General features: G+C 70.2%; 54 protein-coding genes and 1 pseudogene (1 of these 55 cut by a window edge). 30 read left to right on the top strand and 25 right to left on the bottom strand.

Annotated features, from left to right (window positions below; translation table 11 throughout):
• Window positions 1–63: 63 nt before the first annotated feature.
• From ACXVUM_RS11075 to ACXVUM_RS11065, 3 genes are all read right to left on the bottom strand, one after another.
• Window positions 64–798: a heparin-binding hemagglutinin gene (locus tag ACXVUM_RS11075; RefSeq protein WP_458521838.1), complete on the bottom strand. Its 735-nt coding sequence runs from the start codon at window positions 796–798 to the stop codon at window positions 64–66.
• Between the two features lie 50 nt (window positions 799–848).
• On the bottom strand, window positions 849–1,283 hold the full coding sequence (locus tag ACXVUM_RS11070) for a helix-turn-helix domain-containing protein (protein ID WP_458521837.1): 435 nt from the start codon (window positions 1,281–1,283) through the stop codon (window positions 849–851).
• Window positions 1,284–1,392: 109 nt separating this feature from the next.
• Window positions 1,393–2,289, bottom strand: a complete 897-nt coding sequence (locus ACXVUM_RS11065; protein ID WP_458521836.1) for an NAD-dependent epimerase/dehydratase family protein — start codon at window positions 2,287–2,289, stop codon at window positions 1,393–1,395.
• Window positions 2,290–2,387: 98 nt separating this feature from the next.
• On the opposite strand from ACXVUM_RS11065, the gene ACXVUM_RS11060 reads away from it, so the two are divergent.
• On the top strand, window positions 2,388–2,975 hold the full coding sequence (locus ACXVUM_RS11060; RefSeq protein ID WP_458521835.1) for a TetR/AcrR family transcriptional regulator: 588 nt from the start codon (window positions 2,388–2,390) through the stop codon (window positions 2,973–2,975).
• Here ACXVUM_RS11060 and ACXVUM_RS11055 read toward each other — a convergent pair.
• Entirely contained in the window at window positions 2,945–4,270 is a 1,326-nt protein-coding gene (locus ACXVUM_RS11055) for a DUF445 domain-containing protein (protein WP_458521834.1), read from the bottom strand. The genes ACXVUM_RS11060 and ACXVUM_RS11055 overlap by 31 nt on opposite strands.
• 100 nt (window positions 4,271–4,370) lie before the next feature.
• Between ACXVUM_RS11055 and ACXVUM_RS11050 the strand changes: the two genes are divergently transcribed.
• From ACXVUM_RS11050 to ACXVUM_RS11040, 3 genes are read left to right on the top strand one after another with little or no spacing between them, the layout of a single operon-like run.
• Window positions 4,371–5,177 (top strand): TetR/AcrR family transcriptional regulator, encoded by an 807-nt coding sequence (locus ACXVUM_RS11050; RefSeq protein ID WP_458521833.1) that lies wholly within the window; start codon window positions 4,371–4,373, stop codon window positions 5,175–5,177.
• A gap of 44 nt (window positions 5,178–5,221) precedes the next feature.
• A complete protein-coding gene (locus tag ACXVUM_RS11045; RefSeq protein ID WP_458521832.1) occupies window positions 5,222–6,085 on the top strand; it encodes an SDR family NAD(P)-dependent oxidoreductase in 864 nt (287 codons plus the stop codon).
• A gap of 4 nt (window positions 6,086–6,089) precedes the next feature.
• Entirely contained in the window at window positions 6,090–6,941 is an 852-nt protein-coding gene (locus ACXVUM_RS11040) for a PPK2 family polyphosphate kinase (protein ID WP_458521831.1), read from the top strand.
• A gap of 20 nt (window positions 6,942–6,961) precedes the next feature.
• Here the strand turns inward: ACXVUM_RS11040 and ACXVUM_RS11035 are convergent.
• From ACXVUM_RS11035 to aceA, 4 genes and pseudogenes are all read right to left on the bottom strand, one after another.
• Window positions 6,962–7,522 (bottom strand): annotated as a pseudogene (locus ACXVUM_RS11035) (rhomboid-like protein); the annotation flags it as partial.
• A gap of 128 nt (window positions 7,523–7,650) precedes the next feature.
• Entirely contained in the window at window positions 7,651–9,954 is a 2,304-nt protein-coding gene (metE, locus tag ACXVUM_RS11030; protein WP_458521830.1) for a 5-methyltetrahydropteroyltriglutamate--homocysteine S-methyltransferase, read from the bottom strand.
• 85 nt (window positions 9,955–10,039) lie between these two features.
• Window positions 10,040–10,927, bottom strand: a complete 888-nt coding sequence (locus ACXVUM_RS11025; protein ID WP_458521829.1) for a 3-hydroxybutyryl-CoA dehydrogenase — start codon at window positions 10,925–10,927, stop codon at window positions 10,040–10,042.
• Window positions 10,928–11,084: 157 nt separating this feature from the next.
• Window positions 11,085–12,380: an isocitrate lyase gene (aceA, locus tag ACXVUM_RS11020; protein ID WP_458521828.1), complete on the bottom strand. Its 1,296-nt coding sequence runs from the start codon at window positions 12,378–12,380 to the stop codon at window positions 11,085–11,087.
• Between the two features lie 470 nt (window positions 12,381–12,850).
• Here aceA and ramB point away from each other — a divergent pair, with 470 nt between their 5' ends.
• The 5 genes from ramB to ACXVUM_RS10995 are packed head-to-tail and all read left to right on the top strand — an operon-like array spanning window position 12,851 to window position 17,819.
• A complete protein-coding gene (gene ramB, locus ACXVUM_RS11015; protein ID WP_458521827.1) occupies window positions 12,851–14,263 on the top strand; it encodes an acetate metabolism transcriptional regulator RamB in 1,413 nt (470 codons plus the stop codon).
• Window positions 14,264–14,293: 30 nt separating this feature from the next.
• Window positions 14,294–14,821, top strand: a complete 528-nt coding sequence (locus ACXVUM_RS11010) for a carboxymuconolactone decarboxylase family protein (protein ID WP_458521826.1) — start codon at window positions 14,294–14,296, stop codon at window positions 14,819–14,821.
• Complete coding sequence (locus ACXVUM_RS11005; RefSeq protein WP_458521825.1) at window positions 14,818–15,567, top strand: class I SAM-dependent methyltransferase; 750 nt, start codon at window positions 14,818–14,820, stop codon at window positions 15,565–15,567. The genes ACXVUM_RS11010 and ACXVUM_RS11005 overlap by 4 nt, the downstream gene beginning before the upstream one ends.
• A 59-nt stretch (window positions 15,568–15,626) precedes the next feature.
• Window positions 15,627–16,904 (top strand): PucR family transcriptional regulator, encoded by a 1,278-nt coding sequence (locus ACXVUM_RS11000; RefSeq protein WP_458521824.1) that lies wholly within the window; start codon window positions 15,627–15,629, stop codon window positions 16,902–16,904.
• A gap of 48 nt (window positions 16,905–16,952) precedes the next feature.
• On the top strand, window positions 16,953–17,819 hold the full coding sequence (locus tag ACXVUM_RS10995; protein WP_458521823.1) for a glycosyltransferase family 2 protein: 867 nt from the start codon (window positions 16,953–16,955) through the stop codon (window positions 17,817–17,819).
• Here ACXVUM_RS10995 and ACXVUM_RS10990 read toward each other — a convergent pair whose 3' ends face one another.
• Window positions 17,820–18,704 (bottom strand): DNA-3-methyladenine glycosylase family protein, encoded by an 885-nt coding sequence (locus ACXVUM_RS10990; protein ID WP_458522850.1) that lies wholly within the window; start codon window positions 18,702–18,704, stop codon window positions 17,820–17,822.
• A gap of 28 nt (window positions 18,705–18,732) precedes the next feature.
• A complete protein-coding gene (gene lpdA, locus ACXVUM_RS10985) occupies window positions 18,733–20,118 on the bottom strand; it encodes a dihydrolipoyl dehydrogenase (protein ID WP_458521822.1) in 1,386 nt (461 codons plus the stop codon).
• 114 nt (window positions 20,119–20,232) lie between these two features.
• Here lpdA and ACXVUM_RS10980 point away from each other — a divergent pair, with 114 nt between their 5' ends.
• The 3 genes from ACXVUM_RS10980 to ACXVUM_RS10970 are packed head-to-tail and all read left to right on the top strand — an operon-like array spanning window position 20,233 to window position 24,577.
• The gene (locus tag ACXVUM_RS10980) at window positions 20,233–21,453 is read left to right on the top strand and encodes an oxidoreductase (RefSeq protein WP_458521821.1); all 1,221 of its coding nucleotides are present in this window, start codon (window positions 20,233–20,235) and stop codon (window positions 21,451–21,453) included.
• Window positions 21,454–21,502: 49 nt separating this feature from the next.
• Window positions 21,503–22,435: a cytochrome c oxidase assembly protein gene (locus ACXVUM_RS10975; RefSeq protein ID WP_458521820.1), complete on the top strand. Its 933-nt coding sequence runs from the start codon at window positions 21,503–21,505 to the stop codon at window positions 22,433–22,435.
• Window positions 22,436–22,462: 27 nt separating this feature from the next.
• On the top strand, window positions 22,463–24,577 hold the full coding sequence (locus tag ACXVUM_RS10970) for a prolyl oligopeptidase family serine peptidase (protein ID WP_458521819.1): 2,115 nt from the start codon (window positions 22,463–22,465) through the stop codon (window positions 24,575–24,577).
• On the opposite strand, the gene ACXVUM_RS10965 is transcribed toward ACXVUM_RS10970, so the two are convergent.
• The 5 genes from ACXVUM_RS10965 to ACXVUM_RS10945 all read right to left on the bottom strand — a co-directional run bounded on the left by ACXVUM_RS10965 (window position 24,551) and on the right by ACXVUM_RS10945 (window position 28,305).
• Complete coding sequence (locus ACXVUM_RS10965; protein ID WP_458521818.1) at window positions 24,551–25,375, bottom strand: hypothetical protein; 825 nt, start codon at window positions 25,373–25,375, stop codon at window positions 24,551–24,553. The genes ACXVUM_RS10970 and ACXVUM_RS10965 overlap by 27 nt on opposite strands.
• Window positions 25,376–25,417: 42 nt before the next feature.
• Window positions 25,418–26,359, bottom strand: a complete 942-nt coding sequence (ppk2, locus tag ACXVUM_RS10960) for a polyphosphate kinase 2 (protein ID WP_458522849.1) — start codon at window positions 26,357–26,359, stop codon at window positions 25,418–25,420.
• A gap of 88 nt (window positions 26,360–26,447) precedes the next feature.
• Window positions 26,448–27,002, bottom strand: a complete 555-nt coding sequence (locus ACXVUM_RS10955) for a DUF6764 family protein (protein WP_458521817.1) — start codon at window positions 27,000–27,002, stop codon at window positions 26,448–26,450.
• 124 nt (window positions 27,003–27,126) lie between these two features.
• Window positions 27,127–27,567, bottom strand: a complete 441-nt coding sequence (locus ACXVUM_RS10950; RefSeq protein ID WP_458521816.1) for an SRPBCC family protein — start codon at window positions 27,565–27,567, stop codon at window positions 27,127–27,129.
• A 63-nt stretch (window positions 27,568–27,630) separates the two neighbouring features.
• A complete protein-coding gene (locus tag ACXVUM_RS10945; RefSeq protein ID WP_458521815.1) occupies window positions 27,631–28,305 on the bottom strand; it encodes a DUF4166 domain-containing protein in 675 nt (224 codons plus the stop codon).
• Window positions 28,306–28,448: 143 nt separating this feature from the next.
• Here ACXVUM_RS10945 and ACXVUM_RS10940 point away from each other — a divergent pair, with 143 nt between their 5' ends.
• The 4 genes from ACXVUM_RS10940 to ACXVUM_RS10925 all read left to right on the top strand — a co-directional run bounded on the left by ACXVUM_RS10940 (window position 28,449) and on the right by ACXVUM_RS10925 (window position 31,825).
• Window positions 28,449–29,390 carry an NADP-dependent oxidoreductase gene (locus tag ACXVUM_RS10940; protein ID WP_458521814.1) on the top strand — a complete coding sequence of 314 codons (942 nt, stop codon included), beginning with the start codon at window positions 28,449–28,451 and terminating at the stop codon, window positions 29,388–29,390.
• Between the two features lie 54 nt (window positions 29,391–29,444).
• On the top strand, window positions 29,445–30,194 hold the full coding sequence (locus tag ACXVUM_RS10935; protein ID WP_458521813.1) for an acyl-[acyl-carrier-protein] thioesterase: 750 nt from the start codon (window positions 29,445–29,447) through the stop codon (window positions 30,192–30,194).
• Between the two features lie 6 nt (window positions 30,195–30,200).
• A complete protein-coding gene (locus ACXVUM_RS10930) occupies window positions 30,201–30,977 on the top strand; it encodes an acyl-[acyl-carrier-protein] thioesterase (RefSeq protein ID WP_458521812.1) in 777 nt (258 codons plus the stop codon).
• An 83-nt stretch (window positions 30,978–31,060) separates the two neighbouring features.
• Entirely contained in the window at window positions 31,061–31,825 is a 765-nt protein-coding gene (locus ACXVUM_RS10925) for a trans-aconitate 2-methyltransferase (protein WP_458521811.1), read from the top strand.
• A gap of 3 nt (window positions 31,826–31,828) precedes the next feature.
• Here the strand turns inward: ACXVUM_RS10925 and ACXVUM_RS10920 are convergent, their stop codons facing one another.
• Entirely contained in the window at window positions 31,829–32,401 is a 573-nt protein-coding gene (locus ACXVUM_RS10920) for an isochorismatase family protein (protein WP_458521810.1), read from the bottom strand.
• 62 nt (window positions 32,402–32,463) lie between these two features.
• On the opposite strand from ACXVUM_RS10920, the gene ACXVUM_RS10915 reads away from it, so the two are divergent.
• Entirely contained in the window at window positions 32,464–32,907 is a 444-nt protein-coding gene (locus ACXVUM_RS10915) for a hypothetical protein (RefSeq protein ID WP_458521809.1), read from the top strand.
• Window positions 32,864–33,520: a TetR/AcrR family transcriptional regulator gene (locus tag ACXVUM_RS10910; RefSeq protein WP_458521808.1), complete on the top strand. Its 657-nt coding sequence runs from the start codon at window positions 32,864–32,866 to the stop codon at window positions 33,518–33,520. Before ACXVUM_RS10915 ends, ACXVUM_RS10910 begins: the two co-directional genes overlap by 44 nt.
• Before the next feature lie 158 nt (window positions 33,521–33,678).
• On the opposite strand, the gene ACXVUM_RS10905 is transcribed toward ACXVUM_RS10910, so the two are convergent.
• Window positions 33,679–35,229 carry an alpha/beta fold hydrolase gene (locus ACXVUM_RS10905; protein ID WP_458521807.1) on the bottom strand — a complete coding sequence of 517 codons (1,551 nt, stop codon included), beginning with the start codon at window positions 35,227–35,229 and terminating at the stop codon, window positions 33,679–33,681.
• Window positions 35,230–35,291: 62 nt separating this feature from the next.
• On the opposite strand from ACXVUM_RS10905, the gene ACXVUM_RS10900 reads away from it, so the two are divergent.
• Window positions 35,292–35,534, top strand: a complete 243-nt coding sequence (locus tag ACXVUM_RS10900) for a DUF3072 domain-containing protein (protein WP_458521806.1) — start codon at window positions 35,292–35,294, stop codon at window positions 35,532–35,534.
• A 9-nt stretch (window positions 35,535–35,543) separates the two neighbouring features.
• On the opposite strand, the gene ACXVUM_RS10895 is transcribed toward ACXVUM_RS10900, so the two are convergent.
• Both ACXVUM_RS10895 and groL read right to left on the bottom strand, forming a co-directional pair.
• A complete protein-coding gene (locus tag ACXVUM_RS10895; protein WP_458521805.1) occupies window positions 35,544–35,897 on the bottom strand; it encodes a hypothetical protein in 354 nt (117 codons plus the stop codon).
• Window positions 35,898–36,071: 174 nt separating this feature from the next.
• The gene (groL, locus tag ACXVUM_RS10890) at window positions 36,072–37,697 is read right to left on the bottom strand and encodes a chaperonin GroEL (protein ID WP_458521804.1); all 1,626 of its coding nucleotides are present in this window, start codon (window positions 37,695–37,697) and stop codon (window positions 36,072–36,074) included.
• A 249-nt stretch (window positions 37,698–37,946) separates the two neighbouring features.
• Here groL and ACXVUM_RS10885 point away from each other — a divergent pair, with 249 nt between their 5' ends.
• Entirely contained in the window at window positions 37,947–38,792 is an 846-nt protein-coding gene (locus ACXVUM_RS10885) for a type IV toxin-antitoxin system AbiEi family antitoxin domain-containing protein (RefSeq protein WP_458521803.1), read from the top strand.
• Between the two features lie 79 nt (window positions 38,793–38,871).
• Here the strand turns inward: ACXVUM_RS10885 and ACXVUM_RS10880 are convergent, their stop codons facing one another.
• Window positions 38,872–39,216, bottom strand: a complete 345-nt coding sequence (locus ACXVUM_RS10880) for a GNAT family N-acetyltransferase (RefSeq protein WP_458521802.1) — start codon at window positions 39,214–39,216, stop codon at window positions 38,872–38,874.
• Complete coding sequence (locus ACXVUM_RS10875; protein WP_458521801.1) at window positions 39,216–40,211, bottom strand: pirin family protein; 996 nt, start codon at window positions 40,209–40,211, stop codon at window positions 39,216–39,218. Before ACXVUM_RS10875 ends, ACXVUM_RS10880 begins: the two co-directional genes overlap by 1 nt.
• 65 nt (window positions 40,212–40,276) lie before the next feature.
• Between ACXVUM_RS10875 and ACXVUM_RS10870 the strand changes: the two genes are divergently transcribed.
• Complete coding sequence (locus ACXVUM_RS10870) at window positions 40,277–40,732, top strand: carboxymuconolactone decarboxylase family protein (protein WP_458521800.1); 456 nt, start codon at window positions 40,277–40,279, stop codon at window positions 40,730–40,732.
• Between the two features lie 4 nt (window positions 40,733–40,736).
• On the opposite strand, the gene ACXVUM_RS10865 is transcribed toward ACXVUM_RS10870, so the two are convergent.
• Window positions 40,737–41,324 carry a TetR/AcrR family transcriptional regulator gene (locus ACXVUM_RS10865; protein WP_458521799.1) on the bottom strand — a complete coding sequence of 196 codons (588 nt, stop codon included), beginning with the start codon at window positions 41,322–41,324 and terminating at the stop codon, window positions 40,737–40,739.
• A 97-nt stretch (window positions 41,325–41,421) separates the two neighbouring features.
• On the opposite strand from ACXVUM_RS10865, the gene ACXVUM_RS10860 reads away from it, so the two are divergent.
• Complete coding sequence (locus tag ACXVUM_RS10860) at window positions 41,422–42,666, top strand: MFS transporter (RefSeq protein ID WP_458521798.1); 1,245 nt, start codon at window positions 41,422–41,424, stop codon at window positions 42,664–42,666.
• A 7-nt stretch (window positions 42,667–42,673) separates the two neighbouring features.
• On the opposite strand, the gene ACXVUM_RS10855 is transcribed toward ACXVUM_RS10860, so the two are convergent.
• Window positions 42,674–44,644 (bottom strand): acyl-CoA thioesterase/BAAT N-terminal domain-containing protein, encoded by a 1,971-nt coding sequence (locus tag ACXVUM_RS10855; protein ID WP_458521797.1) that lies wholly within the window; start codon window positions 44,642–44,644, stop codon window positions 42,674–42,676.
• A gap of 163 nt (window positions 44,645–44,807) precedes the next feature.
• Here ACXVUM_RS10855 and ACXVUM_RS10850 point away from each other — a divergent pair, with 163 nt between their 5' ends.
• The 3 genes from ACXVUM_RS10850 to ACXVUM_RS10840 all read left to right on the top strand — a co-directional run bounded on the left by ACXVUM_RS10850 (window position 44,808) and on the right by ACXVUM_RS10840 (window position 47,698).
• Window positions 44,808–45,980: an acyl-CoA dehydrogenase family protein gene (locus tag ACXVUM_RS10850; RefSeq protein WP_458521796.1), complete on the top strand. Its 1,173-nt coding sequence runs from the start codon at window positions 44,808–44,810 to the stop codon at window positions 45,978–45,980.
• 53 nt (window positions 45,981–46,033) lie between these two features.
• The gene (locus ACXVUM_RS10845) at window positions 46,034–47,158 is read left to right on the top strand and encodes an acyl-CoA dehydrogenase family protein (protein ID WP_458521795.1); all 1,125 of its coding nucleotides are present in this window, start codon (window positions 46,034–46,036) and stop codon (window positions 47,156–47,158) included.
• Between the two features lie 78 nt (window positions 47,159–47,236).
• Window positions 47,237–47,698 (top strand): SRPBCC family protein, encoded by a 462-nt coding sequence (locus ACXVUM_RS10840; protein ID WP_458521794.1) that lies wholly within the window; start codon window positions 47,237–47,239, stop codon window positions 47,696–47,698.
• A gap of 4 nt (window positions 47,699–47,702) precedes the next feature.
• Here the strand turns inward: ACXVUM_RS10840 and ACXVUM_RS10835 are convergent, their stop codons facing one another.
• Complete coding sequence (locus ACXVUM_RS10835) at window positions 47,703–48,500, bottom strand: HAD-IIA family hydrolase (RefSeq protein ID WP_458521793.1); 798 nt, start codon at window positions 48,498–48,500, stop codon at window positions 47,703–47,705.
• Window positions 48,501–48,563: 63 nt separating this feature from the next.
• Between ACXVUM_RS10835 and ACXVUM_RS10830 the strand changes: the two genes are divergently transcribed.
• From ACXVUM_RS10830 to ACXVUM_RS10815, 4 genes are all read left to right on the top strand, one after another.
• Entirely contained in the window at window positions 48,564–49,958 is a 1,395-nt protein-coding gene (locus ACXVUM_RS10830; RefSeq protein ID WP_458521792.1) for a M20/M25/M40 family metallo-hydrolase, read from the top strand.
• Window positions 49,955–51,223: a molybdopterin molybdotransferase MoeA gene (gene moeA, locus ACXVUM_RS10825; RefSeq protein ID WP_458521791.1), complete on the top strand. Its 1,269-nt coding sequence runs from the start codon at window positions 49,955–49,957 to the stop codon at window positions 51,221–51,223. The genes ACXVUM_RS10830 and moeA overlap by 4 nt, the downstream gene beginning before the upstream one ends.
• A gap of 114 nt (window positions 51,224–51,337) precedes the next feature.
• On the top strand, window positions 51,338–52,090 hold the full coding sequence (locus tag ACXVUM_RS10820; protein ID WP_458521790.1) for a phosphatidylserine decarboxylase: 753 nt from the start codon (window positions 51,338–51,340) through the stop codon (window positions 52,088–52,090).
• The gene (locus ACXVUM_RS10815) at window positions 52,090–53,055 is read left to right on the top strand and encodes a CDP-alcohol phosphatidyltransferase family protein (protein WP_458521789.1); all 966 of its coding nucleotides are present in this window, start codon (window positions 52,090–52,092) and stop codon (window positions 53,053–53,055) included. Before ACXVUM_RS10820 ends, ACXVUM_RS10815 begins: the two co-directional genes overlap by 1 nt.
• Before the next feature lie 8 nt (window positions 53,056–53,063).
• Here the strand turns inward: ACXVUM_RS10815 and ACXVUM_RS10810 are convergent, their stop codons facing one another.
• A complete protein-coding gene (locus ACXVUM_RS10810) occupies window positions 53,064–53,540 on the bottom strand; it encodes a hypothetical protein (RefSeq protein WP_458521788.1) in 477 nt (158 codons plus the stop codon).
• Window positions 53,541–53,708: 168 nt separating this feature from the next.
• Between ACXVUM_RS10810 and ACXVUM_RS10805 the strand changes: the two genes are divergently transcribed.
• Window positions 53,709–55,882, top strand: the 5' portion of a protein-coding gene (locus ACXVUM_RS10805) for a Na+/H+ antiporter subunit A (protein ID WP_458521787.1). 781 nt of this gene lie beyond the right edge of the window; 2,174 of the gene's 2,955 nt are visible here — the first part of the coding sequence; the start codon lies at window positions 53,709–53,711; its stop codon lies beyond the right edge, outside the window.

Raw genomic sequence — 55,882 nt, 5'->3', positions numbered from 1 at the left:
CCCCGGCATGATGCCGGGGGCGCGGTCGTCGTGGTCGCGGAGCGACGTCGTCTGCGACGATCGTCAGTTCGCGGACTTCTTGGCCGGGGCCTTCTTGGCGGGGGTCTTCTTCGCCGGGGCCTTCTTGGCCGGCGACGCCTTCTTGGCCGTCGTCTTCTTGGCCGGGGTCTTCTTCGCCGGGGTCTTCGTGGCCGGCTCCTTCAGCTCGTCGAGCTTGGCCGCGGGCGAGTCCTTGGACCCCCGTGCCTTCGCCTCGACGGTGCCGGCAGCGCCGGACACGCGGCCCGAGGCCAGGTTCGCGAGCTTGGCGGCACGCTCACCGACGGCGCGGGTCTGCGACGAGATGGTGCCGAGCGCGTCCTCGGTGAGGTCGACCGCGTCGTTGTAGGCCTTCTCGGCGCGCGAGACGTTGTCCTGGAACTCCGGCTGCTGACGCAGACGCTCGACGGTCTCCTCGCCGCGCTCGGCGAGCGAGTTGTAGATGCCGGTCGCGACCTCGATGTAGGCCTCCGCCACCTTGCGCAGCTCCTCGCTGGTGAACCGGGTACGCAGGTCGTCGATGTTCGTACGGAGCTCCTCGATGTTGGAGGGGAACTCCTCGGGCAGCGCGGCGATGCGCTCCCGGGTCCCCTCGATGCGGCCGCGGGTCTCCTCGACCCGGGCCTGGGCGGTACCGGTGGCCGACTCGGCATGCTCCCGCAGCTGGGCCAGCACCTCACCGACCTGCTGCAGAGCCAGATCACCGGCACCGACAGCGGCGTAGATCGGGGTGGCCAGGCCACGCTCGTTCTTGCTCATGGTTCTCCTCGCTTGATCTCGTGATGACCGACCTCGTCGGTCGGTGGACGTCATGCTGTGGTCGCGACGGACCCGTTCTCCTTGCGGAACGACTCGTAGATCTCGAGCAGCATCTGCTTCTGCCGTTCGGTGATCTGCGAGTCCGCCAACAGCGCGTCACGCACGGGACTGGCGGCTCGTTCCTCGAGGATGCCGGCCCGCACGTACAGCACTTCGGCCGACACACGCAGACCTTTCGCGATCTGCGCCAGCACATCGGCGGAGGGCTTGCGCAGCCCTCGTTCGATCTGACTGAGGTACGGATTGCTCACCCCGGCCCGTTCCGCCAACTGGCGCAACGAGACCTCGGCGGCGACCCGCTGGGATCGGATGAAGGAACCGATGTCCTGGGCGGCGTTCACGACACCCTCGACGGCGCGGCTGGCAAGTTCCTCGGCATCGACATCGTCAGACGTCGTGTCGGGATCGTGCGATTCCGAACCCATCGGTTCCTCCTCTCGACTCCGGCACCCACGGTAGCAGCAGTGCTAGCAAATGCAAGCACTTGTGCTAACGCATGGCCCACGTCACACGTCGTCCACCCTCACGAGGGGCTCAGGAGTACGCGCCGGCGGCGATGTCGGCGAGGAGCCCCCGCTCGCGGGGCTCCCATCCGAGTGCCGCCCGGGTCCGTGCGCTCGAGGCAGGCAGGTCGCCGGTCGCGAAGAAGCCGCCGACGAACGGGCCGATCTGCTCGGCGAGCACGTCGGGCTCCATCGAGGTCGCCGGCACGCCCTGCGCCGCACCGATCGCCTCCGCGATCTCCCGCGTCGGGATCCCCTCCTCGTCGACGGCGTGCAGGATCGCCCCCGCCTGTCCACCCGCGACCGCGAGCGCCACCAACCGCGCGGCGTCCTCACGATGCACAGCGGCCCAGCGGTTCTCACCGTCCGCCCCGTAGCCCGAGACACCGGCCCGCCGGGCCGCCTGGGTGACGACCGAGATGAAGCCGTGGTCGCCGACACCGTGCACGGTGGGCGCGAAGCGGACGACGATCGACGCGACGTCGCGGGCGACGAACTCCAGGGCCAGGTTCTCCGCACCGCCGCGGGCCGAGTCGGGACCGTGGAACGGCGACGGGTCGTCCTCGGTCGCGGGACGACCCTGGGCGAGCGCCGCCAGGCCTCCGGCGAGGATCAGCCGACGACCGCTGCCGGCGAGCACCTCCCCGAGACGCTGCACGGCGGCCCGCTCGGCGGCGAACGACGCCGCCACGTTCTGCCAGTCGTGCTTCATCGCCAGGTGGACCACCGCGTCGGCCGATCGCGCGCCCGCCGCCAGCGAGTCGAGGTCGTCGAGGTCACCGCGCAGCGGCGTGGCGCCGTTCGCGGCCACCGCCGAGACCGATCCCTCCGACCGCGCCAGCCCGGTCACCTCGTGACCTTCGCCGACCAGCGTGCGCACCACTGCCGACCCGATCCACCCCGACGCCCCCGTGACGAACACCTTCATGACGAACCCCTTTGTGATGTCTGTTTCTGACATCATCGAGCGTACGCCGACATGTCAGCTTCTGTCATCAGAGTCGCGGGCGACCTAGACTCGGGCGCATGGCACGGTGGCAGCCCGGCGCGGCGGAACGGATGCGGTCGGCCGCGCTCGACCTGTTCGCCCGACGCGGCTACGACGCGACCACCGCCGCCGACATAGCCGAGGCCGCGGGACTGACCGAGCGCACGTTCTACCGTCACTTCGCCGACAAGCGGGAGGTCCTCTTCTGGGGGTCCGACGAGTTCGAGGCGTCCTTCCTCGACGCCGTCGCCGCCCTTCCCCACGACGCGTCACCGATGACCGTGGTCGCGGCCGCGGTGGGCGGCGGCGCCACCCGCTTCACCCCCGAACGCCGGGAGTTCGCCGCACTGCGCCACCGGATCGTCGACTCGACGCCGCAGCTCCGCGAGCGCGAGCGCGACAAGATGGCGCGTCTGGCGACGCAGATCGCCGACCGGCTCACCGCCCGCGGGGTCGCCACGACCGACGCCGAACTGGCCGCACAGAGCGGCGTGACGGTGTTCACCACGGCGTTCGCGAGGTGGGTCGGCGGCGACGAACGCTCGCCGGATGTGTTGTGCCGCGACCTCTTCGACGATCTCGCCCGGCTCGCGGGTCAGCTGAAGAGCAACACCGAGACGGTGTAGATCACGAGGCCGGCCAGTGAACCCACGACCGTGCCGTTGATGCGGATGAACTGCAGGTCCCGACCGACCTGCAGTTCGATCTTGCGGCTGGTGTCGTCGGCGTCCCATCCGCGCACGGTCTCGGTGATGACGGAGATGATCTCCCGCGAGTAGTTCTGCGACACGTGGCGGGCGACGCGCACCGTCCACATGTTCATCTTGTCCTGCAGCACGTCGTCGGCGCTGATGCGTGTCGCCACGCGGATGACGCCGTCGGCCAACGCGGTGCGCAGTCGGCTGTCGGGATCGTCGAGGGCCTGCTCGAGTACCGCCTTGGCGGCCTTCCACGCCGTCGACGCGGCACCGGCGACCTCGTCGCGGCCGATGAACTCGTCCTTGATCTCCTCGACCTTCGCCATCGTCGCCGGATCGTGCTGCAGATCGTGGGCGAACGTCACCGCCAGCTCGCGCATCGCCCGACGGATGTCGTGGTCGGGATCGGCGGCGATCTTCGCGGTGTACTCCACCAGCTCGCGATGGATGCGCTCACCGACGAGGAGGTTGACGAACTTGGGCGCCCACGCGGGGCCGTCCTTGTCGATGATGCGGTCGATGAGCGGCTGACTGTCCTCGGCCCAGGCGCGGGCGCGCTCGCACAGCATCTGGATGAGCGGCTCGAGGCGATCCTCGTCGATGAGCTGCTCGAGGACCCGACCCGCCGGCGGGCCCCACTGCGGCTCGGCCATCCACCGCATACCCGCGACGATGAACGCCTCGACGTCCTCGTCGGCCAGCATCTCGCCGGCCAGGCCGATCGCCCGGGACGCCTCGTCGCTGATGCGGGGGGCGTTCGCGGGGTCGGCGAGCCACCGGGAGACGCGGTGCGGCAGTTGCAGTTTCTCGACCTGTCCCTCGATCACCGAGGGGGTCATGAAGTTCTCCTCGATGAAGTCACCGAGTTGGTCGCCGATCTGGTCCTTCTTGCGGCGGATGAGCGCCGTGTGCGGGATCGGCAGCCCGAGCGGTTGCTTGAACAGGGCCGTCACCGCGAACCAGTCGGCCAGGGCGCCGACCATGCCCGCCTCGGCCGCAGCCCGCACATAGCCGACCCACGCGGCCACGTCGGCACCGTCGCGGGACTCGATGTACCGGGTGAACAGGTACACCAGGGCGGCGGCCGCGAGGAAACCGGTCGCGACGACCTTCATCTTCCTCAGGTCCCGCCTGCGCTGCGCATCGCCGGCGGCGTCGCTCAGCCCGGCGAACCCCGGTCCGGCAGGCGCTGCCCGCCGGTCCTGCACTGACGTCTCTTCCACCCGCACAGTCTTACCCGAATCGGGCGCGAGGGCCCCTCGGCGTGCGACGGCCCGCGGTCGCGGAGGGTGGCACCGCGTGCCGGACGGATAGGCTGAACCGATGCCCAGTCGCCAGACCACCGCCGCGGCCGCGCGCGCCGCGATCACCGCGGCGGCCGCGGCGACGAAGGGGCTCGAGGCGGCGCTGCGCGCCACCGCCGACCCCGCCGAGGGCGACCTCGTCGACGGGCGCAAGCAGCGGTGGCAGCGGCACAAGGAGAAGCGGCGCACCGAACTGGTCGACGGCACGATGGCCGCGGTGCGCGAGCACGGCGCCGACGTCGGCATGGACGAGATCGCGGCCCACATCGGCGTCTCGAAGACCGTGCTCTACCGCTACTTCACCGACAAGAACGACCTGAACACCGCGGCGATGGTCCGCTTCATCGAGACGGTGCTCCTCCCGCGGCTCACCGAGGTCCTCATCGACGACGTCGACGAGTACACGCTGACGCGGACGGTCATCTCGGTGTACGTCGAGACGATCTCCGACGAGCCCGAGATCTACCAGTTCGTCACCAGTTCGAAGTCGGCGAGCCCGAGCGTCCTGGCCGACTCGGAGAAGCTCATCGCCGAGGTCGTCGCCTTCGCCATGCACGCCCGCCTCGGCGACCGCGGACTGGAGACCGACGGCTTCCAGACGTGGTCGTACGCCCTCGTCGGCGGCGTCCAGCTGGCGACCCACTGGTGGATGCAGGAGCGCAGCCTGCCGCAGTCCGACCTCGTCGACCAGCTGACGATGCTGGTGTGGACGTCGTTCGTCGGCATCGTGGAGGTCAGGGGGTCGGCAGCCGAGTTCGCCCGACGCGACCACCCGCTCCCGCAGTTCCCGATCGGCCCGGACGCGACCGCGACCCCGGGATCCTGACCGGCCCGCTCGCCTACAGTGCAGCGCATGAGCACGGTGCACGGATGAGCGGCGACGGCCGACGGGTCGCGCTGGTGACCGGCGGCGCCGGCGGGGTGGGGCGCGGGGTCGTCACCGCGCTCGCCGCGGCCGGGTGGACGGTGTGGTTCACCGGCCGGGGAGGCATCACACCCGACGACCGGCTCGGTCGGCTCGCCGCGCGGCCCGTCGCCGCCGGTGGTGACGTGCGCCCGGTCACCTGCGATCACACCGACGACGCGGCCGTCGCCGCACTCTTCGATCGGATCGCTTCCGAGAGCGGCCATCTCGACCTCCTGGTGAACGCGGTGTGGGCGGCGCCCGACGGGTTCGGCGGGTTCGCGGAGCCGTTCTGGGAGCGTCCTGTGTCCGACTGGCGGCCACTCGTCGACGTCGGACTCCGGGCGCACTACGTCGCGTCCGTCCACGCCGCTCGCCTGATGGTCGATGCGGGGTCCGGCCTCGTCGTGCACGTCTCGTCCTTCGGGTCCCGGGGGCATCTGCACTCGGTGCTGTACGGCGTCGCCAAGACCGGCCTGGACAAGATGGCCGCGGACATGGCCGTCGAGCTCCGCGGCACCGGTGTGACCGCGATCAGCCTGTGGCTCGGCCTCATCCGCACACGGATGCTGCTGAGCTCCGGACTGACGGAGTTCGCCGGGTTCTCGCTCGACCGCGCCGAGGACCCCGCGTTCGTCGGACGGGTGATCGATGCGCTCGCACGGGACCCCGAGATCGGCGCGTGCAGCGGGGCGACACTGATCAGCGCCGAGGAGGGTCGCGCCCGCGGGATCGTCAACGACGATGGGACGCAGCCCGACTCACACCGAGCCGCGTTCGGCGGTGGTGGCCTGTTCGGTCCCGGCGGGTCGGCCACCGCAGTAGGGTGATCCGATGGACCCCACCGACGACGCGCCCCTGTCCGTCGACATCCTGCGCGCGTCCGTGATCGGTCCCGTCGCCGACGTCGACCCCCGGGACACACCGGGTTTCGACGGGGGCAAGTCCGCGGGCAAGGAGATCCGGAAGGCTCGCGGGGAGATCCTGGCCGATCTGCAGGAGCGGCTCTACGCGCACGGACGCAGCGGCGATCCCCGCTCGGTGTTGCTGGTGCTGCAGGGTATGGACACCTCCGGCAAGGGTGGGATCGTGCGCCATGTGATGGGGATGGTCGACCCCCAGGGCGTCAGTCACGCGTCGTTCGGCAAGCCCACCGACGAGGAGCTCGCCCATCACTTCCTGTGGCGTGTCAGGAAGAAGCTGCCCGCGGCCGGTCAGATCGGGGTCTTCGACCGCTCCCACTACGAGGACGTCCTCGTCGTGCGTGTGCACGATCTGGTCCCGGCCGACGTGTGGGGGTCGCGGTACGACACGATCACCGACTTCGAGCGGGAGGTGGTCGGCACCGAGACCACCGTCGTGAAGGTGTTCCTGCACATCTCGCACGACGAACAGCGCGATCGTCTCGCGCGTCGGCTCGACCGACCCGACAAGTACTGGAAGTACAACCCGGGTGACGTCGACGAGCGCCGGTACTGGTCGGCCTACCAGGAGGCGTATCAGGCCGTCCTGGACCGCACCGACATCGACGAGGCCCCCTGGTACGTGGTCCCCGCCGACCGCAAGTGGTTCGCGCGGCTGGCCGTCACCGAGATCCTCATCGACGCACTGTCGGACCTCGACCTACGGTGGCCCGCACCTGATTTCGACGTCGAGGTCGAGAAGAAGCGTCTCGCCGAGAGCTGAGCGGTCGGCACCACCAGGGGTCCGACGACGAGTCCCGTCACCAGCGCGGTGAGGTGCCCCAGGTTCGTCACGCCGGGATCGACGACGAGGGCGAGGCCCGCGACCGTGACGGCGATGCCGGCGAACAGGCGACGGTGGTCCGGTGTGACGAAGTGCGCTGCGCCGCCGACGAAGGCCATCAGGGCGTAACTGACGCCGATGTCGCGCATCGTCATCTGTGACGACGACGTGGCCCCGAGTGCGATCGCGACCCACAGCGCACCCTGGCTCACCGCCGTGCCGACGACGTGGCCCGCGAGACCGAGCACGACCCAGAGTCGGACCCCCAGTCGTCGTTCCATCGGGATCACGACGATCGCGAACATGACCACGTAGGGCAGCCAGTACGCGCCGTCGAGCCATCCGAGACTCGTCACCAACACGGTGATCGGGTCCGACCCGAGATGACGGAGGTCGGTCGACGAGTCCCCCAGCCACGTCGTCACCTGCGCGGCGGTGCCGACGTGCTGGAGGACCGTGGTCACGAACAACAGGGCCAGCCACGCACACGACGCGGGCGCCGACCGCACCCACTCGACCATCCGCCGGATCACCATGGGGCCAGTCTCCCGAGAGGTCCGGCGGGTGAGCTGGACGCTCGCTGGGAGTTCGCTGCGTACCAGGGAATCGGGAGTGATTGTTCCCGCCGAGCGGGAACAATCACCACGGATCAGCCGTCCGACGCGGCCAGGAGTCGACGACGCTGCCGGCGTGCGGCCGCGACCATGTTTCTCAGCGACGGCTCGAGTTGCCAGTAGTGCCGGGTCTTGAGCCCGCCGTCGGGGTTGACCCAGAGCCGTTCGGGGTCGATCGCGAGGACCGCGCGCTGGATGCGTGCGTCGATCTCGTCGATGTCCGGGATGGCCGCGCTGCGGCTCTCGTAGACACCCGGGCCCACACCGCGCTGGATGGGTGTGCCCGAGTTGACGAGCTGGTCGAGCACCCAGTCGATGGAGCGCGTCGCGACGATCGAGGTGACGTCGGCATCGAGGGCGTCGAACGCCTCGACCACCTGGCCGATGCTGGAATAGCCGAGGTGCGTGTGGATCTGGGTCTCCGGCTTGGCACCGCCGACAGCAAGCTTGAACGCCGAGACCGCCCAGTCGAGATAACCCTCACGCCCCCGCTCACGCAGCGGCAGGAGTTCGCGGATCGACGGTTCGTCGACCTGGATGATCTTGATGCCGGCGCGCTCGAGGTCGGAGACCTCGTCGCGGATGGCCAGTGCCAGCTGCTCGGCCGACTCGTACAGCGGCTGATCCTGCCGCACGAACGAGCGCGCGAGCATGGTGACCGGCCCGGTGAGTATCCCCTTGACGGGCTTGTCGGTCAGGGACTGCGCGTAGGTGATCCACTCGACCGTCATCGGGCCCTTGCGCTTGATGTCGCCGTACATGATCGGCGGTCGCACACACCGGGACCCGTAGACCTGCACCCACCCCATCTGGGTGGCCACGTAGCCGTCCATCAACTCCGCGAAGTACTGGATCATGTCGTTGCGCTCGGGCTCGCCGTGGACGAGGACGTCGAGACCGATGTCCTCCTGCAGCGCGATGACGCGGGCGATCTCGTCCTTGATCTCGCCGGCGTAGTCGTCCCAGGACAGACGCTCCTGGCCGTAGTCGTAGCGGGCCTTGCGCATCTCCGCCGTCTGCGGGAACGACCCGAGGGTGCAGGTGGGCACCGGGGGCAGACCGAGGACCGCGTCCTGCGCCGCCTTGCGCTCCGCGTACGGGGCGCGCTCGCGCTGATCCGGACGGATCGCCGCGACACGCTGCCGCACATCGTGTTTCAGCTTGAAGTGGACCGAGGTGGGTCGGGTGTACCAGTGCTCCGGCGCACCGTTGGTGACGGCCTTCGCCAACGCGACGACCTCACCCACCTTCTGCTTCGCGAAGGACAGGCGGTCGGCGACGTCCCCGGGGATGTCGGGCTCGATGAGTTTGTCGACGGGCACGTGCATCAGCGAGCACGAGGTGGACACGACGATGTCGGGGATCTCCTTCTTGATCTCCAACAGGTAGTCGAGCTTGCCGCCCTTGGCGGCTTTCCACACGTTGCGACCGTCGATGACGCCGGCGTAGAGACGCTTGCGCTTGAGACCCGGGATCGCCGCCAGCGCAGCGGCACTCATCGGGGCGCTGATGAGGTCGAGCGCGATCGCCTCGACCTTGGTCGCCGCGAGCGCGGGCAGCGCGGGCCCGAGATCCCCGTACTGGCCGGTGACGAGCAGTCGGGGTCGTGACGCGACACCGGACAGGCGGTCGTAGACCCGTGCGAGGATCTCGAGCTCCTGCACGGTGCGGTCGGTCGCGAACGCCGGCTCGTCCAACTGCACGCACTTCGCGCCCTGCTTGTACAGCGCGTCGAGCAACTCGAGATAGACGTCGACGAGGTCGTCGATGCGGTCCAGCGGTGCGAAGCCCTCGGGCGCGTCCGGTCCCGACTTCGACAGCAGCAGCAGACTCACCGGCCCGTGCACCACCGGTCGCAACTCGATGCCGTCGGCCTTGGCCCGCGCGTGCTCGGCCAGCAGGCCCGCGGCGTTCAGTGTGAACGCCGTCCGCGGGCTGATCTCCGGCTGCCGGTAGTGGTAGTTCGTGCCGAAGTACTTGATGAGCTCCAACGGCGGGAAGTCCGGCTTGCCGCGCGCCATCGCGAAGTAGAACTCCAGCGGCTCCAGCTGTTCCTGCAGCGGGCGGAAACGTTCGGGGACGGCCCCGAACAGCAGCGCGTCGTCGAGGACGTGGTCGTAGAACGAGAAGATGTTGCCGGGCACCTGCTCGAGCCCCATCGCCGCGAGCTCACGCCACATCTCGTCCTGGAGCTCCCGACCGGCCGCCTCGAGCTCGTCGAGCGAGGATCCGCGGTGCCAGTGGTCCTCGAGCGCCCGCTTCAGCTCACGACGCGCACCGATCCGGGGATAGCCCAGGATCGACGACCCGTACTCGACCGCATCCGACGCGCTGGTCATGAGGCACCTTCCTCGCGAACTGTTCTCGACCTGTGGACTCCGATCGGCCCACCGACGTCGGCGGGGTCACCCCCGCCGACGTGCGTCAGCGTGCCGGGGCGGCGGCGTCGGCGTACGGGTAGAACCCGTGGCCCGCCTTCTTGCCCAGACGGCCGGCCTCCACCATGCGCAGCAGCAGCGGCGGCGGGGAGTACAGCGGCTCCTTGAACTCCTCGTACATCTTGTCCGCGATCGCCTTGACGGTGTCGAGGCCGACGAGGTCGGTCAGCTTCAGCGGCCCCATCGGGTGGGCGCAGCCGAGCACCATCGCCTTGTCGATGTCCTCGACGGTCGCGAAACCGCTCTCGACCATGCGGATGGCCGACAACAGGTACGGCACCAGCAGGGCGTTGACCACGAAGCCGGAGCGGTCGGTGGAGCGGACGACCTGCTTGCCGAGGACGTCGGCGGCGAACTGCTCGGCGCGGGCGGTCACCTCGGGCGAGGTCATCAGCGTGGTGATGAGCTCGACGAGCGGCAGGACCGGCACCGGGTTGAAGAAGTGCATGCCGACGACCCGGTGGGCGTTGGCCGTCGCCATGCCGAGCTTCATGATCGGGATGGAGGAGGTGTTGGACGCGAGCACCGCGTCCGGGTCGGTGACGACCTTGTCGAGTTCGGTGAAGATCGCGGTCTTGACGGCCTCGTCCTCGACGACGGCCTCGCACACCATCTGACGGTCGGCGAAGTCGCCGAGGTCGGAGGTGAACCGCAGACGCCAGGACGCCTGCTCGCGCTCGCGTTCGGTCAGCTTGCCGCTGCTGACACCGCGGTCGAGGGACCGCAGGATGCGGGACCGACCGGCGGCGGCCAGTTCGCGGGTGGACTCGTAGACCAGCACGTCGGTGTGGGCTCGGGCGCAGACCTCGGCGATCCCGGCGCCCATCTGACCGGCCCCGATGACGCCGACCCGCGAAATCTTATCGCTTGCCATGAATGGCTCCTCGACCTCGAAAACTCAATGTGTTGCAGGGGTTTCCCGTGCCGCCTGAACTCGCGACACAAGACTGTCATATCGAACGGTGAAACGGATCGGGGTGGGCACGACGAGTGTCGCACCCACCCCGTGTCCGTCTCAGGTCACGACCGGATCAGTGGAACTGACCTTCCTCGGTGGAGCCCTTCAGTGCGGTGGTCGAGCTGGTCGGGTCGACCGTGGTGGCGATCGAGTCGAAGTAGCCCGCGCCGACCTCGCGCTGGTGCTTGACCGCGGTGAAGCCCCGCTCCTCGGCGGCCTTGAACTCGCGGTTCTGCAGGTCGACGAAGGCCGTCATCTGCTCGCGGGCGTAGCCGTAGGCCAGGTCGAACATCCCGTAGTTGAGCGAGTGGAAGCCCGCCAGGGTGATGAACTGGAAGGTGAAGCCCATCGCGCCGAGCTCGTTCTGGAACTTCGCGATCGTCGAGTCGTCGAGGTGCTTGCTCCAGTTGAACGACGGGCTGCAGTTGTAGGACAGCAGCTGGTCGGGGAACTCCGCCTTGACGGACTCGGCGAACTTGCGCGCGAGCTCGAGGTCCGGGGTGCCGGTCTCCATCCAGATGAGGTCGGCGTACGGCGCGTAGGACTTCGCACGCTCGATGCACGGCTCGATGCCGTTCTTCACGTGGTAGTAGCCCTCTGCGGTGCGCTCGCCGGTGACGAACTGCTTGTCGCGGTCGTCGACGTCGGAGGTGATCAGCGTGGCGGCCTCGGCGTCGGTGCGCGCGATGACGACGGTGGGGACACCGGCGACGTCGGCGGCCAGACGGGCCGAGTTCAGGGTGCGGACGTGCTGCTGGGTCGGGATCAGCACCTTGCCACCGAGGTGGCCGCACTTCTTCTCCGAGGCGAGCTGGTCCTCCCAGTGGGTGCCGGCGGCACCCGCGGCGATCATGGCCTTCTGGAGCTCGTAGACGTTGAGCGCGCCGCCGAAGCCGGCCTCGCCGTCGGCGACGATCGGCACGAGCCAGTTGTCGATGGAGTCGTCACCCTCGACGCGCGAGATCTCGTCGGCGCGCAGCAGCGCGTTGTTGATGCGACGGACCACGTTCGGCACCGAGTTGGCCGGGTAGAGCGACTGGTCGGGGTAGGTGTGCCCCGACAGGTTCGCGTCGCCGGCGACCTGCCAGCCGGAGAGGTAGACGGCCTTGAGGCCGGCCCGCACCTGCTGCACGGCCTGGTTTCCGGTGAGGGCACCGAGGGCGTTGATGTAGCTGCCGTCACCCTGGGTGACGCCCTCCCACAGGATTTCCGCGCCGCGGCGGGCGAGGGTGTGCTCCTCGACGACCGAGCCCTGCAGCTCGGCGACCTGCTCGGCGGTGTAATCGCGCTTGACGTTCTTCCAGCGCGGGTTGGTGTCCCAGTCCTGCTGGATCTCCGCAGCGGTCCTCGGCTTGCCGACGTTGCTCATCTGCACTCCACTTTCTCGTTGCCGACGTGTTGTCGACGGCTTGTTCACAGGCGCGGCCACGGCTCGTCGTGCCGACCGAGAGGTCGAGACCGGTGGGTGGACCGGCGGACGGATCCGGGGTTTTCGCAACCGTCCGACGTCGTTGCCGCGGCGCCTGCACAAAGAGTGCCACACCACAAACGTGCTGGTCCACCACCTTGCGAGTGCCAAATACGGCCACATTGCAAGGCACTTTTGCAAACATTGCGAAGATGCCGATGCGAAACATGGGCAGTGCCGCAGCCAAAAAGTACGCGCGTACTGCGAGTATGCCGCCGTCGCACCGGGCCGACGGCGTGCACTCCTCGACCCACCGTCGGCGCCCGGGACCGGTCGGCGACGCCGCCCGAGTGGCCACAGTCACACCGGTGCCGGTGCGTGCAGATCACACCCCGACCGACGGGTCACGGTCGCGACGTAGCCTGGCGTCCGTGGGCAGGACCTATGTCGGATCGCGTGTGCGTCAGCTGCGGTCGGACCGCGGACTCTCCCAGGTGGCCCTCGCGCAGACGCTCGGCATCTCCCCGTCGTATCTCAACCAGATCGAACACGACGCCCGCCCGCTCACCGACCCCGTCCTGGTCAAGATCAGCGACGCCTTCGGCGTCGACGCGGAGTTCTTCGACTCCCAGGACGATGTCCGGCTGGTGGCCGAGGTCCGTGAGGTGCTCATGGACCCCGACGTCGAGGCGAGCGCGGAGACCGCCTCCGTCGCCGCCGAGGTGGTCCGGACCCATCCCGACGTCGCGCGGGCGATGGTCACGCTGCACCGCCGCTACCGCACCACGACCGACCAGCTCGTGGCAGCCACCGACGACCGCGGGGACGGGTCGATGCGCGGCTCGATCACCGCGCCCCACGAGGAGGTCCGCGACTTCTTCTACCGCCGCCACAACTACCTGCACGAGCTGGACACGGCGGCCGAGGACATGACCACCCGCATGCGCATGCACACCGGTGACGTCCGCCGCGAGATCTTCGACCGGCTCGAGACCGTGCACGGCATCACCATCGTCCGCCGCGTCGACATGGGCGACACGCTGCTGCACCGCTATGACCCGGAGACACGGCGACTCGAGATCTCGCGACATCTGTCCGCCGGCCAACGCACCTTCAAGCTCGCCACCGAACTGGCCTTCCTGGAGTTCGGCGGCCTCATGGACCGACTCGCCGACGAGGGCAACTTCACCAGCGACGAGGCCCGCAGCCTCGCCCGCCTCGGCCTGGCGAACTACGCGGCCGCGGCGATGGTGTTGCCCTATGCCCAGTTCCACGGGGCCGCGGAGGACTTCCGCTACGACATCGAGCGACTGTCGGCGTTCTACCAGGTGTCCTACGAGACCATCTGCCACCGACTGTCGACGTTGCAGCGGCCCGATCTACGCGGTGTGCCGTTCTCCTTCGTCCGCGTCGACCGCGCGGGCAACATGTCCAAGCGGCAGTCGGCGACCGGCTTCCACTTCTCGTCATCCGGCGGCACATGCCCGCTGTGGAACGTCTACGAGACCTTCGCATCCCCCGGCAAGATCCTCACCCAGATCGCCCAGATGCCCGACGGTCGCGACTACCTCTGGGTCGCGCGCACCGTCGAGCGCCGGGCGGCGCGCTACGGGCAGCCGGGCAAGACGTTCGCGATCGGACTCGGCTGCGAACTGCGGCACGCGGGTCGGCTCGTCTACGCCGACGGACTCGAGATCGGGCCGCAGGCGCACGTCACCCCGATCGGCGCGGGGTGTCGGGTGTGCGAACGTGTGAACTGTGCGCAGCGCGCGTTCCCGGCACTCGGGGCGACGCTGCACATCTCCGAGCACCGCAGCACCATCTCGCCGTACCTGATCGACTGATCCCCGCTCACCGGCGGAGGAAGGCTCGCGATGACACCCCGCATCCCACCCGGAGACCTCCGTGAGCTCGGCCCCGTCAACTGGGCGTTCTGCCGCATCGCCTCCCGTGTCGTCGGCGTCCCCGACATGCACATCTTCTCGACACTGGGGCGGACCGGCGGCCTGTTCCGCGGGTGGCTGCACCACTCGGCCCGACTCATGCCGTTCGGGCCGCTGAGCCGCCGCGACACCGAGATGGTCATCATCCGGACCGCCCACCTGCGTGACTGCGCCTACGAGCTCGACCACCACCTGCGGATCGGCCGACGCGTCGGCCTCGACGACGAGACCGTGGCCCGTGTCCGGTCGGGTCCCGAGGCCGGTCATGCCGAGCGGGAACGGGCGATCCTCACCGCCGTCGACGAGCTCGTCGCCGAGCGGGACATCTCCGACCCGACGTGGGCCGCACTGAGCCGCCACCTCACCGAGCGCGAACGGATCGGTCTGCTGCTGCTGGTGGGCAACTACGACTCGCTGGCCACCACCATCTCGACGCTGCGGATCGACCGCGACCGATGACCGACTCCGCGGTCGTGACAGCCGTGCGCGACCTGCTCACCGTTCCCGTCCGCGACGATTCGGCCGGGTACCTCGACCTGCTCGAACCCGAACGGTCGGGCCGGTCGCCCAGCCAGCGCCTGATGGAGAATCCCCTGTTCGCCGCGGTGTACGAACGTGCCTGGCGCCCGGTCTTCACACGACTGTTCTCCCTCGGCGGCAGCGCGACACTCGTCGCCGGCAGGCAGCTCACCGAGCGGCTCGCCCGCCCGGGCGATCGGCGCGTCCTCGACGTGGCGTGTGGTCCCGGCACCTACACGGCCGGTTTCGCCCGCGACCTCACCGGCGACGGGTTCTGCGTGGGCCTGGACTTCTCGGCACCGATGCTCGCGCGTGCCGTCGCCGACAACGCCGCGTCCCGCGTGGTGTACGTCCGGGGCGATGCCCACCGCATCCCGTTCCCCGACGACACCTTCGACAGCGTCAGCTGCCTCGCCGCGCTCTACCTCATCTCCGATCCGCTGCGTGTCGTCGACGAGATGGTCCGCGTCGTCGCACCGGGTGGTGAGGTCGCGGTGTTCACCTCCGTGCAGACGACCCTGTCGTCGCTGCCCGGCACACGACCCGCCCTGGGGATGAGCGGTTTCCGGGTCTTCGGTCGCGACGAGATCACCGGACGACTGCACGCCGCGGGCATGACGGACATCCGCCAGACCGTCACCGGGCAGGGGCAGTACGTCGTCGCGACGGCTCCCGAGACCGCCTGAGACGCGCCCGAGAATCTCGCTCTCGTTTCGCTGGCTCAACAGCTGTCATGTGAGCTACCGTGAGCGAACACGCCGGGGAGGGTGTGTTCGGTTGGGGGTTCACGATGCATCTCGAGAAGGCTTCAGGGTCCGTCCCGGGCGCCATGCCCGAGTTCACCTCGCTCGTCCGCGCCTGTCGGGACCGCGGCGACTGGGACGAGGTGCTCGGCGGGATCGTGCGGTCCGTCGCGGCCGCCGCGGTGGCGGGCGGACCACCGCGGTCGGGTGACACCGCGCTCGCACTGTCCCGCCAGGCGCACGTGACCCTCGGCGCCGCGGTGCGCCGCACACTCGACGACGTCTCGCTCCGTCGCCCCCATCTGGTCGACACCACGTCCTGTCGGCGCATCCGCGCCGCGGTCGCCGACTGGTCACGCGCGGGCGTGCCGCTCGCCGCCACGATCCAGGTGATCGGCACCGCGGTCGACGCCGCCGCCGACCTGACCGCCCGCAGCGTCGACGACGTCGCCACCGTGATGCAGACCATGGCGGCACTGGTGTCGATCCGACGCGCCCTCCTCGCCGATGCGTCGGCGATCTTCGCGGAGTCGTCGACGATCGAGCAGTCGCATCCCGACCCGTCCCCGCGGGAGCAGTTCATCGGCGCCGCGATCCGCGGCGACATGGACATCCGCCGCGCGGTCGAGTTCGGCGTCCCGGCCTCCGAACAGTGGCAGGTCCTCTCGGTCGCGGTCCTCGACGCCGGCAGCGGCGCCGGCCCCGTGACCGCGACGGTGGCGCGGGCGGTGGGCGACGTCCTCGGGTCCTCGGCCCTGTCACTGCTCAGCGACGCGGGCGGCACCGTCGTCATGCCGCTCACCGGCGACCGCGACCGCCTCGACGGCGACGTCGTGAAGCGCCTCACGCGGGCCGTGGGCTCACAACTGCTGTGCGCGTTGGCCATCGGCGAGGCCGGGGAGCTCCCCGAACTGGTCGCCCGCGCCGACGAACTGCTCGACCTCGCGCGCTCCATCGATCGCGGTCCGGGGCTCTACACGATCGAAGACCTCGTCGTCGAGTACCAGATCACCCGCCCGGGTCCCGCCCGGGACGCCTTGGCCGCACTCATCACCCCCCTCACAGCCCAGGCCGATCTGCTGGAGACCCTGCGGGTGCACATGTCCTGCGGGATGAACCGGCGCGAGACCGCACGACGGCTCGAGGTGCACCCGAACACCGTCGACAACCGGATGTCGCGCGTCGCCGCGACGATCGGACTCGACCTCAGCCAGCCGCGCGCGATCACCCAGGCGCGCTCGGCGATCCTCGCCTGGGATGCCGTGACGGCGGGGACGTAGGCCCCCCGCCCCGCTCCGACCACGGGATTCGGTCTCTACTGTGAGGCCGTGGCGATCTCGGTGATCATCCCGGCGTTCAACGAGGAGGCCGGCATCGAGGAGTGTCTGCGCCGCGTGGCGCAGCAGGGTGACGACGTCCTGGAGATCATCGTCGTCGACAACGCGAGCACCGACGACACCGCCGATCGCGTCCGCGCCGTCGCCGCGCTCGATCCACGGATCCGCCTGCTGCACGAGGCCACACCCGGTGTCGCGCATGCGCGCTACCGCGGGTTCGCCGAGTCGCGGGGGGAGATCATCGCGAGCATCGACGGCGACACCCTCGTCGACCCGGGCTGGGCAGCCTCGGTGACCGCGGCCTTCTCCGCCCATCCCACGATCATGGCGGGCACGGCCCCGATGCAGATGTGGGACCTGCCGTTCCAGAGCCGCCACCGACGGATGCAGCGATTCCTCGACGCCCTCGCCCGCGCCGGCCTCGACCGCGGGTCCCCGGTCCGGGCACCGGGACTCAGCGGCGCCAACTCGGTGATCCGCCGGCCGGCCTGGGACGACATCGCCGACGAGGTCAGTGTGCGACCCGACGTCTTCGAGGACCTGGACCGGTGGCTGCTGCTGCGCGAGCACGGTCACGAGACGGTGCTGATCCCGGGGATGTCGGCCATGGTGTCGGGTCGACGACTGCTGTCCGGCCCGCGGACCACCGTGCGCTACGCCGTGTGCGGTCTGCGGACGTTCGCGATCCATCGCAGGTGGGGGATGTTCGCCGTCGCGTGCATCGTCAACACGGTCTCGGTCGTCACGACGATCGCGACGCTCCCGGTGAACCGCGCCTGGGATCCGCGGACGCATCGGTTCTCCGTGCACCGCGCACTGGGTCGCGGCGTCGCCACCCGTGACTCCCCGATCGGCTGATCAGATCCCGCGGTGATCGCGCATCGACATCCGCGGGCCGTGCCGCTCCGGACGGACACCGTAGAGCTCGATCAGACGCACCACCCGGTACCGCTGACCGCGGTAGGGCTCGAGCAGTTCGAGCATCCCCGCGTCGTCGACGGGGCGCCCGATCAGCGTCTGCCCGACGGTCTTGCACACGTGGTAGTCACCGACCGGCACCACGTCGGGGTCGCCGAGCGCACGGCACCGCACCTCGGACTCGGTCCACCGGCCGACGCCGTGCAGGGTGCGCAGATGCTCGTGGTGTCGCTCCACATCGAATCCGACGGCCCGCCGGACGGTCCGCATCCGGACCGGTTCGGCACCAGCCAGATGCCACTCCCACGACGGGATCGTCGCCCAGTCGCGTTGCGGCGGGCAGACACGCATGTCGGACGCGCCGGGGGCCGGCTCACCGAATCGACGCAGCAGGTGTCGCCATGCGCGCCACGCCTCCTTGCCGACCACCTTCTGTTCCAGGACGGCCGGGACGAACGCCTCCCACACGCGATCGGTCCGGCCCAGCCGGATCCCGGAGTCCGCCGCCCGACGCATCAACGCGGCGACGACGGGATCGCGCGCCACGAGCGCCGACGGGTCGTCCTCGGCACCGAGAAGTGACGGCAGATGGTCCAGGAGCCACTCGGCGCCGGGCCCCCACCCGTGACCGGTGATCACCCCTGACCGCCGCGTCATCGCCAGCGTCCCCGGGCCGTCGGGGGTGTGACTGGTCCGCCACACCGAGCCGTCGGGCCGGACGCGGTACGCCGGATCCGATCCACCCCGCTTGTGGAGCCCCAGCGTCCGCCGGATGTCCACCGGGAACGACGGGGTCCAGTCGCGGACGCGGTCGGCTCCGTCGATCACGTTCGCGCCGTCCGCCGGTCGGTCGTCAGAGGTTGATCATGTGGCCGATCGCACCGTGGAAGGTCTCCTGCATGGCCTCCGACATGGTGGGGTGCGTGTGCACGTTCCGCGCGAGTTCCTTCGCGGTGAGATCCCACTTCTGGGCAAGGGTCAGCTCCGGCAGCATCTCGGAGACGTTGTCGCCCACCAGATGTGCACCGAGCAGCTCGTCGTTCGTCGTGTCGGTGACGAGCTTGACGAAGCCACCGGGCTCACCGAGCCCCTGCGCCTTGCCGTTGGCGGTGAACGGGAACGTCGTCGCCTTGACGTCGTGTCCCTCGTCCTTCGCCTGCTGCTCGGTGAGACCGAACGAGGCGACCTGCGGCTGACAGAAGGTGGCGCGCGGCATCATCCGGTAGTCGCCGAGCGGCATGGTCTCGACGCCCGCGATCGTCTCGGCCGCGACGACGCCCTGCGCCTCGGCGACGTGGGCGAGCATCAGCTTGGCCGTCACGTCACCGATCGCGTAGATGCCGTCGACGTTGGTGCGCATGAACTCGTCGATCGCGATGGCGCCGCGGTCGGTCAGCTCGACGCCGGTCTTGTCCAGACCGAAGCCCTCGACACGCGGGGCGAACCCGACGCTCATCAGGACCTTGTCGACGGTGATCGAGTCGTCGTTGCCCTTGGCGTCGGTGTAGGACACGACGACCTTCGACCCCTGGTCGTCGACTTTCCCGACCTTCGTCGACGTGAGGACCTTGACGCCGAGCTTCTTGTACTGCTTGGCCAGTTCCTTCGACGAGTCGGCGTCCTCGTTGGGCAGCACGCGGTCGAGGAACTCGATGATCGTCACGTCGACGCCGTAGTTGGCCATCACGTAGCCGAACTCCATGCCGATGGCGCCCGCGCCGACGATCACGATCGACTCCGGCAGCTCGCGCGTGAGGATCTGCGACTCGTAGGTGACGACGTTGTCCGACAGCTCGACACCCGGCAGCAGCTTCACGTACGAGCCGGTGTCGATGATGACGTTGTCGAACGTGACCGTCCTGTCACCGACCTCGATGGTCGTGGCGTCGGTGAACACGCCGTAGCCGTCGATCTCGGTGATCTTGTTCTTCTTCATCAGGAAGTGGACACCCTTGACGATGCCCTCGGAGACCTTGCGGCTGCGGTCGAACGCCGCACCGAAGTCGAAGGAGACGTCGCCGGAGATGCCGAACGTCTTCGCCTGGGAGTGGAAGATGTGCGCCAGCTCGGCGTTCCGCAGGAGCGCCTTCGACGGGATGCACCCGACGTTCAGGCACACACCGCCCCAGTACTTCTCCTCGATGACGGCGACCTTCTGGCCGAGTTGGGCGCACCGGATCGCGGCGACGTACCCACCCGGACCTGCGCCGAGGACAACTGTGTCGAAGTGTTCAGCCACGCCGCTCAGCCTACGTTGCGACACCGGGCGGACGCAGGGGGGATCGCGCACGGCGAACGGGGTCCGGAGCCCGGATTCTAGAACATGTTCTCGTTTCTGGGCTACCGTCGGGAGATGGCCGTCTCCCCCTTCAGTCCCGCACGGCTCGGCCCCCTGACGGTGCGCAACAGGCTCATCAAGTGCGCGACATTCGAGGGCCGCACGCCGGACGCTCTGGTCACCGACGATCTGGTCGACTTCCACCGCGAGATCGCCGCGGGCGGGGTGGCGGTGTCGACGGTCGCCTACCTCGCCATCAGCCCTGAGGGCCGCACCGACCGCCATCAGATCTGGTTGCGTCCCGACGCGGCCGACGGGCTCCGTCGGCTGACCGACGCGATCCACGCCGAAGGTGCTCTCGCCGCCGCGCAGATCGGTCACGCGGGTCCGGTCGCGAACCCGCTGTCGAACCGGGCCCGCGCGCTCGCCCCGTCACGGATCCCGGCGCCGATGGGTGTCGCGCCGTCGTCGATGGCCGTGTGTCGACGCCCGTCGACCGAGGAGATCCGCGATCTGATGCAGACCGCCCGCCGCGGTGCACGCATCGCCGTCGACAGCGGCTTCGACGCGCTCGAGATCCACCTCGGCCACAACTACCTCGCCAGCAGCTTCCTCAGCCCTCTGCTCAACCGGCGTCACGACGCCTACGGCGGGTCCGTCGTGGCCCGCGCCCGGTTCGCGCGCGAGATGGCCGAGGCGGTCCGCGACGAGGTCGGCGACTCGGTCGCGGTGTGGGCGAAACTGAACATGTACGACGGGGTACCGGGCGGCTTCATGCCCGACGACGCCTGCACCGTCGCGCGACTGCTCGAGAGCGACGGGCACCTCGACGCCATCGAGCCGACCGCCGGCAGCTCCCTGCTGAACCCGATGTACCTCTTCCACGGCGACGCCCCGCGGCGCGAGTTCGCGGCCACCTTCCACGGGGTGCTGCGCTGGGGTCTCACGGCCGCCGGTCCGGTGTTCCTGCGGCGCTATCCCTACCGTCCGACGTATCTGCTGCCGCTGGCGCAGCAGCTGCGGGAGGCGGTGTCGATGCCGTTGATCCTCCTCGGCGGCGTCACCGACAGGGCGTCGATGGACGTCGCGCTGGCACAGGGGTTCGACTTCGTCGCGATGGGACGCGCACTGCTGCGCGAGCCCGACCTGCCGCTGCGGATCGAGGCCGATCCCTCGACGACGTCGCAGTGCACCCACTGCAACCGGTGCATGCCGACCATCTACACCCGGACCCGCTGCCCGCTGCGCCCCGAGGTCGACCCACTCGTCGACCGGAACGCGACAATCACCGCGTAAGCCCCGCGTCGCTGGCGACGTCGGCGCGCCCGGGCGCAGACTCGGGTCCGTGCCCCGTCCTCTGACCGTCGAGACCGCGCTCACCACAGGTCATCTCGACATCGTCACCACGGTCGTGTCCGTCGTGGTCCTCGCCGCGTACTGGTGGTGCTGGCGTCGGTCGAGCGTCTCCCTCGGCCGCGGACTCGTCTTCACCCTGCTCGGCGTCGGCGTGTGGCTGGTCGCGACGGCGAGTTCGGTCGGCGCCTACGCCGACACACTGTTCTGGGTCCGCGCGCTGCAGGTCGTGCTCCTGCTGCTCGTCGCGCCGTTCGGGCTCGCGCTGGGCATGCCGCTGACCGTCGTGCGGGACGCCTGCTCGCCGGCCGGCCGCGCCCGGTTCGAGCGTGTGCTGGCGTCGCGTGCCGCGCGCGCCCTGACCCACCCCGCCGTCACCTCCGGGACGGTGCTGGTGACGCCGTGGCTGTTCTATCTCACGCCCTGGTACACCGCGGTCCTGCGGGGCGACGCGCTCGACGTGGCGACCCGGCTGCTGTTCCTCGTCATCGGTCTCGGATACTTCGTCACCCGCCTCCAACTCGACCCCGTGCCGCGCCGGCGTCCGCAGTCGCTGTCGCTGGTGATCACGCTCGTGGAGACGATCGGCGACGGCCTGCTCGGCGTGGTGATCTGGCAGGGCCCCGACATCGCCCACGCCTACTACGCCGCACTGGATCGCAGCTGGGGACCCTCGCTGCGCACCGACCAGATCATCGGCGCCGGGATCCTGTGGGTGCTCGGCGACGTCGTCGGACTGCCGTTCCTGCTCGCCCTGTTCAGCCGCTTCCGCGCCGAGCAGGAGATCGTGGCGGGAGAGATCGACGCCGCACTCGACGAGGCCGACGACGTCTCGACCGCCTCCACCGACGCCGACGCCGAGCCCGCCCCCGCCGGTCTGTGGTGGGAGGCCGACCCGGAACTGCGGCGGCGGTTCGGACGCTGAGTGGTGGGCGCTGGAAGAATCGGCCGGGTGACCGACGCGACGACCACCTCCCCCGCCCGCCCCGCACCCGACGGCGGTGACGATCCGTACCTCTGGCTCGAGGACGTGACGGGGGACGAGGCGCTCGACTGGGTGCGTCGGCACAACCGACCGACCGTCGACGCACTCACCGGGACCGCGCGCTTCGCCGACCTCGAGGCGGGCGCCCTCGAGGTCCTCGACACCGACGACCGCATCCCCTACGTGCGGCGCCGCGGCGAGTTCCTCTACAACTTCTGGCGCGACGCCACCAACGTCCGGGGCCTGTGGCGACGGACGACGATGGACTCCTACCGGAGCGACACGCCCGAGTGGGACGTCCTCGTCGACCTCGACGAGCTGGCCCGAACCGAGGACGAGAACTGGGTCTGGCAGAGCGCCGCCGTCCTGCCGCACACGTGGGACCGCGCGCTGATCTCGCTGTCGCGGGGTGGGGCCGACGCCGCCGTCGTCCGCGAGTTCGACCTCGTCACCCGCACCTGGGTCGACCCCGCGGGACCGTCGTCCGGTTTCGCACTGCCCGAGGCGAAGTCGGACGTCGGATGGATCGCCCGGGACACCGTCTTCGTGGGCACCGACTTCGGTGTCCACGACGACGGTGCGTCCTCACTCACCGACTCGGGGTACCCGCGGGTGGTGAAGCGGTGGCGGCGCGGCACCCCGCTCGCCGACGCGGAGGCCGTCCTCGTCGGCGAGACGTCCGACGTCGCAGTCCAGGTCAGCCACGATCACACACCCGGCCACGAACGGGATTTCGCCGTCCGCGCCGTCGACTTCTTCCACCAGGAGACGGTGGAACTGCGGGCGTCGGGTCCCGTCGTCGTGCCGGTTCCCGACGACAGTCACACCCTGATCCGCAAGGACTGGTTGCTGGTCCTGACGCGGTCTGCGTGGGACCGCGACGACGTCCGGTACGCGGCGGGGACGTTGGTCGCCTTCGACTACGACTCGTTCCTCGACGGCACGGCGACCGGGACCGTGTTGTTCGCGCCCGACTCACACACCAGCCTGCAGGACGTGCGGTGCACGGCAACCCATCTGGTCCTCGTCACGCTGCACGACGTGCAGACGCGGGTGCACACGCTGGTCATCGGTACGTGGGACCGCGGGGAGATCGGGGGGCTGCCGGAGCTCGCGACGATCTCGGTGATCGACACCGATCCCGACCAGAGCGACGAGATCTTCCTCTCGGCGAGCAGCTACACGACGCCGCCGAGCCTGCTGCACGGGACGAGCCACGGGCCGGTCTCGGTGCTCAAGCAGACGCCGGCGTTCTTCGATCCCGACGGGATCTCCGCCTCGCAGTACTTCGCCACCTCGGACGACGGCACCGCGATCCCCTACTTCGTGGTCCGCCGCGACGACGTCACCGACGGCCCGACACTGCTCTACGGCTACGGCGGCTTCGAGATCTCCCAGACCCCGGGCTACGCGGCGATCGCCGCGCGGAGCTGGATCACCCGCGGCGGTGTGTACGTGATCGCGAACATCCGCGGCGGCGGCGAGTACGGCCCCGAATGGCACACGCAGGCACTGAAAGCCGGTCGACACCTCGCGTTCGAGGACTTCGCCGCCGTCGCACGTGACCTCGTCGCACGCGGGTTCACCACCCACGACCGGCTCGCCGCCCAGGGCGGGTCCAACGGCGGCCTGCTCATGGGCGTCATGACGACGAGCTACCCGGACCTGTTCGGTGCCATCGTCTGTCAGGTGCCCCTGCTCGACATGCGTCGCTTCCACCTGCTGTTGGCCGGCGCGTCGTGGGTGGCCGAGTACGGCGACCCCGACGACCCCGACGAGTGGGCGTTCATCCGCGAGTACTCCCCGTACCAGCGGCTCCGCGCCGACGCGACGTACCCGGCGCTGCTGGTGACGACGTCCACCCGGGACGACCGGGTCCACCCGGGCCATGCGCGCAAGTTCACCGCCCGGCTCGAGGAACTGGGCCACCCCGTGCGCTATCACGAGAACATCGAGGGCGGACACGGCGGCGCGGCCGACAACCGCCAGGCGGCGTTCAAGTCCGCGCTGGCCTACGAGTTCCTCTGGCAGACCATCGGTTCGGTCCGCAGCGGATCAGCGGCGGCGACCGAGGACCAGTGATCCGAGGATGCCGACGGCGAACACCGCGACACCGACACCCCCGGTGATGAGCGCGGTGTGCTGGAGGTCGTCGCCTGCGCGGTCGAGGATGATCCGCGCGACCTGACGGGGCGCCGAGTCGGCACCGGAGAACTCGTCGAGCGCGCGATCCCGCAGGATGCCCGTCGCACCCCAGCTGATCGCGGCGGAGACGACGGCGCCGAGCCCGAGCAGCGCGAGGACGGTGGACCGGCGGCGCGCGATCACCAGCGCCAGCAGACCCGCGACCACCGCGACAGCGAGCGCGAGCCACCCCGCGCGGGTGATCTGGTCACCGGACCGCACGTACCGGCCGGCCTCGAGCCCGTCGCGCTGGGACTCGCCGAGCGGGATGCGGATGGGACCGTCGAGGCGGATCGACGACGGGAGGCCGAACCGCGCCACCACCCGGTTGACCATCTCGGTGAGGTCGAGTTCCAGCACACCCGACCGTTCGGCGTCGGTCGTCGGCTCGGTGAACAGGAAGTCGTGCTGTTGGCCGAGGACGTCGGCGAAGTCGGGCGGGAACAGGTCGCTGCGGGTGTACCGGCGGGCGGCCGGCTCCACCAGGAACTCCGGCGCGTCGGTCTGGTCGGTGATCTGCCTGGTCAACTCGTCGGCGATGAGATCCTGGATCTGCCGGTCGTGCGCCATCGGTTCGACGAACGCGACGAACCCGCTCCGGTCGACGATCCGCTCGTGGGTCCACAGGGCGGGCAACGCGACCACCATGGCGACGATCGCGACGAGGGTTGCCAGTCCGGCTACGAGCGTGCGCACCGGCACCACGCTAGGCGAGCGTTCCGCGGAACGCTCGGGCGGCTACTCCCCCAGCAGATCGCGGGCCCGGCCGACGACGAGGGGGTCGGGGGCGCCGACGATGTCGTCGTCCTTGCCGTCGTAGTCGAAGAGGCTCAGGACGTGGCGCATCGCGTTGACCCGTGCGCGCTTCTTGTCGTTGCTCTTCACGACGGTCCACGGTGCGACATCGGTGTCCGTGGCGGCGAACATCTCCTCCTTCGCCGCGGTGTAGCGGTCCCACTTGTCCAGCGAGGCGAGGTCCATCGGGGAGAGCTTCCACTGCCGCACCGGGTCGACCTGACGGATCGCGAAGCGGGTCCGCTGCTCCAGGGCGGTGACCGAGAACCAGAACTTGACGAGATGGATGCCGTCGTCGATGAGCATCTGCTCGAACAGCGGCACCTGACGGATGAAGCGTTCGTGCGCGCTGTCGCTGCAGAAGCCCATCACCCGCTCCACACCGGCACGGTTGTACCAACTGCGGTCGAACAGGACCAGCTCACCGGAGGCGGGGAGGTGGGACACGTAGCGCTGGAAGTACCACTGCGTCGACTCACGCTCCGACGGCTTCTCCAGGGCGACCACCCGCGCCCCACGCGGGTTCAGGTGCTCCATGAACCGTTTGATGGTGCCGCCCTTGCCCGCGGCGTCGCGGCCCTCGAAGAGGATGACGTGGCGGGCGCCGGTCTCCTTCGACCACTTCTGCAGCTTCAGCAGCTCGATCTGCAGCAGTCGCTTCTCGCGCTCGTAGTCCTGGCGGGTCATCCGCTCGTCGTAGGGGTAACCCTCGCGCCAGGTGTCGACGACGGCGTGGTCGCGGCTGACGACCAGGCGGGGGTCGTCGTCGTCGGAGTCGTCGACGACGAACCCGGAGGTGTCGGCGAGGTCGACGACGCGCGCCAACTCCTCGCGTCCGACGGTGCGGCTGAGGTCGACGAGGTCCCGGCGCGGGGAATCGATCAGTTCGCTCACGCGCGTGAATGTAGGACGCGCGGGCGACGCGGACGTTGCCGTCGGGTGAACGCCGTGGAGCCGGTCACCCGCGGACGGCTCAGCGGATGCTGTTGTTCAGGTAGTTGCGGCCGGTCCCGATGCAGTACTTGCCGGTGACGCTGTCGTAGGCGGCGGCGAAGCCACCGGAGCAGCGCACACCGTCGGGTCCGGCGTAGGTGGCCCCACCGATCCCGGCCACGGCGACGGTGAGTCCGCCGTTGCGTGCCTGCGACAGCGCGAACCCACCGGGCCCGAACGTCAGCGCGTATGCGGTCGAGTTGTTGCTGGCGCCGGCCAGGGCCGCGCCACCGGGAACGGTGTTGTAGGCGTTGGCGTGTCCGCGGTTCGCGGCCGCACCGATCGCACTGCCGGCTCCCGACTGGTCCTCCCCGTGCGCGGTGGAGGTGGCGTCGGACTTGGCGCCGCAGGAGCCGTCACCGACGACGCGGTTGACCTGATGGTCGCCGACGGTGTCGCAGACGAGGGGGGCCGCACCGGCACCGCCGGCACCGATCGCGCCGAGCACGCCCATCGCGCCCGCACCGATGACACCGACGACAGCCGCGCGCACCGCGACCCGACGACGAGCGAACTGACCGGAATGCCCGAACATGAACTACCTCAATCACTCTCGATGCGATCCGCGCGACCCGCGGTCGGGAACATCTGAACAGTACCCGCGTGCGCGCGTCGATCTCGCCCGGACACGCATCGATCCGGTCACGACGAGCGCCCGCTCAGGACGATCGGCGCTTCGCCTCCGCTGTCAACCCCTTCTTGGCGGTGTCGAGGGCCTTCTTCTGCCCCTGCTTCACCACCAGACCGGGGAGCTTGATCTTGAGATCGACCTCGAGCTCGAAGTCGACATGGCAAGTGTCGGCGGACTTCTCGGTCACCGTGTAGGTGCCCTTCTGCGACTTGAGCTGATCGCTCTCCACCAGCTGCCACGAGCAGCTGGTGTCGGTCCAGGAGTACTCGAGCACCTCGTTGTCGGTGACACCCGACATGCTCACCTGGAGCTTGACCTTCTTCGGTCGACCCTCGTCGTCGGTCTCCAGGATCTCGGCGCTCTTGTGGGGACCCGACCAGTCCGGCAGGGACTCCACGTCGAGGAGGATCTCCATGATCGTCGAGGCCGGCGCGTCGATGTCGAAGTCGGTGGTTCCGTGGACAGCCATGGCGCAAAGTTACCCCGACCGACGGGTACGCCCGCACCGAATGGCCCGGCCCGCGGTCGGCGTCTACTCGCGGTCCTCCAGACGCAGCGGCCAGGCCTCGTCGGGGATGTCGTGGATGGTGCACGGTTGGTCGGACGCGGTGAACCATCCCCGGAAGTGCATGATCTCGCCGAGGGTCACGTTGCGGACCGTCGCGTCGAGGTGGAAGCGCTGTTCCTCCTCGTCCCACTCCTCCACGTACCGCATCGACGTGGAGAACAGGCCGCGCATCCCCAGCTTCATCCCGCGGCTGAGCATCTGCATCGGGTCGCTCTCGAGGACGAGTGAGCCGCCCGGACCGACGCGGGGGGTGAGCGGGATGAGCATGTCGGGGCCGTCCCCGAAGTAGTCGACGAGACCGTTCGACCCGTTGACGAGCAACGAGTGCAGCCGCTGCTCACCGTTGGAGTAGGCGAAACGGCGGATCACCGCGAGGTTCTCGCGCCCCCGCTCGTCGCGGTAGCAGTAGTTGTCCATGAAGAACGGGACCAGCCGGCTCGTCGTCGTCGGCATGACGTTGCGCCTGCGGAACATGCGCAGCACCGGCGGCGTCAGCTTCGAGGTGCAGTAGACCGACTCGACGATCCCGCTGGTCACCTGGGCGACACCGGACGTCGAGTCCACGCCGTAGCGCCATTGGATGTTCGGGTGGAGGTCGGCGAAGTCGCTCCCGAGGGCAGCGCGGTACACCGGGGTCATGCGTACTCCCCATCCCGGCCCGGCATGGTTGTGCAATCTACTACCGCCCCCGATGTCCCGGTAGCCACTCGCGCACCACCGACATCGCACCCGTGCGTGGCGTCGCGGAATTCTCCCGCGCCGCCCGCGCGTTCGGAGCAGACATGAGCGCAACCGTCGTCGCCACCGCCTTCGGCGGCCCCGAGGTCCTCGAGATCCGCGACATCGACGTCCCCGACCCCGGGCCGGGTGAGGTCGTCGTCGACTTCCACGCCGTCGGGGTGAACCCCGTCGAGTACAAGACGTACAGCGGCGCCATGGGTGCCGACGAGTCGACACTGCCCCGGCGGATCGGGAACGAGGGGTCGGGCGTGATCGTCGCGATCGGCCAGGACACCACCGGACCGGCGGGTCCGCTCGCGGTCGGCGACGAGGTCGTCGTGTTCCGCGGCGTGGGGACGTACGCGTCCCGCAGCGTGCAGCCCGCGTCGGCCGTCGTCCCGAAACCGGCCGGCCTGTCCTGGGAGGTCGCCGCCGGACTCCTTCTCACCGGCACCACCGCACACGACGGACTCGAGGTCGTCGGGATCACGCCCGACGACACCCTCCTCGTCCACGGGGCGAGCGGGGCGGTCGGCCTGCTCGTGGTCCAGTTGGCACGGATCGCCGGTGCGCGGGTCATCGGCACCGCCCGCCCGGAGAACCACGACTTCCTCCGCGACCTGGGAGCCGAACCGGTCGCCTACGGCGACGGCCTGCTCGACCGGGTCCGCGGTCTCGCTCCGGACAGGATCACCGCCGCCTACGACGCCGTCGGTACCGACGAGGCCGTCGACGTGTCATTGGCCCTGGTCGACGACCGGGAGCGGATCGTCACCATCGCGGCCTTCGCACGCGCACAGTCCGACGGCTTCCCCTCGATCGGCGGCGGGGACCCGGACAGCGCACGCCGCCGCGACGCAGCCCGATCCGACCTTCTCGAGCTCGCGGCCGACGGGCGGATCCGGAACCCGATCGCGCGGACCTTCCCGCTCACCGACGTCACAACCGCGCACTTGGAACTGCAGCGGTCGCACCCGATCGGCAAGTTCGTCCTCCTGCCCTGACCGCCCGACAGGTACGTTCGGCGGACGTGTCCCCGCCCATCCACCGGGAGATCCATGCCGCTCACCGAGCCGCTCCAACCCATGCCCGACCACGGGTACGTGTTCACCACACAGTGGCCGGTCCGTACCAGCGACATGAACGAGAGCGAGGTGCTCGGCACCGATGCCGTCGCCCGGTACCTGCAGGAGGCCGGCGCACTGCATCTCGCCGACGGTGAGGCCCTCGCCGACCATCAGTTCTGGATCGCGCGTCGCACCGTCATCGACATGATCGAACCGGTGTCGTGGCCGAACACCGTCACCGTGTCCCGGTGGTGCTCGGCGCTGTCCAACCGCTGGTGCGACATGCGGGTGCGCATCGAGGGTGAGAACGGCGGGCTCGTCGAGACGGTCGGCTTCTGGATCAACATCAACATCGAGACACGCGGCATCGGCCGGATGAGCGATCACGTCGTCGAACGGCTCTCGACCACCGCCGACGACACCCGTCTGCGCTGGAAACCGTCGATCCGGGAGCCGATGCCGCCCGAGTCCGACCGCACGTTCCAGATCCGACGCACCGACACCGATCGCTTCGGGCACGTCACCAACGCCATCTACTGGCAGATGGTGGCCGAGGTCTATCCGGAGGTCGACGAACTCGTCGCCGGACCGCACCGCCTCGTGGTCGAGTTCGACACCCCGATCATGGTCGGCGAGGAGGTCCACATCACCACCGCGCCGATCGAGTCGGGGGTGCTGATCTGGATCTCGGTGGACGGCGAGTCCCGATCCCACGCGTCGATCACGCACTTGCCAGACTGAGCGGCGATGCCTCTCACCGATCGTCTCGTCGACCTGCCCTCCGAGGGCTACGTCTTCCACACCTCCTGGCCGCTGTCCAGCGCCGACATCGACCAGTACGAACGCCTCAGCGTCGACGGGGTGGCCCGCTACCTGCAGGAGGCGGGCGCCCAGCACCTCGTCGACGCCGGTGCGTTCGAGGCGCACAAGTTCTGGATCGTCCGACGGACCGTGATCGACGTGATCCGGCCCATCGCCTGGCCGGACACCGTGCAGCTGTCGCGCTGGTGTGCCGGCATCTCGCCGCGGTGGTGCTCGATGCGGGTGCGCATCACCGGCGACGGCGTCGACGGGGCGCCGGGCGGTCTGATCGAGACCGAGGGCTTCTGGATCAACATGAACATGGAGACGAAGTCGCCGGGTCGGATGGAGGACCGCTTCTTCGAGATGCTCGCGACCACCACCGACGAACGTCGCCTGCGGTGGAAGCCGTGGCTGACGACGCTCCCGGAGTCCGACGACGGACCAGTGTTCGCCCTGCGTCACGCCGACACCGATCGCCTCGACCACGTCAACAACTCGATCTACCTGCAGGCGCTGCGCGAGGTCTTCCCGCAGGCCGGGTCACTGGTGGAGAACCCGTATCGCCTGGTCATCGAGTACGACAAGCCGATCACCTACGGCGAGACCGTGCACATCGTCAGCGAGGAGTTCGACCACGAGACCGGCGCAGGGCTGCTCGTCTGGCTGACCGTCGACGGGGACGTGCGCGCCCGCGCCTCCATCACGCCGATCGCTGTGTGACCCTTGTGAGCGCCTCACAGTACGCGCATACTGTTTACTAGCAGTACGCGCGTACTGTTCAGATGCGCCCCGAGGAGACACCGATGTGGGACCCCGCCCAGTACCTCACCTTCGCCGATCACCGCGGCCGCCCCTACGGCGAGCTGATCACCCGGATCGGCGCCACGGCACCGCGCGTCGTGGCCGATCTCGGGTGCGGTCCGGGGAACCTCACCGTCGGCCTTCGCGACCGCTGGCCGGACACCCGGATCGTCGCGGTGGACTCCTCACCGGAGATGGTCGCCGCGGCCCGCGACCGCGGACTCGACGCCCACGTGGTCGACGTCGCCGAGTGGACCCCCGGGCCGGATGTCGACGTGATCGTCTCGAACGCGACACTGCAGTGGATCCCCGAGCACCGGGACCTGCTGCGGCGCTGGGTCGCCGCGCTGGAGCCGGGGTCGTGGCTGGCGTTCCAGGTGCCCGGCAACTTCGAGGCACCGTCGCACCGGGCGATCCGCGAGCTCGCCGCGTCGGCGGCATGGCGGGGCCGTCTCGACGGGCTCGAACTGCGCGGCGGCGAGACGGTGGAGGACCCCGTCGGCTACGCGGACATCCTCCGACAGGCCGGCGCACGCGTCGACGCGTGGGAGACGACGTACCTCCAGGAACTCGAGGGGCCCGACGCCGTGCTCGAGTGGGTCACGGGTACCGCGCTCACGCCGGTGCGCGACGTCCTCGACGACGCGGGCTGGGACGCGTTCCGCGCGGACCTCGCGCCGATCCTGCGGACGGCGTACCCGGAACACGCCCCGGGCAGGACGTGGTTCCCGTTCCGTCGGGTGTTCGTCGTCGCGGAGATCGGCTGACGCTCAATCGATCCGCGCACCCGCGTCGGCCATCTCACGCAAGGCCGCGGCGCTGGTGTCCGCTGACACCCCGGCGACGAGATCGCGTCGCACACGGACGGTGACCCCCGCGCCGATCGCGTCGAGTGCCGAGGCCCGCACGCAGTGATCGGTGGCGAGTCCGACCACCTCGACGCTCCCGATGCCGTTGTCGCGGAGGATGTCCGCGAGGGCCACGCCGTCGGCGGTCGCGCCCTCGAACGCCGAGTAGGCGGGTTCGCCGCGCCCCTTGTAGATCTCGACGTCGACCGAGGACGTGTCGAACGCCGGGTGGTACTCGGCGCCCGGCGTTCCGGCGACACAGTGGATCGGCCACGTCGTGGTGTAGTTCGGCTCGCCGTCGAGCGCAAAGTGCCCGCCGTTGTCGGAGTCGGCGTCGTGCCAGTCGCGGGATGCCACGACGAGCGCGTAGTCGTCACGATGCGACGTCAGAAGGTCGGTGACGCCCTCGGCGACCGCCGACCCACCGACCACGCCCAGTGCGCCGCCCTCGGTGAAGTCGTTCTGCACGTCGACGATCAGCAGTGCTGTGGTCATGTCTCGAATCTAGTCGCGCCGGGACCTTGTCTGTTGACCGACCAGTCATTAATAATGCCCACATGGTCAACAGCAACGTCACCTCGTCGGCGCATCTCTGGCTTCGGCGGGTGGTCCTCGCGTATTCGACGATCGCGGTCGGGACGGTCGTGGCCCTGGCGATCGTGCAGTCCACCGCACCGCGGCACGCCACGCCCGACGCCTGGGTGCACGCCGCGGTCGTCGCGGTGTTCGCCCTCGTTCTCCCGCTGCGACTCCCGGGCATCCGGGCGGGGAACCGACGGGCGTTGCGGGCGGTCGGGATCATCTCGGGCGTGCTCGTCGCGGTGAACGCCGTCGAGGCGTCGATCCCCGGCTTCGTCCCCGCCTGGATGCGGGTCGAGATGGTGGTGATCGCGCTCGTGATGCTCGCCTCGGTGGGCCTCGTCGTGACCATCGCGCTCGCGGAGAACAATGGCGGGCATGAGCCCATCCGGTCGGCCGCGGGAGATGGCGTCGCGTCCTGACGTCGACGCACCGGTCCGCGTTCGCGTGCGTCTGAGCGCAGACGAGCGTCGTGAGCAGATCATGGCGGCGGCCGTCACCGTGATCGCCGATCGCGGGTACACGGCCGCCTCCGCCACCGCGATCGCCGCTACGGCGGACGTCGCGAAGGGCCTCGTCTGGCGCTATTTCGACGACCGTGACGACCTGATGTACCGCACCGCGATCCACGTCGCGACCCGGCTACGGGACGAGGTGGTGCAGCGGCTCGACCTGCAGCAGCCCGCGCCCGACGTCATCCGACAGGCGGTGCGCCACATGGCCTCGCTGACCCGCACACACGCCGCCGAGTTGCGCGCGCTCGACCAGATCGCGAACAACCTGCACACCGTCGACGGCGATCTGCGGCTGTCGGTGGACGACTACGAGGACGGTTACCGCCTGCAGGAGTCGCTGTTCGCACGCGGGATCGCCGAGGGATCGCTGGCGAAGGCGGACACCCGGGTCATGGCGGTGACGTACCAGGGCGCGATCGACGCCATGCTCGGCTACCTCCGCCACCACCCCGAGGTCGACCCCGAGCGGTACGCGGCGGCGATGGCCGAGGTCCTCGTCCGCGGTTACGCGACCAGATGATCGAGTCGTGACGGCCGGGGGGACCGCCTGCTCGATGTCGGCGACCACCGCGGCGGTGGATGTTCCGTGCGCGAGCGCGGCCTCGAGCCGACGCGTGCCGAGATGGCACCAGGGACAGGCGATGTCGGATCACACGGCGACGGCGATGGGTTCCGTCGTCACCGCAACGAGGTGGTGATCGGGGCCTGTGGCGCTCGGGTGACGTCGGTGCGACCGGTGCGGAGGTACTCCACGATGGCGTCGTCGACGACGGGGTTGGCGCGACCGAACTGGGCGTGATCGCCGCCCCCGACGGTGATCAGGTGGGCACCCATCCGCGCCCGGAGTTCCAGGCCCGGTCGGTACGGCGTCTGCGGATCGCCGAGCGCCTGTATCTGCAACGGGCGCACGCGCAGTCGCGCACCCGAGACGGCAACCGGACGCGCGGAGGGCGTGACCCCCGAACAGTAGAGACCCGACTCGAACAGCAGGCCCGGGCCGGCCACCGGGTCCGAGACGAGAAGCTGGTCCGCCAACGACGCCGGGACGAGGCCCAGGTCGGCAGGAACGGCGTTCTCGTTGCAGAACAGCGTGTTCTGCATCGCCACGGAGTTCAGTGCGACGCGCCGGTCCTCGGGCGACGGCGTCCGCGGCGCCTGGGGCGCGGCGACGATCCGCTGGGCGATGAGCGGCCAGGAGTTGCGGTCGGGCGCGCCGATCCTGGTGAGCGACAACAGGGTTGACGCCGACTGCCGCTTTCCGGTGACGAGGCTCGCGAGCAGGTTCTCGAACCGCGCCCGCGCGGGACCGGTGAGGTCCTGACCGGTGATGTAGGCCTGCGCCTGCGCGCGCAGCCCCGGCGGTACGTCGCCGACACGGGCCGGCGGCGGGCTCAGCGACGGCGGGACACCCGCCTCTGCCGTCACCTTCGCGCTCCAGGTGCGGTAGACGGCCAGCGGTGTCGCTCCGAGTCGGTAGATCGAGTCGTGCGCCGCGATCCAGGTGAACAGGTCGGTGATACGGGCCCGGTACCCCGGCGTCTGCGCCGTGAGCAGGGTGTTCCACTCGAGTCGGGGATCGACCGCCGAGTCGAGGATCAGGCGGTCGGTGTGCTGCGGGAAGAGCGTCGCATACGTCGACATCAGCGTCGTGCCGTAGGAGATCCCGAGCAGGTTCACACGGTTGCCGAGCCCGAGTTGTGCACGCGCGGAGTCGATGTCGCGGGCAGTGTTCGCGGTGGTGATCGAGCGGATGTAGGCCGGGGACGACTTCTTCTCGCACGAGGCCCGCAGCGCGCCCGCCGCGAACAGATACGACGCCGGGTCCGACGGGGACGGCGGTGCGCAGTCGAGCGCTCCGGCGCCGATCAACCCGCGCGGCTGCACGGCGACCAGGTCATAGGAGTCACGGACGGCGGCGGGGGCCTGCAGCAGGGTGAACATCCCGATCGCGTCGCCGCCGGGCCCACCGGGGTTGCCCAGCAGCACTCCCCGCCGCTCACCACGCGCGGGCAGCTTGGACACGAGCACGTCGACACTGCCCGCGGACGGTCGGGCGTAGTCGACGGGGACACGGATCGTGGTGCACACCGTGTCCTTCGACGCGCCGTGCACGGCAGGGCACGGCCCCCACGTCGGCGAGGCCTGTGCGGCGCCGGCCGGGACGAGCATCGCCGCGACGGCGGCGAGAAGCGGGGCGAGGACGGCGGCACGTGTTCGGCGCGAGGTCACGGCGCTCACCGTATCGGGGGCAGCCGGTCGACGGCGCATCGAATCGGGCGTACGGTCGGGTGATGACCGAATCGAACTCACGTTCGACCCCGGAGACCGGCGAGGTCCTCGGTGCCGACGCAGGGAACACCACGGAGAAGGACCCCCAGGAGTGGGTCACCGGCGACGAGCCGATGACCGGCGCGCAGAAGAGCTACTTGGACACCCTCGCCCGCGACGCGGGCGAGACGCTCTCGGCCGACCTCACCAAGGCCGAGGCCTCCGCCGAGATCGACCGCCTCCAGGGCAAGACCGACCGCGGCTGAGGGCGGGCCTCAGTCCCACTGGACCAGTTCGGTCTGCACGTCCCCCAGCACGACGGTCGCGTTGCGGCCTGTCGGTACGTCGGCAGGCGGCGCGACGACCGCGGCGGTGTACGGAGCCAACTCGGTGAGCGCGCCGTCGAGGTTGTCGACGAGCCACGTCGTCTGTGTGGCGGCGATCGCGGCGAGCGCTGAGTCGTCGCCGGCGACGATCACCGCGTCGTCGGTGACGACCACCTCCAGTCCGCGGGCGGGGATCGCGAATCGCCGTGCCCGAGAGTCGTCGAGTCCCGCACTGTGCCGAACCGCCAGTGCGACATCGAGATCGGTGGTGTGAATCCGGCCGAACGTACGCAGCACCTGCATCGCTCCACGGTAGCGACAGGGCCCGGCCACTGTTCACGCGATCGGTTCCGCCTCCCGCGACCGGCGCAACGGTCGCGGATGACAGGAACGGTCGCCGGAAGGCAGAAACGCCGGAGGCCGGCCACCGCGAACGGTGACCGGCCTCCGGTTGTCTGGTGAGTCAGACGGAGGGGCTCAGAAGCCCATCCCGCCCATCTCGTCGCCGCCCGGCATGGCCGGGGCCGGGTTCTTCTCCGGCTTGTCGGCGACGACGGCCTCGGTGGTGAGGAACAGGGCCGCGATCGAGGCTGCGTTCTGCAGCGCCGAGCGGGTGACCTTCACCGGGTCGTTGATGCCGGCGGCCAGCAGGTCCTCGTACTCGCCGGTGCCGGCGTTGAGGCCGGTGCCCAGCGGGCTGTTGCGGACCTTGTCGGCGACGACGCCGGGCTCGAGGCCGGCGTTGAACGCGATCTGCTTGGCCGGGGCCTCGAGCGCGACGCGCACGATGTTGGCACCGGTGGCCTCGTCACCCGTGAGCGACAGGCCGTCGATGGCAGCCTCGGACTGCAGCAGGGCGACGCCACCGCCGGCGACGATGCCCTCCTCGACCGCAGCCTTGGCGTTGCGGACGGCGTCCTCGATGCGGTGCTTGCGCTCCTTGAGCTCGACCTCGGTCGCGGCGCCGGCCTTGATGACGGCGACGCCACCGGCCAGCTTGGCCAGGCGCTCCTGCAGCTTCTCGCGGTCGTAGTCGGAGTCGCTGTTCTCGATCTCGCCACGGATCTGGGCCACACGACCGGCGATCGCGTCGGAGTCACCGGCGCCCTCGACGATGGTGGTCTCGTCCTTGGTGACGACGACCTTGCGCGCGGTGCCGAGCAGCTCGATGCCGGCGCCCTCGAGCGAGAGGCCGACCTCTTCGCTGATGACCTCGCCACCGGTGAGGATGGCGATGTCGGCCAGCATGGCCTTGCGGCGGTCACCGAAGCCCGGGGCCTTGACGGCGACGGACTTGAAGGTGCCACGGATCTTGTTCACGACCAGGGTCGACAGGGCCTCGCCCTCGACGTCCTCGGCGATGATGAGCAGCGGCTTGCCGGCCTGGATGACCTTCTCCAGCAGCGGGAGCAGGTCCTTGACCGTCGAGACCTTGCCCGAGACGAGCAGGATGTAGGGGTCCTCGAGGACCGCTTCCTGACGATCGGCGTCGGTCACGAAGTAGCCCGAGATGTAGCCCTTGTCGAAGCGCATGCCCTCGGTGAGCTCGAGCTGCAGGCCGAAGGTCTGAGCCTCCTCGACCGTGATCACGCCTTCCTTGCCGACCTTGTCCATGGCCTCGGCGATGAGCTCGCCGATGGACGGGTCGCCCGCGGAGATGCCCGCGGTCTGCGCGATCTGCTCCTTGGTCTCGACCTCACGGGCGCTCTTCAGCAGCGACTCGGTGACGGCCTCGACGGCCTTCTCGATGCCGCGCTTCAGGCCGAGGGGGTTGGCGCCGGCCGCGACGTTGCGCAGACCCTCACGCACGAGCGCCTGGGCGAGAACGGTGGCGGTGGTGGTGCCGTCGCCTGCGACGTCGTCGGTCTTCTTGGCGACCTCCTTGACGAGCTCGGCACCGATCTTCTCGTAGGGATCCTCGAGCTCGATCTCCTTGGCGATGGACACACCGTCGTTGGTGATGGTGGGGGCGCCCCACTTCTTCTCCAGGACGACGTTGCGACCCTTGGGTCCCAACGTCACCTTGACGGCGTCGGCGAGGCTGTTGAGGCCCCGCTCGAGGCCGCGACGGGCCTCTTCGTCGAACGCGATTTGCTTGGCCATGCGAAGTGATCCTCCGATAGGGGGTGACACTGAAGTTCGTTGGCCGGACTCGGTGCCCGCGACGGACGACCGGGTATCAGCAGGACCCGCTCTCACCGTCCCGACCTGGCACTCACGGTCCGCGAGTGCCAACCGCATTTCTAGCACTCGACCCTGGTGAGTGCAAGGTCACGGGGGTCGGACCGAGGTTGTCCACAGGCCGGACTCGGCACTCTGGTGTGGGACCGGTTCCTCGACGACCATCGGCGGGTGCACGACGCGATCGCCCTCGCCCGACAGAACGGCGGCGTGCTGTCGCGATCGCAGCTCGCGGGCACCGGATTCACCGACGCCGACGTCGCCCGGGCCGTCAGGGCGGGAACACTCGAACGGCTCCGACGCGGCTGGTTCGCGACCACGATCGCCGATCCCCTGATCCGACAAGCCGTCACCGCGGGCGGGGTCCTGACCTGCCTTCCCGCTCTGCGCCGACACGGGGTCTGGGTACCCGAGCACCAGCGCAAGGTGCATGTGCGAGCCGAGAACCGCGGGAGGTCGGTACGCGGAGGATGCCGACTGCACGGTCCTGCACCCCGCCCGGACAGCGCTGTCGACGACCTGCTGACCGCCCTGCGCTACTCGGTCCGCTGCCTGGACGCCGAGGGCCTGATCGTCGTGGTCGACTCCGTGCTGAACGGGAGGCTCGCCACCGTCGACGAGGTGGAGACGGCACTCGTCCACGCCCCGCGACGAGTGCGGGAACTCCTCGCGCGATGCGACGCGCAGGCGCAGTCGGGCACGGAGACGATGGTGCGACTACGCCTGCGTTCGATGAACATCGCGGTGACGACACAGCATCCGGTGCCCGGCGTGGGGTCCGTCGACCTCCTCGTCGGCGACAGGCTCGTCATCGAGGTCGACAGCCACGCGCACCACACGGGTGTCGAACGGTACGAGGCCGACCGGGCCCGTGACCGGCGCCTCGTGCAGCTCGGGTACGTCGTCCTGCGGCTCAGCTATCACCAGGTCGTCCACGACTGGCCCGCGTGCGAGGCGGCGATCCTCGACCTCATCCGTCGGCGGGCACATCGCGGACGGCCCGCGGGCGCGGCGTGACGGTGACGAAACTCTGCGCGCAGGCGCACACCATCGACCATGCGTCCATCGCGCACCGCTCAGTGCAGAGTTTCGACGCTCAGCCGGCGTGCTCGCGGAGAAATGCGCGATCGTCGCGGGTCGGCTTGTCGACGATGTCGGCGTAGTCCTGGTGCTTGTCGACGAATGCCGCGAACAGCGGGCACACCGGGACGACCCGTATAGCCGCGGCACGCATCGCGTCCAGCGACTCACGGACCAGGATGGTGCCGAGTCCGCGACCGCCGTACGCCTCGTCGACCTCGGTGTGGAAGAAGATGCGCCGACCCGCGTGGTCGCGGTAGTGGGCGGACCCGACGACGGTGCCCTCGATCGCGATCTCGAACCGCTGCCGGTCGGGGGCGTCGGCGACGACGACCTCGACGCCGGTCTTGTCGACCGTCATCAGATCTCTCCTCGCGGTCGGGCGCGCGGGTCGGGGTTGCGACGCGGGCGCAACGTGGTGGTCGGGAGCGTCGGGGCCGGGATACGTGGTCGCGGGCCGACGTAGCCCTCGACCGAGCCGAAGCGATCGGCCCCGGCCTCCCATTCCGCGCGGTACGCGGCGATCTCGTCGTGGGTCCGGCCGACGAAGTTCCACCACATGACGATCTCCTCCCCGAACGGCTCGCCGCCGAGGACGAGGACGCGGCCGGCGTCGTCGCCGGTGTTGGCGATGGAGATCCGATCGGCACCCACACCGACGTAGCCGAGTTCCGCCCGCTCGAGCGGCTCACCGTCGACGGCGATCGCGCCCGCGTCGACCAGCACGCCGTGTTCGAAGGTTGGGTCGACGTCGAGGACCACGGTCGCCCCGGGGTCGACGACGAGTTCTGCACCGAGCAGCGGCGTCGCCGTCGGGACGGGCGACGTGGAACCGGCCGCTGAGCCGAGGAACACCCGCACCGACCCGCCATCGACGTCGACGGCCTCGGGCGCGTGGTGGTGGAACTGCCGCGCGGCGTGGCGGTCGGATTCCGGCAGGGCCAGCCACAGCTGCGCGCCGTGCAGGACGGTCGTGTCGGGTGTCGACACCTCGGAGTGGCTGATCCCCGCGCCCGCCGACATGAGGTTGATCTCGCCGGGACGGACCATCGCGTGGACGCCGTCGGAGTCGCGGTGCTCGATCTCGCCGGAGAACAACCAGCTGACCGTCGCGAGACCGGTGTGCGGATGCGGCGCGACGTCCATGCCGCCGGTGGCGGAGACGTCGTCGGGTCCGTAGTGGTCGATGAAGCACCACGCGCCGATCAGCGACCGTCGACGCTGGGGCAGGGTGCGTCGCACCGCCATCGCCCGCGGACCGCCGAGCGGGACCTCGCGTGCGGTGATCACCTCGACCGCGACCGGCGGGCCGGGTACGCAGTCCTCCACGACGGGGTCGATCTCCAGATTGCTCATGACCTCTGCCCTCTAGGGTGCGTTCGTGCACCGAGTTTACGGTCGCGAGGTGAGAGAGGACCCCTGTGTCGGAGCCCCACGTCTACATCGACAAGCAGTCGCCGGCGGTCTACCGCGCGTTCGGTGAGGCGGCCGCCGCGGTGTCCGACGCGAGCCGCGACGCCGCCATCCCCCGTGTCCTCGTCGAACTGATCAACGTGCGGGTGTCGCAGATCAACGGTTGTGCGTTCTGCCTCGATCTGCACACCCGGCGCGCGATCGCCGCGGGCGAGACGTCGAACCGTCTCGCGACGCTCCCCGCCTGGCGGGACACCGAGCTCTTCGACGACGTCGAGCGGGCTGCGTTGCGTCTCGCCGAGGTGGTCACGACGCTGCCCGATCACGACACCCAGGAACGCGAGTACGGGCACGCGCGCGCCGTACTGAACGACGATCAGGTGTCGGCCGTGGTGTGGGTGGCCATCGCCATCAACGCCTTCAACCGCGTGTCGATCCTGAGCAGGCACCCGGTCCGCCAGTGACGGCTCAGCGAGATGCGGGCACCCGAGCGCTCATGGCCAGGACGTCGTCGACGAGGTGGTGCGCGTAGTCGTCGTCGACGGGCAGCCCGAACACGACGTGGTGGTAGAGCGGGGCGATGACGTGCTCGAGGACCTGCGCGACCGTCGGGACGGACTCGCCACGGTCGGCCGCACGGGTCAGCATCTCGTCCGCCTGCTGCATCCGGACGTTCCAGCAGGGGCAGTTGCCCGGCGTGCCGACTCGCGCGCCGACCATCGCGCGGAGGTAGACGATGCGCTGCGGGCGGGTGATGTCGGCGGCGATGATCGACGCCCACTCGCGGAGGTCACCGACGACGCTGCCGGTGTCCGGGAGGGGCTCGTCGTCGGTGAGTGCGGCGACCGCCACCTCTGAGAGCAGTGCCTCGATCGATCCCCACCGGCGGTAGACGCTCGTCGGGTTGACGCCTGCGCGCTCGGCGACCTGCGGGACGGTCACCGAGTCGCGGTGGCCCTCGCTGACGAGTTCGCCGACAGCGGCGTAGACCGCGGCCTGCACGCGCGCGCTACGCCCGCCGGGGCGGCGCACGGTTCGACGGTTCGACGTGGACATGCGACCATTATTGCAAACGACTTGGCGTTAAGCCCACATCTCGGCTACCGTCAGCGAAAAGCAAACGACATTGCTTTAGCGAGACCCGGAGGTCGAGATGCCCCGTCTGCCCCAGCCCGTCGCGTTCTGGCTGGTCGCCGTCACCACGGCGACAGTCCTGCTGTCGTCGGCGGCACCCTCACCGCTCTACCCCGTCTACCAGCAGGTCTTCGGGTTCTCCGCGTTCACGCTGACCGTGGTGTTCGCCGTGTACGTCATCGCGTTGGTGGGCACGCTCCTCACCGTCGGATCCGTCTCCGACCACATCGGTCGACGGCCGGTGCTCGCCGCGTCGATCGTCCTTCTGGTCGTGGCGATGGTCGTGTTCGTCGAGGCCGACGGCACCGGCATGCTGCTGACCGCCCGCGTCCTGCAGGGCCTGGCGACCGGCGCCCTCACCGGTACCGCGAGCGCAGCCCTCGTCGACCTCGCACCCACACCGCATGTCGGGTCGATGGTCAGCACCGCGACCCCGCCGCTGGGACTGGCGATCGGTTCGGTGCTCGCGGGCGTCCTGGTCCAGTACGCACCCTTCCCGCGCGAACTCGTCTACGTGGTCGTCGGGACGGCGCTGACGCTGCTGTTGATCGCGGTGGCGTTCCTCCCCGAGACGTCCCCGATGCACGGCTTCGAATCGCGTCGGCACATCGCGACGACGCTCGCCCCGTCGATGTCGGTGCCGGGTGAGGTCCGCGGCGCCTTCCTCGCCGCGGCCCCCGCGATGGCGGCGACGTGGGCCCTCGGCGGGCTCTACCTGTCGCTGGGATCGTCGATCGCGGCGAAGGTCCTGGGCGTCACCAATCACGCGGCGGCCGGTGCGGTCCTGTTCTCCTTCTTCGGCAGCGCCGCCACCGCTGCGGCGCTCGGGACCCGACTGCCGTCGCGGCTGGCTCTGACCGTCGGTTACGGCGCACTGGGTGGTGGCGTGCTGGTGACGATGGCGGCCACGCTGCTCGCCTCCGCGCCGCTGTACATCGTCGGGTCGGTCGTCGCGGGGATCGGGTTCGGAACCACGCTGCTGGGGGTCATCACGACGATGGCCACGACGGCGGCGGCCGGTGACCGCGGCCGGGTGTTCGCCGCGGTGTTCGCCCTGAGCTACACCGCGTTCAGCGTCCCGGCCGTCGTCGCCGGGCTGATCACCACCCACGTCGGACTGACCCCGACCGCGGTCGGGTACGCGCTGTTCATCGTCGCGCTGGTCGCGATCGCCGCGGGTGCAGCCGTGGTGGTCGGCCGACGTCCCGGGCCCGACGAGTCCGTCGAACAGCTCGAGGCCGAGATGCGCGAGTGCGCCGCGTGACCCCTGCTCAGTCGGTGATCTGACCGAGGAAGTCCAGGAGCGCCTCGCGTGCGGCGCGCTGACCGAGCGCCTGACCCACGCGGTCACCGCCGAACGCGATCCCGCCGGTCCACGGCGCGGCCGTCGGGATCTCCGCGGGGCGGACGAGATGACCGGCACCGGGGAGCACGACGAGTCGGTCGACGTCCTCGCGGACCATCGAGTACGCCATCCGCGCCGACGGCCACAGTGCGTCGTCCGCCCCGACGATGCACAGCATCGGCACCGGCACCTCGACGCCGAGCCGGGGACCGTCGGGAGACGCCGACGTCGGCGCGGCGTCCAGACCGGCCGCGTACGCAGGCCACAGCCGCAGCAGGCTGGGTCGCCCGTGCGCGATGTCGCGGCCGACGCTCGCCGCCTCGCGGACGAGCTGCGGCATCAGGCGCCCGGTGGGGACCGCCGCCCAGGGCACGGGGGCACCCGACCACGTCCACGACGGCGTGTCCGGGACCTCCCCGTCGGGTCCCACCGCCTGCCAGCTGACCGACGACGGGCTGATGAGCACGAGACCGCTCAGGACCGTCTCACGCAACGCCTCCCCCGCGAGACCCACGGCTGCGAGCAGACCCTCGGCCCCACGGGAGGTGCCGACCGCGACGACGTGGAGCGGGTCCGCGTCCTCGAGGGCGCAGGCCTCGGTGAGCGCCCGGGTGAACCGTTCGAGCGGGATGCCGGTGATGGTGGCCTCGGTCGGTGACGTCGGCTCGTCGACCCAGGAGACGGCGACCGCGAGATGTCCGTGCGACGCGAGCATCGCGACGGTCGACCGCTGCGAGTCGACGCCGCCTTCGGATCCGCCGAAACACACCACGGTCGGCCATCCGCCGGTCGGCCGCGCACCGCCGGGGCGGGCGACGACAGCCGCTCGACCACCGAGGGTCACCTCGCTCAGGGAGACGTCGCTGTCGCCGTGTCGGCGGGCGACGCTGCGGCGGGCGAGGTCCCGATCGTCGCTGCGGACGGTGACGGTGACGGTCCAGTCGTCGGCGGGCGGGACGAACATCTCCCCGGGGTCGTCGACGGCGCCGGCCAGCGGGGTCGGGAGCATCGACCAGATCGGTGCCGCGGGATCGGCTCGATCCCAGTCGCCCTCGTCCGGGACGTCGCGCGAGGTGTCGACGCGACCGTCGTCGGCGACCGTGAACCGGGCGCGGGACGTCCACCGTCGACCGACGATGTCCTCTCCGGCGCAGAGGAGCTCGAGTCGACCGCCGGGGTCCGCGCCGTCGATCTCGACGACGAACGGCTCGTCGTGGCGGCCGGCGACGGGCAGCCGGAGGACCACCGTGGCGTCGTCGAGGTCGGGTGGGGGCGCAGGCCTGTCACCGAGCGGTACGGCCGGCACCGACCGCGCCGTGACACGAGTGGACTGCTTCTCGAACCACGGCGGGAACGCACCGGACACCGCGCCGGCGACGCCGAGCACGACGAACGGCACCACCCAGTAGCAGACGACGGACAGGGGCCGGTCGGCGTCGCGGATCGTCGCCGCACCGTCGACGATCGGCGGGACGAACGACACCGCGGTCATCACCGCGAACGCGGCGACCCACATCCAGGTCATCGCGAGGGTGATGGTGCGGAACCCGTCGGTGCGTGCGGTCACCGGGTCGACGGAGTCGGATGCGTACTCGCGTACGAACGGGCGCCCGACGAGGACCCCCACGAGCGCGACGAGGAACAACCCGAGGTTGCCCAGCGGCTGCAGCCAGCGCTCGAGCACCGCGTCGTCGACGCTCAGCGCGACGACCAGGAGGACGACGAACACCACCGCCGTACCCACGTCGAGGGAGCGCCACCGTCCGTCCCGCCGGCGGGAGACGGCGAGCGCGAGGACGGCGACACCCGTCGCGCAGACGACGGCCACCACGAAACCGGTGTTGCCCACCAGGACCCAGAACAGGATCCAGGGGGCGAACCCGAGGATGAAGGACACCGCGAGATCTCTCCTCCCACCCCCCTGCAGGACATCTCAGCGCATCCGGTCGCCCCGCACCCCGTGTTCGGGCACGTCGTCGTTGCCGACCTGCGACCTCGGCACCGCGCACCGAGACGGGGTCGTGCTTCCCGGGCACGCCGCCCGGGAGTATCAAGGAGGTATGCACCTGCAGCTCACGCCCGACGAGGCGGCTTTCCGCGACGAGATGCGGACGTTCTTCACCACGAAGATCCCCAAGGAGATCCGGGAGCGCTCGGCGAAGGGCGCCCTGAACTTCCCCGACGACATCATCACCAGCCAACGAATCCTCAACGAGGAGGGCATCGCTGTCCCGAACTGGCCCGTCGAGGCCGGTGGCAAGGACTGGACGCCGGTGCAGCGGCACATCTGGCAGGACCAGCTGAACCTGGCCGCCGTACCCGAGCCGCTGGCGTTCAACGCGGCGATGGTCGGGCCGGTCATCGCGCAGTTCGGGTCGCAGGAGATCAAGGACCGCTTCCTGCCCGCGACGGCCAACCTCGACATCTGGTGGTGCCAGGGGTTCTCCGAGCCCGAGGCCGGCTCCGACCTCGCGTCGCTGAAGACCAAGGCCGTCCGCGACGGCGACCACTACGTCGTCAACGGCCAGAAGACGTGGACCACGCTGGCGCAGTACGCGGACTGGATCTTCTGCCTCGTGCGCACCGACCCCGACGCCCCGAAGAAGCAGGCGGGCATCAGCTTCCTGCTCATCGACATGAACTCCGAGGGCATCGAGCGTCGCCCCATCCAGCTCATCGACGGCGGCCACGAGGTCAACGAGGTGTGGTTCACCGACGTCCGGGTCCCAGTCGAGAACCTCGTCGGCGAGGAGAACCAGGGCTGGAGCTACGCCAAGTTCCTCCTCTCGAACGAGCGTGGCGGCATCGCCCGGGTCTCGTACAACAAGATCCGCCTCGCGCGGGCCAAGGAACTCGCCGCGTCGATCACCACGCCGACCGGGACCCTTCTCGACGACCCGCACATGCGCGCGCGCTTCGTCGAACTCGAGAACGCGCTGCTGGCACTGGAACTCACCCAGCTGCGTGTGGTCGCGTCGGACACGGGCGGCAAGCCGAACCCGGCGTCGTCGGTGCTGAAGCTGCGCGGCAGCGAGATCACGCAGGAGGTCACCGAGTTGATGACCGACCTCGCGGGCAACGACGCGTTGACCGTCTTCGACCCCGCGGTCGACGACTCCGAATGGGCTCACCTCGCCATGCCGACCTATCTGAACACCCGCAAGGTGTCGATCTACGGCGGGTCGTCGGAGGTCCAGCGGCAGATCATCTCCTCCGGCATCCTCGGTCTCTGACCGACCCACCCACCTGTCATTTCCGACCGAACCCACGAGAGGGTCGTTCCCCCATGGATTTCGAACTGACCGAGGAGCAGACGCTCCTGCGTGACACCGCCCGCGAGGTGCTCGGCCGCGCCTACGACGTCGAGAAGTTGCGCGATGTCGCCGCCACCGACCGCGGCTGGAGCGAGAGCGTGTGGAACTCGCTCGCCGAGATCGGCATCCTCGGACTGCCGTTCTCCGAGGACGACGGCGGCGCCGGTGCCGGTTTCGCCGAGACAGCCGTCGTCGCCGGTGAATTCGGCCGCTCACTCGCGCCGGAGCCGTTCATCACCGGTATGGCCACCCCCGGTGTCGCCGTCGCCGCGACCACCGACGACGCGTTGCGGGCGGAGCTCGTCGGGGCGCTCGCCGCGGGCGAACTCGTCCTCGCCTACGCGCACGACGAGCCCGGCGACCGGTGGCCGGCCTCGGCGCTCGCGACGACGGCGACCGCGTCGGGCGACGGGCACACGATCACGGGCACCAAGACGCCCGTCCTAGCCGGCGATGTCGCCGGGAAGTTCGTCGTCACCGCGACACTCGACGGCGCTCCGGCGCTGTTCGTCGTCGACGCCGACGCATCCGGCGTCACCCGGACCGCGCTGCGGACCCACGACCGGCGTCGCGCCGCCCGGATCACCTTCGACGGCGCCGCGGCCACCGCGCTCCCCGTCGCCGACGCCGCAGCCGTGATCACCGAGACCGAGGTCGTCACGCAGACGCTGCTGTGCGCCGAGGCCGTCGGCGCCATGGAGCAGGCTCTCGACCAGACGACGGAGTACCTGAAGTCGCGCAAGCAGTTCGGTGTGCCGCTGAAGACGTTCCAGGCGCTCACCCACCGCGCGGCGAACATGTACGTCGAGCTCGAGCTCGCCCGCAGCATCAGCACCTACGCGACGATGCGGCTCGCCGACGGTGACGTCGACCCCGCGACGGCCTCGCGCGCGAAGCTGCAGATCTGCACGTCGGCCCGACTGATCGGCCAGGAGGCCATCCAGCTCCACGGTGGCATCGGCCTCACCGCCGAGTACCCGGTGGGGCACGTCGTCAGCCGTCTGACGGCGATCGCCCGCACCCTCGGGACCGCCGACGACCACCTGCGCGTGCTGTCGGACTCCGTCGCCGACCACGACATGTTGACGCTCATCTAGGGCGCGGTACCCGGGACGGTCCCGGATACCGGGTACCGCCGGTTACACTCACTTCGCCCCCGCGACGAAGGAGTCACCATGGCCGCCCCGCTGCTCGAGCACTCGACCGAGATCGCCGCCACCCCGGAGAAGGTGTGGTCCATCGTGTCCGACCTGCGGCGCATGGGCGAGTGGAGTCCGCAGTGCCGCAAGGTGATCGTGCGCGGTGGGTCGGTCCGGTTGGGCACCAAGACGATCAACGTCAACAGGCGGGGTCTGCTGGCGTGGCCGACCACCGCCACCGTGGTGCGCTTCGAACCGAACAAGCAGATCGCCTACCGGATCACCGAGAACCGGACGGTCTGGGGGTTCGAGATCACCCCGATCGACGGCGGTGTGCGGCTCACCGAGCGCCGCGAGGCGAAGGACGGCCGGACCACGAAGGTCTCGTCGACACTGATCGGCCTGGCGATGGGCGGGACCGAGTCGTTCGACGCCGAACTGGAAGAGGGCATGCGCGAGACGCTCACCAAGATCAAGGCCGCGGCCGAACGCGGCTGAGCCCTCAGGCGTCGAGGGACTCGATCAGGTCCGGCAGATCCGCGACCGAGTCGATGACATGGTCGGGCACAGGCCCGAACTCGTCGGCGAGGACACGATCGAGTTCCTCGGCGCGGTACTTGCCCGTCCGCACCAGGACACCCCGCAGCGCCGACGCCTGCGCGCCGAGCACGTCGTTGTGCAGGTCGTCGCCGACCATGACCACCGACGTCGGTTCCATCCCGAGCATGTCGACAGCGGCGCGGAAGCCGATGGGCGACGGCTTCCCGATCGCCCGGATCGACTGTCCTGCAGCCTTCTCCAGACCCTCGAGGTAGACACCGGTGTCGATCTTGACACCGTCGTCGGTCGACCACGTCATCGAGCGGTGCATCGCGACGACGGGCGTGCCGTCGAGCATCATCTGCAGCACCCGCGACATCGCCTCGTGGGTGAATCCCGGTCCCGCCCCACCGAGTACGACCACCTCGGGATCAGCGTCGGGTCCGTCGACGATCTCGACACCGGACATGTCCTCGGCGATCGGCCCCTTGTTCATCACCCACACGCGACGGCCCGGGTACTCGGAGCCGAGGAACTCCGCGGTGAGTCGCGCGGCGGAGAGGATCTCGTCGGCGGCGACCCGCAGACCGCAGGACGTGAGAGCGTCGGCGATCTGCTGCCGCGACTTCGACGTGGTGTTGGTCAGGAACATCCGCGGCAGACCACGACGTTCGAGGGCCTCGAGCGCATCCACCGCGCCGGGCAGCGGATGCCACGAGGTGACGAGCACCCCGTCGATGTCCAGCAGCAACCCGGTCATGACGCGAATCTAGTCGCCCCCTGTACCGGTCGCACCACGCCTGCCACTGGCATGCTGGCTGACATGTCCTCGACGCCGGACCCGGCCACCACCTCATCCGCCCCGTCAGAACTGGCCCCGGTCGTCGCCGACCTGATGGATCGCGCCCGCACCGATCTCGCCGAGCTGGTCGCGTTCCCGTCGGTCCACGGCGCCGACGGCCACGAGCAGGCGTGCAGCGACGCGGCGCAGTGGGTCGTCGACGCGTTCACCGAGGCCGGGGTGCCGTGTTCGACGCTGTGCACCGTCGACGGGAGCCACGCCGTCATCGGCCACCACCCCGGACCCGACGGCTCCCCGACCGTCCTGCTGTACGCCCACCACGACGTCCAGCCCGTCGACGAGGCCGACTGGTCGTCGCCGCCGTTCACGCTCACCGACCGCGACGGCCGGTGGTATGGCCGCGGCGCCGCCGACTGCAAGGGCAACGTCATCGCCCATCTGACCGCGCTGCGGGCACTCGGCGCGGTCGGCGACTCCGGCCTCCCGGTCGGCGTCCGCGTCATCGTCGAGGGATCGGAAGAGGCCGGCGGCGAGGGACTCGACCGGCTGGCGCGGGATCAGCCGGACCTGTTCGACGCCGACGTGATCCTCGTCTGCGACACGGGCAACGTCGCCATCGGCACACCGACCCTGACCACCAGCCTCCGCGGCGTCGTCAACGTGAAGGTCACCGTCGAGACACTCGGGTCGCGTGTGCACTCCGGGCAGTTCGGCGGGGCCGCCCCCGATGCTCTCGCCGCGCTCGTCGCCGGTCTCGCCAGCCTGCGCGACGCCGCCGGGAACACCACCATCGACGGACTCGACGCCACCGGGGAGTTCGACGGCGTCCCGTACGACCCGGACACCTTCCGGTCCGACGCGACCGTTCTCGACGGTGTCGATCTCGTCGGGTCCGCGCCGCCGGCCGACATGGTGTGGGCGCGGCCCGCGGTCACGGTGATCGGCATCGACGCACCGTCGACCACGAACGCCGCGTCCGCGATCGCGCCGCACGCCGCCGCGATGCTCAACCTGCGGGTGCCGCCCGGCATCGACCCCACCACCGCCCGCGAGGCGCTGGAAGCCCATCTGCGTGAACACATCCCGTGGAACGCCCGGGTGACGGTCGAGCCCGAGGCGGCGGGTGCGCCGTTCTCCGCCGACACCACGGGCCCCGGGTACCGGGCGCTGACGGCGGCGATGGAGGAGGCATACGGACGGACGGTCGTCCACTCCGGACAGGGCGGGTCGATCCCGCTGTGCACCGTGTTGTCGGAGATCCGACCGGACGCGGAGATCGCCCTGCTCGGCGTCGAGGAGCCGCGCTGCCGCATCCACGCCAGCGACGAGAGCGTGGATCCCGACGAGATCGCGCGCACCGCACTGTCGGAGGCCCTGTTCCTGCGTCGGCTCGCCGCGACGGGCACCTCGGCGTGAGCGGTCACGACCACCCGCTGCGCCCCGGCGAGACCCTCCGTCCGGTCGAGGAGCACGCGCGGGTCGTCGCCGAGCTCCTCGCCGTCCCCCCTGCCGTGCGCATCCCGATCGGCGAGGCGTCGGGGCGTGTCACCGTCGCCGACATCCGCGCCCCGATCGCGTTGCCCGGGTTCGACAACTCCGCGATGGACGGGTACGCGGTACGGGCCGGCGACGTCGCCGGCGCCTGCGACGACGCACCGGTACGCCTGCCCGTCGCCGAGGACATCCCGGCCGGCCGGACCGACGAGCTGACACTGGCCCCCGGCACGGCGCACCGCATCATGACGGGCGCCCCCATGCCCGATGGGGCCGACGCCGTCGTGCAGGTGGAGTACACCGACGGCGGCACCGACACCGTCTCCGTCCGACGCGCGGTCGGCCCCGGCACATCCGTGCGTCGGGCCGGGTCCGACATCACCGCCGACGACCTCGCCCTCGAGAGCGGGACCGTCCTGCGCGCCCCGCAGATCGGCCTGCTCGCCGCACTGGGGATCGCCGAGGTCGAGGTCCCCGCCCGTCCGCACGTGGTGGTGCTCTCGACCGGCAGCGAACTGGTGGCGGCCGGGCAACCCCTGCGGCACGGACAGATCCACGAGTCGAACGGCGCCATGCTGTGCGCCGCGCTGACGGCGGCCGGGTCGCGGGCGACCGCACTGCACTTCGTCCCCGACGACGTCGAGGAGTTCCGCGCCCATCTGGACGCCATCGTCGATTCCGACGACCCGCCGGACCTGGTCCTCACCTCGGGCGGGGTGAGCGCCGGTGCCTACGAGGTGGTCAAGGACGCCCTGGAGCGCGACGACGTCGACTTCGTGAAGGTCGCGATGCAGCCCGGCATGCCGCAGGGCTGCGGTCACTACACCGCCGCATCGGGCCGGGCCGTCCCGATCGTCACCCTCCCGGGCAACCCGGTGAGCGCGCAGGTGTCCTTCGAGGTCTTCGTGCGGCCGCCCCTGCGCGACGCGATCCGCCTCCCCCGCGAGCGGCCCCGGGCACGCGCGGTCCTCACCGACGACCTCCGCTCCCCGCAGGGCAAGCGTCAGTTCCGGCGCGGGGTCGTCGAGACCGACGGCGACGGGTCGCTGCGCGTGCACCCGATCGGACCGCCCTCGTCGCACCACCTGCGCTACCTCGCCTCGGCGAACGCACTCATCGACATCCCTGCCGGCACCGCCGACGTCTCCGCGGGGCACAGCGTCGACGTCCTGCTGCTCGACGACTGAGGTGGGCGGATCCCACCCGACGATTCCGCGGTGGCGGGCGGGAGCCGTTAGGCTGGCGACCCGGAAGATCCGTTTCGCGGACATGCGCCGACGAGGAAGGGATGGTCGAGGCACGTGGCACGACGCCCGAAGCCCGCCACCTCCGCCGTCCCGGGCGCCGCCGTCGGGGAACGCGGCCGACTCACCCGTCACACGCAGGGCCTGTCCCACGTCGTCGAACTCGTGAGCCACACCCTGCCCCCGATCCACCGCGCCGGGCTGCCGTTCATCGCCGCGCCCGCGGCGGTGGCGATCGCGGGCCGCCGCACCCGATGGATCCGTACGCCCGCGATCACCGCATCGCTCGCCTGCGCCGCGTTCTTCCGCCACCCCGACCGCGTCCCGCCCACGGCGGCCGGTTCCGTCGTCGCACCGGCCGACGGGGAGATCACGCTCGTCGACAGCGCGGTGCCCCCGCCCGAGCTGGGTCTCGGCGTCGAGCCCCTGCCGCGGGTGTCGACCTTCCTGAGCATCCTCGACGTGCACGTCCAGCGCAGTCCCGTCGCTGGTCAGGTGGTCTCGGTGACCCACACGCCGGGTCGGTTCCTGTCCGCGGACCTGCCGGCGGCCAGCGCCGAGAACGAGCGCACCTGTATGCACATCCACACCGACGGCGGCGCCGACGTGGGGGTCGTGCAGATCGCCGGGCTCATCGCCCGACGCATCGTCACCGACAGACGCGCAGGCGACCGCGTCGAACTCGGTGAGACCTACGGCCTCATCCGGTTCGGTTCCCGGGTCGACGTCTACCTGCCGGTCGGGACCGAACCCGTCGTGCTGCCCGGCCAGCGGGCCGTCGGTGCCGAGACCGTCCTGGCCAGGCTCTAGTGGTCCAGCAGCGGGCGGCCCGGCCCGGCTCCGGGACACGCCGCCGCCGCGCTCTGCGTCGCCCGGGTGCACCCGAGGCCCGCAGGCGCACACCCGGTCGTGTCGGCGCCGACCGCCGTGTCCCCGACCTCGCCGCCGGACGACTCCTCGTGCCGTCCGCCATCACGGTCCTCGCGATCTGCGCGGGCCTCTCCGCGGCGCGCTTCGCCCTCGACGACCGCGTCGACCTCGCGGTCGGGATGATCGCCGCCGCGGCCCTCCTCGACGGTGTCGACGGGCGGATCGCGCGACTCCTCGACGCCACCACCCGGATCGGCGCGGAACTCGACTCGCTGGCCGACGCCATCAACTTCGGTGTGGTCCCCGCGCTCACGGTGTACCTGCTGTTGCTGCGCGGACAGGACGCCGGATGGGTGATCGTCCTGATCTACGTGTGCGCCATCGTGTTACGTCTCGCGCGGTTCAACATCCTCGACGACGACATGGACGCGCCCACCTACACCCGCGACTACTTCGTGGGCGTCCCGGCGCCCGCGGCGGCCATCATCGCACTGCTCCCGGTGGCGTGCGAGCAGCAGTTCGGGCTGGGGTGGTGGACGTCGACGACGGCCGTCGGTGCGTGGCTGCTCGTCTCCGCGGGCCTGGCGGTCAGCCGGATCCCGACGATCTCGGTGAAGTCGGTGTCGGTGCCCCCGCATCAGCTCGCGGGCATCCTCATCGTCGTCGCGATCGGTGCCGCGCTGCTCGTGACGTTCCCCTACCTGCTGATGCTGCTGCTCATCGCCGGGTATCTCGTGCACATCCCGTTCGCGTGGCGCGCGAGCCGGTGGGCCGCCGAGCGGCCGCACATGTGGGACAAGGCGCCGTCGGAACGACGCGCCGAGCGGCGGGCCGCCCGCGGCGACCGGACCCGCCCGACCCGATCACAGACCCGGCTGGGCCTGCGGCGGCCGGGCCGGCCCTGACGGTCCGATCAGCCGCGCGACACCTGGTAGAACACCGAGTTCCCGCCTCCGGCCGAGCCGGCGACGCTGCCCACCTCGACGGTGTAGCGCGTGCCCGACTTCGTCGCCGTCAGGACCACCACCTTGTTGCCGCCGTCGGTGGTCCGCTGCTGCACGGTGTACCCCGCACGGGTCAGGTCGCCCACGGCGTCGTCGAGACCCGTGGTCGCGTTCGCCGGGCCCTGCACGGTGAGGTTCCAGCCCTCGTCGGCCGTTCCCCCGGCGGACAGCAGGGTGCCGTCGAGGACGGGCACGTCCGAGCGCGGGAAGTCGTTCGGCAGCGACAGCGCCGACGGCCCGGTCGACGTCGCCGGCTTGTCCGACCCGGACCCGCAGGCGCCGACGAGTCCGCACAGCGCGAGCACGGCGACGACCGACAGCACCACCTGACGACTCCGACGATGGCCGGCGCCGCGGGGTGCGGCAGCGGTCGAGATGGTTCGCATGATGTCCTCCGTTCGCCAGGGGGCAACCTACCGGCACCTGCGCGGGTGCGCCGGGCCGACACCGCCACAAACGGACACGCCCGGTAGACTCGTCACCGCGGATCAGCAGCAGCATCAGGCAGCGCGGCCCGTGACACCCCGCCCACGCCGGACGAGACGGAGTGCCCTGTGATCGCCATCCTGCTCGCGCTGGCCGCCACGGCCGGCGCGGCACCCGCGATCCTCTCCTGGCTCGGACGCCGCGGCTTCTACGTCCTCGCGCTCGTCCCGGCCGCGGCCACGGTCGTCGTGCTCACGCGCTGGCCCACCGACCGCGATCCCTGGGTGGAGCGGGTCTCCTGGGTGCCGGCGCTGCGGATGGACATCGACCTCCGGATGGACACCCTCGGGGCCGTCATGTCGGTCCTCGTCCTGGGCGTCGGGGCACTCGTCCTCTGCTACTGCGCCGAGTACTTCGACAACGACGACGAGACGACCGCGCGGCACCGGGTGCGGCGTCGCGTCGCGGGGTTCGGGGCCGAGATGGTCGCGTTCGCCGCCGCCATGTTCGGCCTCGTCGTCAGCGACAACATGATCGTCCTCTACATCTTCTGGGAGGCGACCACCGTCCTGTCGTTCCTGCTGGTCGGCTTCTACGCCCAGCGCGCGACTTCGCGTCGTGCCGCCACCCAGGCGCTGCTGGTCACCACGGCGGGCGGGTTGGCGATGCTGGCCGGGATCATCATCCTCGGCGAGCGGGCGGGCAGTTACCTGCTCTCCGCGGTGATCGCGTCCCCGCCGTCGGGGACCGCGGTCACCGTGGCGATCGTGCTGATCGTCGTCGGCGCGCTCAGCAAGTCGGCGATCGTGCCGTTCCACTTCTGGCTCCCCGGTGCGATGGCCGCCCCCACACCGGTCAGCTCGTACCTGCACGCCGCCGCGATGGTGAAGGCGGGCATCTTCCTCATCGCCCGCCTCGCGCCGGGGTACTCGGACCTGCTCGCCTGGCAGATCCTGTGCGTCGGGCTGGGCGGCCTGACCATGGTCCTCGGCGCCTGGCGGTCGTTGCGCGAGTTCGACCTGAAACTCATCCTCGCCTTCGGGACGGTCTCCCAACTGGGTTTCCTCATGGTCCTGGTGGGCGTCGGGGACGCGAACGTCGCGCTGGCCGGCGTCGCCATGCTGATCGCCCACGCCCTGTTCAAGGCGTGCCTGTTCATGGTCGTCGGCATCATCGACCACCAGACCGGCACCCGCGACATCCGCAAACTGGCGCGGTTGGGCTCGGCGGCACCGGCACTCGCGATCATCGCCACCCTGGCGTCGGCGAGCATGGCCGGTCTCCCCATCACGATGGGCTTCATCGGAAAGGAGGCGGCACTCGCCGCCCTGCTCGGGTACTCCGGCGTGGGCGGCTGGGAGGGCGGCGTCCTCACCGCGGTCGTCGTCGTCGGATCGGTCCTCACGATGGCGTACACGGTCCGCTTCCTGTGGGGCGGCTTCGGTCGCAAGGTGCAGACCACACCGAGCGCGGCCGTCGCACGGATGCACCAGCCGTCACCGCTGTTCGTGGTCCCCGCCGCACTGCTCGCCGTCGCCGGTGTGGTCGCCGGGTTCCTCGCCTCGCCGATCGGCGACGTCCTCGAGCGGTACGCGACGACACTGCCCGCACACGGTCACGAGATCGAGCACCTCGCGATCTGGCACGGGTTCACCCCCGCCCTCGGCCTCACCGCGATCGTCGTCGTCGGCGGTGTCACCACCTTCGTGGTCCTGCGCGCCCGGCGTCGCCGCCTCGGGTTCACCACGCCGCCCCTGGGCAACGCCGACCGCATCTACGACGCGGTGCTGCGCGGAGCCGACGTCGCATCGCTGGCGCTCACCCGGGTCACCCAGACCGGTTCGCTCCCCGTCACCCAGGGTGTCGTGATGGTGACACTCGTCGTCACCCCGCTCGTGGCACTGTTCCTCGGCAACCGGAACCGGTTGTCGGTGGCCGGTTTCGACTCGCCGATCCAGATCATCATCGGCGTCATCATGGTGGCGGCGGCCATCGCCGCGACCATCCTGCGCAACCGTCTCGCCGCGACGCTCATCGTCGGGATCACCGGTTACAGCTGCGGCATGATCTTCGCGTTCTACGGTGCCCCCGACCTCGCACTCACCCAGTTCCTCGTCGAGACCCTCAGCCTGGTCATCTTCGTCCTGGTGCTGCGCAAGCTCCCCGCCGAGACCGAGAAGCGGCACCTCACCGGCTTCCGCCCGCTGCGGGCGCTGATCGCGCTGTCCTTCGGTGTCCTGCTGGTGGTCGTCGGCCTGTTCGCGGCGGCGGCCCGCACCGGTCCGGGCGTCGCCTCCGAGCT

The sequence above is a fragment of the Williamsia sp. SKLECPSW1 genome (assembly GCF_054332755.1).
This window is presented reverse-complemented; position numbering and strand designations above follow the sequence as displayed.

Excerpts from the sequence above, each read along its gene's own strand:
- metE (WP_458521830.1), bottom strand. The coding sequence starts at position 9,954 with ATGACCAGCGCGTCGGATGCGGTCGAGTACGGGTCGTCGATCCTGGGC.
- ACXVUM_RS10860 (WP_458521798.1), top strand. The coding sequence starts at position 41,422 with ATGCCCCGTCTGCCCCAGCCCGTCGCGTTCTGGCTGGTCGCCGTCACC.
- ACXVUM_RS11060 (WP_458521835.1), top strand. The coding sequence starts at position 2,388 with ATGGCACGGTGGCAGCCCGGCGCGGCGGAACGGATGCGGTCGGCCGCG.
- ACXVUM_RS10875 (WP_458521801.1), bottom strand. The coding sequence starts at position 40,211 with ATGAGCAATCTGGAGATCGACCCCGTCGTGGAGGACTGCGTACCCGGC.
- ACXVUM_RS10865 (WP_458521799.1), bottom strand. The coding sequence starts at position 41,324 with ATGTCCACGTCGAACCGTCGAACCGTGCGCCGCCCCGGCGGGCGTAGC.
- ACXVUM_RS10930 (WP_458521812.1), top strand. The coding sequence starts at position 30,201 with ATGCCTCTCACCGATCGTCTCGTCGACCTGCCCTCCGAGGGCTACGTC.
- ACXVUM_RS10910 (WP_458521808.1), top strand. The coding sequence starts at position 32,864 with ATGAGCCCATCCGGTCGGCCGCGGGAGATGGCGTCGCGTCCTGACGTC.
- ACXVUM_RS10850 (WP_458521796.1), top strand. The coding sequence starts at position 44,808 with ATGCACCTGCAGCTCACGCCCGACGAGGCGGCTTTCCGCGACGAGATG.
- ACXVUM_RS10980 (WP_458521821.1), top strand. The coding sequence starts at position 20,233 with ATGGCCGTCTCCCCCTTCAGTCCCGCACGGCTCGGCCCCCTGACGGTG.
- ACXVUM_RS10845 (WP_458521795.1), top strand. The coding sequence starts at position 46,034 with ATGGATTTCGAACTGACCGAGGAGCAGACGCTCCTGCGTGACACCGCC.
- ACXVUM_RS10915 (WP_458521809.1), top strand. The coding sequence starts at position 32,464 with ATGGTCAACAGCAACGTCACCTCGTCGGCGCATCTCTGGCTTCGGCGG.
- ACXVUM_RS11040 (WP_458521831.1), top strand. The coding sequence starts at position 6,090 with ATGGACCCCACCGACGACGCGCCCCTGTCCGTCGACATCCTGCGCGCG.
- ACXVUM_RS10835 (WP_458521793.1), bottom strand. The coding sequence starts at position 48,500 with ATGACCGGGTTGCTGCTGGACATCGACGGGGTGCTCGTCACCTCGTGG.
- ACXVUM_RS10895 (WP_458521805.1), bottom strand. The coding sequence starts at position 35,897 with ATGCAGGTGCTGCGTACGTTCGGCCGGATTCACACCACCGATCTCGAT.
- ACXVUM_RS10955 (WP_458521817.1), bottom strand. The coding sequence starts at position 27,002 with ATGTTCGGGCATTCCGGTCAGTTCGCTCGTCGTCGGGTCGCGGTGCGC.
- ACXVUM_RS10830 (WP_458521792.1), top strand. The coding sequence starts at position 48,564 with ATGTCCTCGACGCCGGACCCGGCCACCACCTCATCCGCCCCGTCAGAA.
- ACXVUM_RS10880 (WP_458521802.1), bottom strand. The coding sequence starts at position 39,216 with ATGACGGTCGACAAGACCGGCGTCGAGGTCGTCGTCGCCGACGCCCCC.
- aceA (WP_458521828.1), bottom strand. The coding sequence starts at position 12,380 with ATGAGCAACGTCGGCAAGCCGAGGACCGCTGCGGAGATCCAGCAGGAC.
- ACXVUM_RS10925 (WP_458521811.1), top strand. The coding sequence starts at position 31,061 with ATGTGGGACCCCGCCCAGTACCTCACCTTCGCCGATCACCGCGGCCGC.
- ACXVUM_RS10920 (WP_458521810.1), bottom strand. The coding sequence starts at position 32,401 with ATGACCACAGCACTGCTGATCGTCGACGTGCAGAACGACTTCACCGAG.
- ACXVUM_RS11025 (WP_458521829.1), bottom strand. The coding sequence starts at position 10,927 with ATGGCAAGCGATAAGATTTCGCGGGTCGGCGTCATCGGGGCCGGTCAG.
- ACXVUM_RS10810 (WP_458521788.1), bottom strand. The coding sequence starts at position 53,540 with ATGCGAACCATCTCGACCGCTGCCGCACCCCGCGGCGCCGGCCATCGT.
- ACXVUM_RS10935 (WP_458521813.1), top strand. The coding sequence starts at position 29,445 with ATGCCGCTCACCGAGCCGCTCCAACCCATGCCCGACCACGGGTACGTG.
- ACXVUM_RS11010 (WP_458521826.1), top strand. The coding sequence starts at position 14,294 with ATGACACCCCGCATCCCACCCGGAGACCTCCGTGAGCTCGGCCCCGTC.
- ACXVUM_RS11050 (WP_458521833.1), top strand. The coding sequence starts at position 4,371 with ATGCCCAGTCGCCAGACCACCGCCGCGGCCGCGCGCGCCGCGATCACC.
- ACXVUM_RS11070 (WP_458521837.1), bottom strand. The coding sequence starts at position 1,283 with ATGGGTTCGGAATCGCACGATCCCGACACGACGTCTGACGATGTCGAT.
- ACXVUM_RS11045 (WP_458521832.1), top strand. The coding sequence starts at position 5,222 with ATGAGCGGCGACGGCCGACGGGTCGCGCTGGTGACCGGCGGCGCCGGC.
- ACXVUM_RS11065 (WP_458521836.1), bottom strand. The coding sequence starts at position 2,289 with ATGAAGGTGTTCGTCACGGGGGCGTCGGGGTGGATCGGGTCGGCAGTG.
- ACXVUM_RS10940 (WP_458521814.1), top strand. The coding sequence starts at position 28,449 with ATGAGCGCAACCGTCGTCGCCACCGCCTTCGGCGGCCCCGAGGTCCTC.
- ACXVUM_RS10945 (WP_458521815.1), bottom strand. The coding sequence starts at position 28,305 with ATGACCCCGGTGTACCGCGCTGCCCTCGGGAGCGACTTCGCCGACCTC.
- ACXVUM_RS10900 (WP_458521806.1), top strand. The coding sequence starts at position 35,292 with ATGACCGAATCGAACTCACGTTCGACCCCGGAGACCGGCGAGGTCCTC.
- ACXVUM_RS10840 (WP_458521794.1), top strand. The coding sequence starts at position 47,237 with ATGGCCGCCCCGCTGCTCGAGCACTCGACCGAGATCGCCGCCACCCCG.
- groL (WP_458521804.1), bottom strand. The coding sequence starts at position 37,697 with ATGGCCAAGCAAATCGCGTTCGACGAAGAGGCCCGTCGCGGCCTCGAG.
- ACXVUM_RS11075 (WP_458521838.1), bottom strand. The coding sequence starts at position 798 with ATGAGCAAGAACGAGCGTGGCCTGGCCACCCCGATCTACGCCGCTGTC.
- ACXVUM_RS11005 (WP_458521825.1), top strand. The coding sequence starts at position 14,818 with ATGACCGACTCCGCGGTCGTGACAGCCGTGCGCGACCTGCTCACCGTT.
- ACXVUM_RS10950 (WP_458521816.1), bottom strand. The coding sequence starts at position 27,567 with ATGGCTGTCCACGGAACCACCGACTTCGACATCGACGCGCCGGCCTCG.